Below are 57,516 nucleotides of genomic sequence, written 5' to 3'. Positions count from 1 at the left end.
TGGCAAAAGCGGGTCATCAGGTGACGGTGATAGATCGTCAGTCCGGTCCGGCCGAAGAAACCAGCGCGGGTAATGCAGGGCAGATCTCTCCGGGCTATGCCGCACCGTGGGCAGCTCCCGGCGTGCCGGTGAAAGCGGTTAAATGGATGTTCCAGAAGCACGCGCCCCTGGCAATCCGTCTCGACGGTACACAGTTCCAGCTCAAATGGATGTGGCAGATGCTGCGCAACTGCGACATGAACCATTATCAGACTAATAAAAGCCGCATGGTGCGTCTGGCGGAGTACAGCCGCGACTGTATGAAAGCGCTGCGAGACGATACCGGCATTCAGTACGAAGGTCGTCAGGGCGGGACATTGCAGCTCTTCCGTACTGCCCAGCAGTTTGAAAGCGCGGCTAAGGATATTGCTGTGCTGGAAGATGCGGGCGTGCCCTATCAGTTGCTGGAATCCAGCCAGCTGGGGCTCGCAGAACCTGCACTTGCGCAGGTCGCGCACAAGCTGACCGGTGGTCTGCGATTGCCTAATGATGAAACCGGGGACTGCCAGATGTTTACCCGTAAACTGGCGGAAATGGCGCGTCAGGCGGGCGTTGTCTTCGAATTTAACCGCACCGTAGATAAGCTGCATGTAGATAACGGCGAAATTACTGGCGTGCAATGCGGCGATGAACGGGTAAAAGCCGACGCTTATGTGGTGGCGTTCGGTTCGTATTCAACGGCATTGCTTCGCGATCTGGTGTCCATTCCCGTCTATCCGCTGAAAGGGTATTCCCTGACCATCCCGATTACCGACCCGGCTTCTGCTCCGGTTTCTACCGTGCTGGATGAAACCTACAAAATTGCCATTACCCGCTTTGATGATCGTATACGTGTCGGTGGGATGGCGGAGATTGTTGGCTTCAATCTGAAACTGGCAAAGGCTCGGCGTGAAACGCTGGAAATGGTCGTAAGAGATCTCTATCCGAACGGCGGCAATGTCGAACAGGCGACGTTCTGGACCGGCCTGCGCCCGATGACGCCGGACGGCACGCCGATTGTCGGTCGCACACGTATCAAAAATCTGTATCTGAATACCGGCCACGGTACGCTCGGCTGGACGATGGCCTGCGGCTCAGGGCAATTACTGTCAGATATTATGTCTGGCGTGACGCCTGCGATCCCGTCTGATGATTTATCGGTTGAGCGTTACAGCCCGGATTTTATCGCGCGTCCTGCGGGCCCGCATAAAATGCATCCGGTAGGCTGAGTCTGCTGCCATTCTTTCCCATGCAGTGTCTGACGCTGCATGGGCATTACTTTGCTTATTGCCGGAGCCGGTATGCCTCGCCCGATTTCTGCCACATTATCTCTTTCTGCCTTAACCCAAAATCTGAACATCATTCGTGGCTTTGCTCCTGACAGCAAGGTCTGGACCGTCGTGAAAGCCAATGGCTACGGACACGGTATTTCCCGCATCTGGCGCAGTTTATCTTCCACTGATGGTTTTGCATTACTCGATTTCAACGAAGCCATTTTGCTGCGAGAAGCGGGCTGGCAGGGGCCGATTTTACTGCTGGAAGGATTTTTCACCGCCGAAGATTTAGACATTGTTGGCAAATATCATCTGACGACTGCTGTTCACAGCGACTGGCAAATTAAAACGCTGGCCGAAGCACAGATCAGCCAGCCGGTTGATGTCTACCTGAAAGTGAACAGCGGCATGAACCGACTGGGATTTCCCCCTGCACGAACTGGCGCGGTGTGGCAACAACTTCGCGAGCTGAAACAGGTAGGGGAACTCACGCTGATGAGCCATTTCGCTACCGCTGACAGTGTCGAAGGTGTTGATGCCCAGATGGCGGCGATTAATCTGGCTGGGCAACATATCAGCGGGCCACGGTGTCTGGCGAATTCGGCGGCGACTTTGTGGCATCCGCAAACGCATCACGACTGGATCCGTCCGGGTATTATTATTTATGGCGCGTCGCCAAGCGGTGAGTGGAAAGATATTGCGCATACCGGTCTGCAACCGGTGATGACGTTAAAAAGCGAGCTGATTGCCGTACAGGAATTGAAGGCGGGTGATCGCGTGGGTTACGGCGGGCGCTATCACGCGAGCGGCCCTCAGCGGGTGGGGGTGGTCGCCTGCGGCTATGCGGACGGTTATCCGCGACATGCCCCGACCGGAACGCCGGTCTGGGTGGATGGCGTGCGTACAACGACGGTGGGGACGGTATCCATGGATATGCTGGCCGTCGATCTCACGTTATGCCCGCAGGCAAAAATTGGTTCACCGGTCGAATTATGGGGAAATTATTTGCCGGTAGATGATGTGGCGACGGCCTGCGGTACGCTGGGTTACGAGCTGCTGAGTGCGCTTTCACCCCGCGTACCGGTTTCAGTGACAGACGAGTGACCGTATAGAAAAAAGACGATTAGTTTTCCAGACGGGTCAGCCGGCCCGTCGATTTCTTACTGGCGCGACGTGCCAGCATCGCCAGACATCCTCCTGCAAGCATCACCAGCGCAAGACTCAGCTTTGGCTGCAACGGTAACGCCATCGCAATAAAGCCCAGCAGCGCGCCACCGGCCATCTGCACCGAACCGACCAGCGCTGAAGCTACCCCAGCTTCTGCGGAGAAGGGTTCCAGCGCGTAGCTGGTCGCCGGGCCCATCAGGAACGCCAGACCGGCGCAGGCGCTGGCTACTGGCAACATATATAACCAGGTCGCAGTCTGTTCAGCAGCCGGAACCAGCGTTATCCCGGCAATCAGTCCGAGGCAGCCGATAAACATCAGAATGCCACCTGTTTTCAGACACACCGGACGTCCCACTTTGCGGATGATCCGGTTGGCGATAAAACTCATCCCCATGATCCAGAATCCGTTAGCACCGAATACCAGCGAGAATTCCAGCGGTGTCAGTCCGGCAATATTCATCAGTACCGTCGGGGCAAGCGAAACATAGGTCAGCGCCATGCCCATTGCGCCAGCATTGACCAGTGCGAAAGTGATAAATCGTGCATTAAAAAGAATACGTGCGTACTGACGGAAAGGCAGTCCGGTATTGGTTTGCGTTCCTTGCGGACGGGTTTCAGGTAATTTGAAAATAACCAGCAGCAGAACCGCCAGCGTATAACCCGCCAGTGCCCAGAACGGTGCGCGCCAGCCATAATATTGCGCAATCAGGCCGCCAATCAGTGGTGCCAGAGCCGGGATGATATTGAGCGTGCCGTTGAGGAAACCATACGCGCGGGCAGCATCGTTACCGCTCATCCGGTCACGCACGCCGCTGAAAATCACCACCGACGTGCAACAGACCGCCAGGCCCTGAATGACGCGCGAAAGCAGGAACATCCAGGGCGCGACGGCCATAGCAGCCACAATCGCGCCTGCCAGATAAATCACAACACCGATGATGGCTACAGGGCGCCGTCCGAATTTATCGACCAGCGGTCCGGCAACCAGTTGGCCGAGTCCCATCACCAGAATAAACAATGATATTGAGGACTGAATGACCGCCTCTGTGCTGTTCAGACCCAGCGCAATCGCCGGGATCGCAGGCAGGTAGAGGTCGATACCCAGTGGGCCAAGCAGTACCATGCTCAGCAGCAGGAAAAGGAATTTTTGCATTGAAAACATCACTGTCAGTCATCCGAAAGGAGGCTAAGGGTAATGATTTAGTTAAAGAATGGAAAGCAGCTTGTGAAAATCGTGCGGGAAGAACTTGTGAATAAAAACGGACACCCTTAAGTGTCCGTTAACGCAAAGATAGCGGAAGGATTATTTTTTCTTCCAGAAATCATCAAACACCGTGATGGGTGGCTGACGTTTATGTTCAGTGCGCAGATACCAGCCTTCAATAATCGCGGCATATTTATCGTCGACTTTTTTGCCTTCGAGATAATCATCAATCAGTTCGTAGGTGACGCCAAGTGCGACTTCATCGGGCAAAGCAGGGCGGTTTTCTTCCAGATCAGCCGTCGGAGCTTTGGTATACAAATGTTCCGGGCAGCCGAGTTCTTTGAGCAACGCTTTACCCTGACGTTTGTTCAGACGAAAAATCGGGTTGATGTCCGTACCGCCATCGCCGTATTTGGTGAAGAATCCGGTGACGGCTTCTGCCGCATGGTCGGTCCCGACTACGACGCCTTTTTTCATCCCGGCAATGCTGTACTGTGCTTTCATGCGCTCGCGGGCTTTTTCGTTCCCTTTAATGAAATCGCTTAGCTCAATACCAATTTCACGTAAGGTGGCTTCGCTCGCCAGTACGGCATTTTTGATATTAACGGTCAGAACCAGATCAGGCTTGATGAACGAGATGGCATCCTGACAGTCGGATTCATCGGCCTGCACGCCATACGGCAAACGGACTGCGATGAACTGATAATCGGCTTCGTGAGTTTCTGCGCGTAATTCGCTAATTGCCATTTGGCAAAGTTTGCCGGTGAGAGTAGAATCCTGCCCGCCGCTGATACCCAACACAAGTGTCCTGATGAACGGATGGGCCAGCAGATAACTTTTGAGAAAATCGACGCTGACACGGACTTCCTGTGCGGCATCGATGTGCGGTTTAACGTGCAGAGCCTGAATAATCTCTTTTTGTAAAGCCATGACCACTCCTCCTGAAGGCTGCCTTCGAGGAACCCGAGGCAAAAATAAGACGTTATCAGGATAAAACTACCCCGCATCGCTCAAAAGGACAAGATTCAGCGAAGAGTTCGGCGGAAATCTGTACTCCTCCGGCTCGCAACATTTCGAAGCAAAGCGGCAGGAAAGAAGTAAAGTGTGGCACGTGATGAGTTATTACCGACCGGCATTGAAATAAGAAATCAATGAAGGGAAATGTAATGATTTCGTATGTTTCTATTGCTGGAAATATATGTCATTCGGAACTATCTAAAAAAGCCGCTTTATTAAGATATCCTGGGCTGAGTGCGTTATATTTGTTGCGGTAGAAATATTTGTATGCATGTGCCATCGAAATGGAGTTGCCAGGCTTGATTAACGGATCCTAATTAATGGCATACATCGTGTGGTTTTAATGTCGTTATTTGCCTTAAGTCTTATTGGGGAAACAAAATGTTTTTTCGGGTTGTACGTCGTTTACCAGCTTGTGCCATCGTCTGTGGTGCAGCGCTGTTCAGTATCTCAAGCCTTGCAGACACCACCATCTTCACTGCGTTAGATGACCCTGCTCAGGCGAAAAAGCCTTTCGAGGGCAATGTTCAGGCGGGTTACAGCGCGCAAACTGGTAACACCAGCAACTCCACGCTGAATGCTGATACCACCATGACCTGGTTTGATACCAACACGGCTTACAGCCTGTGGGGTTCTGCGCGTAACACATCTTCTTCCGGTGTGCGTTCATCTGAGAAGTATCAGGCCGGTGGCCGTACCCGTTATAACCTTGATAACGCGAACTATGTTTTCGGTCAGGGCAGCTGGCTGAGCGACCGTTATAACGGTTACCGTTCACGTACTGTCGGTACACTGGGTTATGGTCGTCAGATCTGGTCCGGTCCGGTTCATACGCTGAACCTGGAAGCCGGTCCTGGTGTTCGTCATGATGAATTCGAACAAGGTGGTAACACCACCCGTGCTCTGGCATACGCTTCAGGCACTTACGGTTATCAGATCAGCGACACTGCACGCTTCACGCAGGGCGTTTCTGTTTTAGCGAACGATGAAACTACGCTGAACTCAGAAACTGCGCTGACCGTTGCGATCAACTCCCACTTCTCACTGAAAGTGGCGTATGACGTAACTTATAACACCAAACCACCTGCCAGCGCGCCGGATAAAACCGATACCGTGACGTCTGTAAATCTGGTGTATGGCATGTAATTTCCCGCACGGGAAATAATGCAAAAAGCCGGAGGGAATATGCCTCTGGCTTTTTTTTTGGAATATATCCAGTCTGTTTTCAGGTTGTTTACTAACAAAAAAAACCACGCACTCGGCGTGGTTTCGTTATTTCTGAGCAGCTATTTTTTCTCTGCGTCTTTATATACCGTGGCGATCGCTTCAAAATTCGGGCCTTTCTGGCCAGCGGCGATGATATGGTAATACTTACCGCCTTTCTCATCCGCCAGCTTTGATAACTCTTCGTGCAACTCACTTGGGGAACCGACTTTCCCGCCTGATTCAGCCACTTTGATATTGTCGATTTTTACCAGTTTATAGTGTTCGACTTCTTCTTTAGAGACTTGTTCAGCAGCCAAAGCGCTGAAAGAGAAGGCAGAAATAAGCAGGGTAGTAGCTAAAGTAATTTTTTTCATATACAGCATCCTTTTGTAGAGGTAAGTAATTGCTTTGCTCTCCTGAAGTTTAGACGGTATTTAAAAAAACACCCTAAATTGTGATGAGTTATCAGAGATATCACCCTCTAAAAAAGCTGAGGGCAGAAAAGAGCTGAAAGAAGATGAAGTTTTGAAATACATAAAAAAACAGCGGATCATTAAAAATAATCCGCTGTTTTTAAAGGTTAAATATTAGTTGTCCTGAACCTGCTTGTGGAAAAGTTCCCGGAACACCGGATAAATATCTTCCTGCTCGCGGATATGTTGCATGGCGAAATTATCGAATTTCTCCTGCAACACTTCGTATTCACGCCACAGCGTCTGGTGGGCGCGGCGGGTGATCTCGATATAGCTGTAATAACGCACCATCGGCAGGATCTTCTGTGCCAAAAGCTGGTGGCAAAGAGGGGAGTCGTCAGCCCAGTTATCGCCATCGGAAGCCTGCGCGGCATAAATGTTCCACTGCGCCGGATCGTAGCGTTCCTTAATGACGTCATCCATCAGTTTCAGTGCGCTCGAAACGATGGTCCCGCCGGTTTCCTGCGAGTAGAAGAACTCCTGTTCATCCACTTCTTTAGCCTGTGTATGGTGACGGATATAGACCACATCCACGTTTTTATAGGTTCTGCTCAGGAACAAATAGAGCAAGATATAGAAACGCTTGGCCATGTCTTTGGTCGCCTGATCCATCGAGCCGGAGACATCCATCAGACAGAACATCACCGCCTGGCTCGACGGCTCGGGGCGACGTTCGTAGTTGCGATAGCGTAAATCGAAGGTATCAATGAACGGCGTTTTAGCGATTTTCGCCCGCAACTCGGCGATTTCTTTACGCAGACGTTCTTCTTCAAGTAACTGTGCTGGTTCGCTGTGCTCGACCTCGGTCAGCGTCGATTCAAGCTCACGCAGCTCCCGTTTTTTACCCGCGGTCATCGCCGTGCGGCGGGCCAGCGAGTTTTGCAAGGAACGCACCACACTGATATTGGCCGGTACGCCATTCGACGTGTAGCCGGAGCGGTGGGTTTTGAATTCGTTCAGCTGTTTATGCTGGTTTTTACGCAGGTTAGGCAGCGCCAGATCTTCAAACAAAAGATCGAGATATTCGTCTTTAGAGATCTGAAATGAAAATTCATCTTCGCCTTCACCGTCCTGACTGGCTTCGCCCTGACCACTGCCGCCACCACCGCCCCCCTGCGGTCGTTCGATGCGGTCATTTTGCACAAAATGATCATTGCCGGGGTGAACACGGTGGCGTAAGCCACCGCGACCCTGATGGAACATGGGCTCGTTGATATCAGCATTGGGGATCGAGACTGACTCCCCGCTGTCCACGTCGGTAACCGAACGCTTATTGATGGCCTCGGCAATCGACTGTTTGATTTGCGACTTATAGCGGCGCAAAAAGCGCTGGCGGTTCACCGCGCTTTTGTTTTTGCCATTCAGCCGTCGGTCAATGAAATACGTCATATTTCCCCCAAACGACTTTGCCAACGATCCTCTGTTACGAGGATTTTCTCACGCGCAGATACCATTCACACAGCAGGCGAACCTGTTTGCGTGTATATCCTTTCTCCATCATTCTGTCGACAAAATCATCATGTTTCTTCTGTTCATCGGTCGACGTCTTGGCGTTAAACGAGATAACTGGCAGTAATTCCTCGGTATTTGAGAACATTTTTTTCTCAATGACCGTTCGCAGTTTTTCGTAACTTGTCCAGTTTGGATTGCGGCCACTGTTGTTGGCGCGGGCACGCAGCACGAAGTTGACGATTTCGTTGCGGAAATCTTTTGGATTGCTGATCCCGGCTGGTTTTTCAATTTTCTCCAGCTCAGCATTCAGCGATTCACGGTCGAACAGTTGTCCGGTATCCGGGTCACGATATTCCTGATCCTGGATCCAGAAATCAGCGTACGTAACATAACGGTCGAAAATGTTTTGTCCGTATTCTGAATAGGATTCCAGATAAGCCGTCTGGATCTCTTTGCCGATAAACTCAGCGTATTTCGGGATCAGATAGCCTTTCAGGTGCTCCAGATATTTTTCAGCGATGTCCTGCGGGAACTGTTCGCGCTCGATTTGCTGTTCCAGCACATAGAACAGATGAACCGGGTTGGCGGCCACTTCGACGTGATCAAAGTTAAAAACGCGGGACAGAATTTTAAACGCGAAACGCGTCGACAGCCCGTTCATGCCTTCGTCCACACCCGCATAATCACGGTATTCCTGATAGGACTTGGCTTTCGGATCGGTATCTTTCAGGCTTTCACCGTCGTAAACCCGCATTTTGGAATAGCTGCTGGAGTTTTCAGGTGTTTTCAGCCGCGACAAAATTGAGAAGCGCGCGAGCGTTTCCAGAGTTCCGGGTGCGCAAGGTGCATGGGCCAGTTCACTGTTGCTGAGCAGTTTGTCGTAGATTTTCATCTCTTCAGAAACGCGCAGGCAGTAAGGCACTTTCACGATGTACACACGGTCAAGGAACGCTTCATTATTCTTGTTGTTACGGAACGTCACCCATTCAGATTCGTTGGAGTGCGCCAGAATAATGCCGTTGAACGGCAAAGCAGAGATCCCTTCGGTACCGTTATAGTTACCTTCCTGCGTCGCAGTCAGTAACGGATGCAACACTTTAATCGGGGCTTTGAACATCTCCACGAATTCCATCACACCCTGGTTTGCTCGGCACAGAGCACCGGAATAACCGTAAGCGTCAGGATCGTTCTGGGCGTGGTTTTCCAGTTTACGGATGTCCACTTTCCCGACCAGGGCAGAAATGTCCTGATTGTTTTCATCGCCCGGTTCGGTTTTGGCGATGGCAATTTGTTCCAGAATCGACGGCCAGACTTTCACGACTTTAAAATTCGTGATGTCACCACCAAATTCATGAAGACGTTTTGCCGCCCAAGGCGACATGATGGTGCCGAGATAGCGCGGGGGAATGTTGTATTCTTTTTCGAGAATATGCGCATCTTCCTGCGGATTAAACAGACACAGAGGATGATCGTTTACCGGACTGCGTTCGCCGTTGGCGCTCAGTACATAAATCGGTACACGTTGCATCAGGGATTTCAGCCGTTCGGCCAGTGACGATTTACCGCCACCCACCGGGCCCAGTAAATAGAGGATTTGTTTCTTTTCTTCCAGTCCCTGCGCGGCGTGTTTCAGGTAGGAGACAATCTGTTCGATAGCCTCTTCCATGCCGTAAAACTCTTCAAATGCAGGGTAACGTGCAACAACACGGTTCGAGAATAAACGCGACAGGCGTGGTTCAAGCGCGGTATCTACCATCACTGGTTCACCGATTGCCATCAACAGACGTTCCGCCGCATTGACATAAGCACTGCGATCTTGCCGTGCAATGGTAAGAAATTCCTGCAGTGTGAACTCTTCGTCCTTGGCAGCCTCATAGCGCTGGCGATAGTGGTCAAATATGTTCATACGATGCCCGTCCTTCGTTATTTTACCCTTCGTCTCTGGAACCACCACCTTGCTGTAATTCCAAATAATCGGGTAACGCACAGGTTAATGAGAGCTTTTTTCAGCGCTCCCGGAAGAAAGATCTCCCACCTGAATACAGCAACCCTTATGCCAACTTGCAGAACCCCTTTGACGCTGACAGTAACGATGGTTTGTAAACTGCCGTGACTCGGTGGGACGGGCGACTGTTCAGGCTAAGTCTTTCATCTATTTATAAGCGTAGTTTGGCATTAAGAAAATTTCCTCTATGGCTTTGCCGTTTTTTAAGTCATATCAATGACTCAGTTCTCGGGAGTGCTCTGAAAAGCCTTGCAGGGCGTGCTCTGCAGAGCGGAAGTCCTTTCTTTAGTCATTTTTATTTCATATTTTGCATATAAATTATGCGATCCACCCGATTTTCTCGGGTAAGTCTTTTTCAAGAACGAGAAAAGCTAAGCGCTTCGTTTACGCTTCATTTAAACTAACGGCGTTTTTTTACTTAATGGAAATAAGCAATGAAAATTTCGTTTATAAAAACACTGTCCATCGCTGGCGCGGCAGTGATTTGCAGCCATGCTGCCGTTGCAGGGACATGGCAGTTAGGTGCATCTGCTCTGGTCGCTCCGGATCCATACCGTGGAAACAATGACCACGTATATCCGGTGCCGATCATCAATTACGACAATGATGACTTCTACTTCCACACGCTGATGGCGGGCTACTATCTGTGGAATGACGACGTAAACAAATTCAGCGTGACCGCGAGCTACTTCCCGTTGAGCTTTGACCCAAGCGACAGCGACGATAAACGCATGAAGCGCCTCGATAAACGTCATTCAACGCTGATGGCGGGGCTGGCTTATTCGCATAACGCCGAGTGGGGTACGATCCGCGCCAGTTTCAACGCCGATACGCTCGATACCAGCAACGGTATGACTGCGGATCTGGGTTATCTGTATGCGATCAAAGGCTCTAACTGGGCCGTGGTTCCTGGCTTTGGTGTGACCTGGTTCAGCTCGAACCTCAACCAGTACTATTATGGCGTGACCAAAGACGAATCCCGTCGCAGTGGTTTCCACAGCTATTCGGCTGATGACAGCTTCAGCCCGTACGTTGAAGTCTCCGCGAAATACAACTTCACCGCCGACTGGCAGGGCTTCGTGACCGGCCGCTATCTGCGCCTGTCAAGTGAAGTGACCGACAGCCCGATCATTGAGAAAGACTGGACTGGCGTGCTGTGGACAGGTGTCACTTACACCTTCTGATGTAATGCACCTTTCGGGTGCTTGCTTTGCACATTAATGGGGCGTTTCGCCCCATTTGCACATTTATAGTTCATCGACTTTAACGTCATTAAGAATCACGACCCGACCGGAGGAAACAGATGAAAGCGAAGACCGTACAGTTGCCTGATGGCACGACCGTACCCGCAATCGGACAAGGCACCTGGTATATGGGGGAGCGGAACAGTGATGTTCGCTCTGAAGTGAATGCATTAAAACAAGGGCTGGATGCCGGTATGACTCTGATCGATACCGCAGAAATGTACGCGGATGGCGGAGCGGAAAGAGTGGTCGGCGAAGCGATGGCAGGGCGCCGCGATGACGTGTTTCTGGTTTCAAAAGTCTATCCGCACAATGCTGGTGGCGCGAAAGCCATCGCGGCCTGCGAGCAAAGTCTCAAAAGATTGAAAACCGATTGTATAGACCTGTATCTGCTGCACTGGCGTGGTTCGATTCCGTTACATGACACTGTCGCAGCAATGGTGAAACTACAGCAATCAGGAAAAATCCGTCGCTGGGGAGTTTCCAATCTCGACACTGACGACATGCAGGCGCTGTGGAAAATCCCCGGTGGCGAACAATGTATGACAAATCAGGTGCTGTATCACGCCGCTGCCCGTGGCATTGAATTCGATTTATTGCCGTGGAGTGATGAACACGGCGTGCCTGTGATGGCCTATTGCCCGCTGGCCCAGGCCGGAAAATTACGCCACGATGTCCTGACAGCGCCGGTCATGCAGAGCATCGCGAAGGAGCGGGGAGTCACCAGTTCGCAGATTGCGCTGGCATGGGTGATCCGTTCGGGGAACGTGATTGCGATCCCGAAGGCTGTACAGCCGCAGCATGTAAGAGATAATGCCGCTGCGATGATGCTCAGTCTCACCGGTGATGAAATCGCGCAAATTGACGCGGCGTTTCCGGCACCGAATCATAAAACGCCACTGGATATGGTCTGAATGGCCGGATACTTCGATTAAAAAGGGGCCATTTGGCCCCTTGATCACTTCTGTCAGGTGACTTATTTGCGGACAGAGAACGTCACTGCCAGGCGCGATGGTGCGGCGTGCGTAGAGACATGCTTCTCTGAAACCTGCGCGGTTTCAACGCAGACCATGGTTTTGTAGCCGTTATCTGGCATATCCGCCATGCTGACAGACAATTCAGAACCTGGATTCCAGGCAACAACATCAGAGTTGTTTTCATGTTCAACAACCAGCGTGCGTTTAAGCACCGGATCCACAATTTCACTGGTGGATTGCGGCTGGGTGTAAATGCGGTCAGTCTGGCCAGTGAAGGTCAAATCACCTTCGGTCTGTTTGGCTTTTGCGCCATCGACTTTATCGATAAAGCTGTTACCCAGGCCTTTAACGCTCACACTGGCAATATCACCGATATTGAAATAAGTGTGAAGGGCGCTGTTGGCTTCGAAATCACCGGTAGATTCCAGTTCGATATGGCAGGTAGCGCCGAGCGTGAAGCGTGCAGTCAGCGTAAATTCGTGCGGCCACAAAGCAAGTGTTTCAGGAGAGCTTTTCAGCGTTAACGTCAGGACGACGCCTTCGTCATTTTCCTGATGATCAGTCAGTTCCCACGCCATGTTTCGTGCAAAACCGTGTGAAGGTTTGCCTGCAGGACCGAACCACGGCCAGCAAATCGGAATACCGCCACGAATAGCGACGCCTTCTTTAAATGCACTGGCGCTGCTCATCCACAACACAGGCTCTTCGCCTTCAGGCTGCCATGACAGCAGATGCGCGCCTTGCAAGGCAATCGCAGCGCGTACTTTCGGGTGGGCAACAACGAGCACCGGCAGTTCGTCGATAAGACGCTGGCTGACGTAGGTAGTGATCTGGTTTACGACCGGGAGAGAAAAGAGTTGTTCTGTCATTATCTAAAGTCCTGTCAGGGTTAAAACTTCTAAGATTTAGAACCAAGACTACACATGAACCAAACGCATCTGTTTGACCGCACTCATGTGCTGATAAAAAAGTGCAACCGACAGAAAGCAAAAGGGCGACTTTCGTCGCCCTTCAATCAGTTCATTGACAAATCCAATTATTTGGAAACGTGAGCGATCAGATCCAATACTTTGTTTGAGTAGCCAGTTTCGTTGTCGTACCAGGAAACCAGTTTCACAAAGTTGTCGTTCAGAGCGATACCTGCTTTCGCATCAAATACGGAAGTCAGTTTTTCGCCGTTGAAGTCGGTAGATACTACGTCGTCTTCGGTGTAACCCAGAACGCCTTTCAGGTCGCCTGCTTCAGAAGCTGCTTTGATTACTGCGCAGATTTCTTTGTAAGAAGCTGGTTTTTCCAGACGTGCAGTCAGGTCAACAACAGAAACGTTAGGGGTAGGAACGCGGAACGCCATACCAGTCAGTTTACCGTTCAGAGCTGGGATTACTTTACCTACTGCTTTAGCAGCACCGGTAGAAGAAGGGATGATGTTCTGGGATGCGCCGCGGCCGCCGCGCCAGTCTTTATGAGACGGGCCATCAACAGTTTTCTGAGTTGCGGTAGTTGCATGCACAGTGGTCATCAGAGCTTCAACGATACCGAAGTTGTCGTTGATAACTTTAGCCAGTGGTGCCAGGCAGTTAGTGGTGCAAGATGCGTTAGAAACGATTTCCTGACCTGCGTATTCTTTATGGTTAACACCCATAACGAACATTGGGGTGTTGTCTTTAGAAGGACCAGTCAGAACAACTTTCTTAGCGCCTGCAGTGATGTGCTTACGCGCAGTAGCATCATCCAGGAACAGACCAGTAGCTTCCGCTACAACGTCAACGTTAACTTCGTTCCATTTCAGGTTAGCTGGGTCACGCTCAGCGGTAACACGGATGGTTTTGCCGTTAACAACCAGGTGACCGTCTTTAACTTCAACAGTACCGTTGAAACGGCCATGAGTTGAGTCGTACTTCAGCATGTATGCCATGTAGTCCGCGTCTAACAGATCGTTGATTGCTACGATCTCGATGTCAGAACGTTCTTGAGCAGCACGGAAAACAATGCGACCGATACGGCCAAAACCGTTGATACCTACTTTGATAGTCATATATTCCACCAGCTATTTTTTTAGTGAATAAAAGGTTGGTTGTAAAATTACAAAAACCTTGCTGAGCGTCAAGCGGAATCGTGTCAATTATTGCTGTAAGTCAAAGCGACGACCTACTATTGCTCGCTTATTGCACGTTCCGTTTTCTTAATCGGCTCATAACCACATGGGGGCGAAAAACTGAATATAAAGTAGCGGAGGATCAGGAGTGTGATCGCCATCACAAGTTATGAGTCAGGTAACGCTGATGCCATACAGTTTAGGCCAAAAGGGGCAGACCTGTTGTTAATTTTTTGTTATTATAAACTGTTATTTTAGTTGATTTTTATATTCGTCAGAGAACGATAAACATGAGTATCGAATTTAAATCTTCCTCTTCCCACGAGCAACTCACTGAAATTCAACGTTATGTCACGCAGGAACACGGAACAGAACCTCCGTTCTCCGGAAAGCTACTGCATAACCGTCGTGAAGGCATTTATCATTGCATCGTCTGTGGATCCGCGCTGTTCTTTTCCGGGACCAAATACGATTCCGGCTGCGGTTGGCCAAGTTTTTATCAGCCGGTACAAGCAGATGCGATTAAATATCTCACTGATAAAGCGCATAATATGCAACGCGTTGAGATACGCTGTTCAGGCTGCGAAGCGCATTTGGGACATGTTTTCCCGGATGGCCCGAAGCCGACGGGCGAACGCTATTGTGTGAATTCGGCCTCAATGTGTTTTAACGATGGTCAGAGTGGTGATAAAACCGCCGGATAGTGTGTCGTGAAATTGCGATATAATCTACCCGACAAAATCGATTCAGCAATTATTCAAAACCGTTTGAATAATAGCGCGGAGCTGAGGGCTCAGTCAGATGGAAATTAATCAACTCATTCATGTAATGACGCCGGAAATCTATGCACGTCTGGTGCAGGCGGTTGAACTAGGCAAATGGCCTGATGGCGTGGCGCTGACGCCGGAACAAAAAGAGCACAGCCTGCAGGCCGTGATGTTGTATCAGTCACGTCACAACGTGGATGCCCAGCACATGAGCATCGGAACGGACGGACAGATCGTTACCAAAAGTAAGCAGGAACTGAAACAGCAATTTGCTCAGGACATGCTGATTAAGCTGAAACCTGAGTAAGAATTGCATCAGCAAAGAAAAAGGCGCAGTACACGCGCCTTTGAAGTTGATGCTAACATTATAAAAATACACGAATATCCTCTAAGTTTTTTGCATGAATATGGACATCAATTTAGCCGGTTTTATCCCTGCATTACTTCCCGTTGCACTCTCCCCCGGCGCAAGCTTTACGCTTGCCATGAACAGCGCACTGTCTGGTGGCCGCAAAGGGCTATTCAGAACGCTCCTTGGAACTGCTCTCGGCATTTATACGCATGCAATCCTTATCGGGTTGGGCATTACGTCTTTACTGGTGGCATCCCCGACGCTTTTCTCTATTCTAAAAATTGCCGGCACAGCCTATCTGCTGTGGCTGGGTATCCAGCTTATTCGAAGCGGTCTGACTGCGCGTGAGATGGTTTTTGACAGCAGTGGCGCAGTGGTGACATTGAAAGATGCCTGGCTCGCGAATGTGCTTAACCCGAAAGCCATTATGTTTTATCTGACCGTGGTTTCACAGTTTGCGGGCCGCCAGGGTGAGATCGGACAGTATATGGTTCTGGCGACCGTGCACATTGTGGTGATGTCGGTCTGGCTCATTGCCATCAGCAAGGTGCTTATCTTTTCTGCCAGTAAGGTAAATACGCTGACCCTGAAAAAGGTCGTTAATATAGCGGGCGGGGGATTGCTGATTGTTTTTGCGTTGAGCAGTTTTTTTCACTGAGTGAGATTTCTGACTATAAATGCCGATGCTATGCAGACCCTGCTATTCCATTAGCAGGGTAACAAAACTCAGGCCAACACAGCCCCAGACGTACTGATCACCGCCCCCGCAACCCGCATGGCTTCAACCGCTTCTGCACTGTCTTCTGGCTGCAAATTTACGCCACGGCAGCCGTCGGTCAGCAGGGTGACTTCATAACCCTGCGCGAGTGCATCAAGTACGGTGAATTTCACACAATAATCCGTCGCCAGTCCCATCACATACAGATGCGTTACCTTTGCCGCTTTCAGCCAGTCGTTCAGTACGGTGGCTGCGCGATGGCCGTTGTCGAAAAAGGCGCTATAACTGTCGATATCCGGATTTGTGCCTTTCTGCACCACAAAGTCCACCAGCGGCAGGTTCAGGGAAGGGTGAAACTCAGCGCCCGGTTCCTGCTGAACGCAGTGAACAGGCCACCAGACTTGCGGCAGCCCGTTCAGTTCGCCCAGTGTCCAGGGCTCTGCTTGCGAGTTGATGGCAAAGCTGCGATGTCCGGCAGGGTGCCAGTCCTGTGACACCAGCACGGCAATGTCCTGGCTTTTGCACCACGCCATCATCTGATTAGCGACCGCAATAGTCGCATCGCCATCAGTCACCGCCAGCGCGCCGCCGCGACAAAAATCGTTTTGCAGATCGACCAGCAACAAAGCAGATTTCATATTGCCCCTTAAACGCCAATTATTCGGTAAGTTCGCCGCGCAGATTTTGCTGCATCAGCTCGCGGATTTCTTCCGGAGTATGCGTCTGGCTGAGCAGATAGTGCAGTTTGGTCAGCGCGGCTTCAACGGTCATATCAAACCCGCTGATCACACCGGAATGCGCCAGCGCGTTACCGGTCGCATAGCCGCCCATATTGACACGCCCTGAAATGCATTGCGTCAGATTCACCACCACGATGCCTCGCTCGGAGGCGTCTTTCAGCACTTTCAGCAGGTCACCCTTTTGCGGCGCGTTGCCGACGCCGTAAGAGCGCAGGATCAGCGCTTTCACTGGCTGCATCAGGAAGTTCTGTACGACTTCTGCCGAAATCCCCGGATAAATCGTCACTACGCCAATCGGCTGTGGGGTGATGTGATGCACTTTCAGCTTCGCAGCAGGCACGACGGGCAGCGAAGGCGTGGAAAGGCGACGGATGTGGATCCCGGCTTCCAGCAGCGGCGAAAGATTAGGTGATGCAAAGGCATCGAAACCATCGGCATGCGCTTTGGTGCTGCGGTTTCCGCGATACAGACGGTTGTTGAAGAACAGCGTGACTTCGTTGACCGGATGATTCGCAGCGATGTAAAGCGAGTTCAGCAGGTTAATCTGGCCATCAGAACGCAGGGCTTCAAGCGGAATTTGTGACCCTGTCACAATGACCGGTTTACTCAGATTTTCCAGCATGAAAGACAGCGCAGAAGCGGTGAAAGCCATGGTATCCGTGCCGTGCAGGATAACGAAACCGTCGTACTCGTCGTAATGCGCCTGAATATCATCGGCAATGTGCTGCCAGTCTTCCGGCGTCATGTCGGAAGAATCCATCAGTGGCGCATATTCCTGAATGGTGAATTCAGGCATCTCAGGGCGGTGGAATTCGGGCATCAGCGCCAGCTGACGTTGTAAATGGCCGGAAACCGGAATGTAACCCTGTTCAGAACGCTGCATACCGATTGTGCCGCCGGTATAGGCAACGTAAATAGATTTTTTAGTCATCGAAGATGTTCTTTTTTGAAAGGTGAAAGCAACTGCGCTAAGTATAAAGGCTTCGCGGCGGGTGTCCCACCATAAAAAAGCCCGGAGTTCTCAGCGAGCGCTCCGGGCTGTGCATTATGGTGATTCTTTATCCCACTTTATCTCAAAATGTGAGCCTTACTTCACGTCACCACAGGTCAGGCAAAGTGCGTAACGATTTTGCGGGTCATTCATGTTGCTGAAAAGGTCGGCCTGTGATTTTAGTTCCAACGCCATTTTACTCACCGGCGCAGGCAGATAAGCCTGGATCGCCGCTGGCAGCATGGCATGAACGGATGCGCTGACCTGCGAGAACACCAGATCGCTCAGGCTTGGCTCGCTGACATACCAGTTCAGCTGCCATTTCGGCAGTTTCGCCAGATCAGCGGCTTTCTTCACGGCGTCATCGAAATCACCCAGTTCATCCACCAGACCATTGGCCTTGGCATCGGAACCTATCCACACGTGGCCTTGCGCAATCTGATCGATTTCTTCAGGCGTTTTGTGGCGTGAATCGGCTACCAGACCGAGGAAGGTTTTATAACCATTCTCGATGTTCAGCTGCATCATTTGTGAGAACTCTGGTGGCAGCGCTTTGGTGGAAGCAATATCCGCCAGCGGCGATGTCGCCACGCCGTCAGTGTGAACGCCTGCGTAATCCAGCGTGTTTTGATAGGTGTTGATCACGCCAAAGATGCCGATGGAGCCGGTGAGGGTGCTCGGGCTGGCGATGATGTAGTTCGCTGGCGTTGAAATCCAGTAACCGCCGGATGCCGCCATGCCGCCCATTGAAACCACGACCGGTTTGCCTGCGGCTTTCGCAGCAGCCAGTTCGGAGCGGATCACTTCAGAGGCACTGACGCTACCACCTGGGCTGTTGACGCGGAACACAATCGCTTTCACTTTCGGATCCAGACGGGCATCACGAATTTGCTGGGCCGTGGTGTCGCCACCGACTGCACCCGGTTGCTCTTCACCGTCGTTGATGGCCCCGGTTGCGAAGATCACGGCGATTTGCGGGTCGTTATTGTCCGGTTTTGGTTTAGGTGAATAGTCGTAGATGCTGGTGTAGTTAAAGTCTTTGGCGTCTTTATTCCAGCCAAACGCTTTCACCATATCGTTGTCCGCTTCGGTACGGGAAGCCAGCGTGTCCACCAGTTTGGCTTTCAGTGCGTACTGTGCCATATCGCCGCCGGTGGCCTGCATTCCCGCTAATACACCCGCAGCACCTGGGAACAATTGTTCTGGCGTTATCTGGCGGTTTGCTGCAACGGTATTGAGATAGTTAGTCCACAGTCCACCAATCCAGCGGCTGTCTGCTTCACGTGCCGCAGGGGACATATCGTCACGGATCAACGGTTCAACGGCAGATTTATACGTCCCGACGCGGAAGATATTGGTCGTGACTTTCAGCTTATCCAGCAGGGACTTGTAATACAGATTATTGGTAGCAAAACCGTGCAAGTCCACCGCACCTTGCGGCGAAAGATAGATTTTGTTGGCATAGCTCGCCAGATAATATTGCGACTGATTATAGCTGTCGCCGATGGCATATACCGGTTTGCCCGCGTCACGGAATTCACGCAGCGCCTTGCCGATATATTGCATAGATGACTGGTCAGTACCGGTGAAATCAGTCAGCTGCAACACGATACCCGTGACGTTTTTGTCATCTTTTGCCGCGCGAATAGTATCGACCAGATCAAACAGGGAATTCTCCTGCAAACGGCTGCTCGACGTGCCCAGCAATTCGCGACCCCACTGACGGACTTTATTATTCACTGAAGGCTTATCCACCACGGAACCGCTCAGGTCAACCAGCAGCGCACCTTTGGTAGTCTCTACTGGCTTGTCCTGCACGGCATACCAGATGCCCACGCCAGCCAGAATGATCAGAATAAGGAAAACGTTGAGAATAAATTCTCTGACGAAATTAAGAAGACGCCAGGTCCACTTAAAAAAACCGGCGATAATTCGCCACAATGTGCGCATGGTCTCTCCAATAAGACAGATAAGTCCCGCTATCCTAATGACACGCCGGAAAAAAGTCAGCTTTAAATCATGTCAGAATTTGGCAACGACGCATTATCTGAAAGCATCTGATGCGTTGGAAAAAGCTGTAGCTGCTATGTTAACGTAAGGTAAATAGCAATTATTCTCAGGAGATTAAAATGGACGCTTTGGAATTATTACTTAACCGCCGTTCCGCTTCCCGTCTGGCTGCTCCTGCTCCGGCAGGCGAGGCGCTGCAAAACATCATTAACGCCGGTATGCGCGCACCCGATCACGGTGCTTTGCAGCCGTGGCGTTTTGTTATTGCTGAAAACGACGGTCTGACCCGTTTCAGCGAATTACTGCGGGCTGCTTCCATCAAAGACGGTGCGGATGAAAAGGCCATCGAGAAAGCTACGCAGGCGCCACTTCGCGCCCCGCAAATCATTACTGTGATTGCGGCCTGCAAGGAAAGCCCGAAAGTCCCGCAGTGGGAACAGTTGCTTTCCGCCGGTTGTGCTGTTCAGGCGATGCAGATGGCTGCGCTGGCGCAAGGTTTCAACGGTATCTGGCGTACCGGCGCATGGACTGACCATGCGGATGTTCGCAAGGCCTTCAAATGCGGTGAGAACGATAAAATTGTCGGCTTCCTGTATCTCGGCACACCGCAGCTGAAAGCGAGCCTTCAGGTGATCCCGACCGACAGCACGCCTTTTGTGACCCATTTCTAAAATTCAGCTGCTCGTTAATTAACCGGTTTTCATCGGGCTTTTCCGATAAAACCGGTTTTTGCTGCCTATTTGAGCGACCACCGTCGCGGATCCTTCGAACCGTCTTACTAATTGCTTCGCCAGCGGCTAACATAGCCATCTCTGCATCATGAGGACGTAGTGAAATGAAGGATGGGATAATGGAAATCTTTGTAGCGATCACCCCGCAGGCAGGTATAGCCTGATGCGTTTGTTCATTGCGGAAAAACCCAGCCTTGCCCGCGCCATTGCGGATGTCCTGCCTAAACCTCATCGCCGGGGCGACGGTTATATTGCCTGTGGCAACGATCAGGTCGTGACCTGGTGCGTCGGCCACTTACTTGAACAGGCGCAGCCCGATGCCTACGACAGCCGCTTTGCGCGCTGGTCTCTGTCCGATTTACCGATCATTCCCGAAAAGTGGCAACTTCAGCCGCGTTCTTCCGTCGCCAAACAACTCAATGTGATTAAACGCCTGTTGCTTGAGGCAACTCAGGTCGTCCACGCCGGTGACCCGGATCGCGAAGGGCAATTGCTGGTGGATGAAGTGCTGGATTATCTTGAGCTGACGCCGGAAAAACGCCACGCGACCCAGCGCTGTCTGATTAACGATCTCAATCCGCAGGCCGTCGAGCGTGCCATTGACCGGCTGCGCGACAACCGCGATTTTATTCCGCTGTGTGTTTCCGCACTGGCCCGCGCCCGCGCCGACTGGCTTTACGGCATCAACATGACAAGGGCTTACACCATTCTTGGCCGCAATGCCGGTTACAACGGCGTCCTGTCCGTTGGCCGCGTACAGACTCCGGTGCTCGGGCTGGTGGTGCGCCGTGACGAAGACATCGAAAACTTCGTGCCGAAAGATTTCTTTGAAGTGAAAGCGCATATCATTACGCCAGCCGATGAGCGTTTTGTGGCGCTGTGGCAGCCGAGCGATTCCTGCGAGCCGTATCAGGATGAAGAAGGGCGTTTGTTGCATCGTCCGCTGGCTGATCACGTGGTGGCGCGTATTGCCGGGCAACCGGCGATGGTTACCGGCTATAATGATAAACGTGAGAATGACATCGCGCCGCTGCCGTTTTCGCTTTCCACATTGCAGATTGAAGGCTCGAAAGCCTTTGGTCTGAGTGCTCAGCAAATTCTTGATATCTGTCAGAAATTGTATGAAACGCACAAATTGATTACGTATCCTCGTTCAGACAGCCGATATCTACCGGAGGAGCACTTTGCCGGTCGTCATTCCGTCCTCAATGCCATTAGCGTTCACCGCCCGGATCTGATGCCGCAACCGGTCGTGGATACCGATATCCGTAACCGTTGCTGGGACGATAAAAAGGTCGATGCGCACCACGCGATTATCCCGACGGCACGCAGCAGCAACGTGAATCTGACCGACGATGAACGCAAGATTTACGGCCTGGTGGCGCGTCAGTATCTGATGCAGTTTTGCCCGGATGCGGTGTACCGCAAATGCGTTATCGATCTGGATATCGCGGGCGGTAAGTTTATCGCCAAGGCGCGTTTCCTGGCGGAAGCTGGCTGGAGAACGTTGTTGGGCAGCAAAGAGCGCGACGAAGAAAACGAAGGGACGCCGCTGCCGGTGGTTGCCAAAGGTGATGAACTGCTGTGCGAGCGCGGGGAAGTGGTGGAACGCCAGACCCAGCCGCCGCGGCCGTTTACCGACGCCACATTGCTTTCTGCCATGACCGGGATTGCGCGTTTTGTTCAGGATAAAGAACTGAAGAAAATCCTGCGTGCGACCGACGGTTTGGGTACAGAAGCCACGCGTGCAGGGATTATCGAACTGTTGTTCCGGCGTGAATTTTTGTACAAGAAAGGGCGTTATATTCATTCCAGCGATACCGGGCGCGCACTGATCCACTCGCTGCCGGACATTGCCGGGCGGCCAGATATGACCGCTGACTGGGAATCTACGCTGACGCGTATCAGTGAAAAGAGCTGCCGTTATCAGGATTTCATGCAACCGCTGGTCGTGACGTTGCAGAATCTCATCATGCAGGCCAAAACGAACCGGGTGTCTTCGGCATTCCGCAGTCTGCCTTCCAAACCGGCGGGGGCTGCGGCGAAAGGCAAAAGCGCCCCCAAACGCCGCAAAGCGAGCACCAAAGGGAAGGAAGCAAACAGTGATGAATAACGTATTGTTGAAAAATGTGCTGATGGCGTTACTGGCTGGTTCCGTGCTGCTGTCTGCACCGGCGATGGCGAACCGCAGCAATATCGGCAACGGCGCGGACGTCGTGGTGCCGCTGCCGCCGCAAATCTGGGAAAACAGCGGCAGCAACAACAATAACAGTGCGCCGACCTGCCACAACTGCTGTATCTATAATAACCAGAGTTACAGCGAAGGCGCTGTGGTAACGGCGGACAGCGTAGTGTTGCAATGTTCACGCGACCCGAACGTGGTCGGCACCAATGAACTCAAATGGGAAGTGTTGAAGAAATAACGCTTTCTTACGGTTTCTGATAAAGAAAAGGCGCGAACTGTTTCCAGTTCCGCGCCTTTTTTTGTTTGCATACACCCGTCAGAAAGCAAATTTCGCCAGATACGCTTCGATCAATGGAATATCTGCCGGTGCCAGATCAAACGACAGCACGTCGGCAGGCGATACCCAGCAGATTTCAGAGTGACAGTGTAACGTAATCGTCCCTGTGAATCCGCTGACCCGCCAGCCGTGAAGACAAATAAGCCGGGCAGACTGTTGTAATTCGCTGGTGGTCACAAAATCATCCACTGTCGGCATGATGCCCATTTCTTCATGCAATTCACGTGCTAATGCGGCGGGCTGACTTTCTCCGGCTTCCACTTTTCCGCCAGGGAATTCCCATAAACCGGCCTGATCGCTGGATGCGTCCCGACGGGCGAGCAGCAATTTGCCTTCACGCTCTATCAGGGCGGCGACCACGTCAATCGTCTTCATGGTCATTACTTCAAATCGAACGTCGCCCAGATTGGCGCATGGTCAGACGGCTTTTCCATCCCGCGGATATCGTAATCGATACCGGTTGCCTTACAGCGTGCCGCCAGCGGCGTACTCGCCATGATCAGGTCAATACGCAGGCCACGGTTCTCATCAAAACCGCGTGAACGGTAATCAAACCACGAGAATTTATCGGCTGCTTCCGGGTTCGCCGCGCGGAAGGTATCAATTAAGCCCCAGCTTTTGAGGCGATCCATCCATTCACGTTCTTCCGGCAGGAACGAACATTTACCGGTACGCAGCCAGCGTTTACGGCTGTCTTCGCCGATACCAATGTCCAGATCGGTCGGGCTGATATTCACATCACCCATCACCACTACCGGATTATTCACGGACAAGCTGGTAGTCAGGTAATCCTGCAAATCACGATAGAACTTCTCTTTAGCCGGGAATTTGGTCGGATGGTCACGGCTTTCGCCCTGCGGGAAATAACCGTTAATCACAGTCAGAATGCCCTGTGGTGTTTCGATGTCAGTCATGATGATACGGCGCTGAGACTCTTCATCGTCACCCGGGAAACCACGGCGTACAGCCACCGGTTCCTGCTTAGTCAGCATGGCAACGCCGTAATGGCCTTTCTGGCCGTGATAAAACACGTGATAACCATACTGGCTGACATCTTCCAGCGGGAACATATCGTCGTGAACTTTAGTTTCCTGCAAACCGATAACGTCAGGCTGGTGCTGTTCGATAATTGCCGCAAGCTGATGTGGGCGGGCGCGCAATCCATTGATATTAAAGGAGACGAACTTCATAGTCGGGAACCATTTGGCGATGAAATCAGAAGCGCGATAGTAGCAGAAAAAGGGCGTAATGGCGAAATCACGATGAAGGATGATGTGATGGTGGTGGCCAGAATAAACGTCTGTAAAAGCAAAACGTCTGCCTGAAAATCATGGCAAATGGATTTCATTCGGCGAATTATTTTGTCAACTTTTCGTGACAGTCTCTTCTTCCCGTGTACATGAAAGAGTATTATGGCTACAGCGATTTCCGCACCGGCAGAAAAAGGTCAACACTGATGCGTCTGGAAGTTTTTTGCGAAGACCGCCTGGGTCTCACCCGTGAACTCCTCGATTTACTGGTTTTACGCAGTATTGATTTACGCGGTATCGAGATTGCCTCGATTGGCCGCATTTACCTGAATTTTTCCCAACTGGATTTTGACACTTTTCGCGCCCTGATGGCTGAAATCCGCCGTATCGACGGTGTGACAGATGTCCGTACCGTATCGTTCATGCCTTCTGAGCGGGAGCATCGGGCGTTACGCGCTTTACTGGTTTCCATGCCGGAACCGGTTTTTTCCATTGATATGAAAGGCAAAGTCGAGCAGGCCAACCCGGCGGCGATGGCGTTGTTTGAACTCGATGAAGATAAAATTCGCAATGCGACGGCGGCGAGCCTGATCACCAGTTACAACGTCACGCGCTGGCTTGAAAGCGACAACGCCCAGCCGCACACCGAACGTATTGTGATCCGCAGCCAGGATTTTCTGATGGATCTCACGCCAATCCATGTGGATGACGAGAACGAAAAAGGCGGGATTGCCGGTGCTGTCGTCATGCTCAAATCGGCTGCGCGCATGGGGCGCCAGTTGCAGGACTTAACGGTCAACGATGACAGCGAATTCGACCACATTGTCGCGGTCAGTACCAAAATGCGTCACGTATTGGATCAGGCGCGCAAACTCGCGATGCTGGATGCGCCGCTGCTGATTGTCGGTGATACCGGCACCGGCAAAGATTTGCTGGCTCACGCCTGTCATGTGCGCAGCGCTCGTGGCAAAAAGCCCTTCCTCGGCCTGAACTGTGCGTCGCTGCCGGACGATGTGGTAGAAAGCGAACTGTTTGGTTATGCCGCCGGTGCGTATCCGAATGCGCTGGAAGGCAAAAAAGGCTTTTTCGAGCAGGCAAACGGCGGCTCGGTGCTGCTCGATGAAATCGGTGAAATGTCGCCGAGAATGCAGATCAAACTGCTGCGATTCCTCAATGACGGGACATTCCGTCGCGTGGGTGAAGAGCATGAGGTGAAAGTGGATGTGCGCGTGATGTGCGCGACGCAGAAAAACCTGGTGGAGCTGGTGCAGCGCGGCGAATTCCGTGAGGATTTGTATTATCGCCTCAACGTGCTGAGCCTGACGTTACCGCCGCTGCGCGAGCGTCCTGCCGATGTAATGCCACTGACTGAGCTGTTTGTGGCGCGCTTCTCCGATGAACAGGGCATGCCGCGACCAAAACTGTCGTCGCAGCTGGCAAACTATCTGACGCATTACGGCTGGCCGGGAAACGTCCGTCAGCTCAAAAATGCGATTTATCGCGCACTGACACAGCTGGAAGGCGGCGAACTGCGCCCGCAGGATATCGTTCTGCCGGACTTTGACGCTGAAGTGACGATTGGCGAAGAAGCCCTGAACGGTTCACTTGACGATATCAGCAAACGTTTCGAACGCTCCGTGCTGACCCGTCTTTATCGTACTTATCCAAGCACGCGTAAACTGGCGAAGCGTCTGGGCGTCTCACATACGGCCATCGCCAATAAACTGCGTGAATACGGCCTCAGCAGCCGTCGCGGAGAAACCGGCGAAAGCGAAGAGTAATTCGCATTTGCGGGTCAGCCCTAATAAAAAAGCAACGGATTGCTCCGTTGCTTTTTTTTCATCTGTTGTCTGCAGACGCTGAAATTACTTCAGAACAGCCAGTGCAGATTCGTAGTCAGGTTCGGTGGTGATTTCATTCACCAGCTCGCTGTACAGCACGTTGTCCTGACCATCCAGAACCACGACAGCACGTGCAGTCAGGCCAGACAGTGCGCCATCGGTGATGCCCACGCCGTAGTCGGATTTGAAATCACCGCCACGCAGGGTCGACAGAGTGACCACGTTAGACAGGCCTTCCGCGCCACAAAAACGTGACTGTGCGAATGGCAGGTCAGCAGAAATACACAGAACAACGGTGTTCTCAATTTCGCCAGCCAGTTGGTTGAATTTACGCACTGATGTCGCGCAAACGCCGGTATCAATGCTTGGGAAAATGTTCAGGACTTTACGCTTGCCTGCGAAGCTGCTCAGGCTGACATCAGAAAGGTCTTTTGCGACCAGGCTGAAAGGCTTGGCAACGTCGCCTTTTTGCGGGATTTTGCCTGCAACGCTTACCGGGTTGCTCTGAAAGTGTACTGTCTGGGTCATGATTATTTCCTATGTCCATTGGAGTCAAACGGCTTTCAGTTTAGGGTAACAATTGTAAGTTGGATATATAATAATTGCTAAATAGTTGTATCCATTATGCATAACCAAAGGAACTGCTATGAGAAGTGTTCGCTTTTATCCGCAAGCCTGGCCGTTACATACGCCGTTCGTGATTTCCCGCGGAACCCGTACCGAAGCCCGCGTTGTGGCAGTTGAAATCGAAGAAAATGGTATTCGCGGTATTGGTGAATGCACGCCTTATCCGCGTTATGACGAAAGCGAAAGCTCCGTAATGGCACAAATCGCCAGCGTGGTGACGGCCATTGAGCGAGGTGCCAGTCGCGAACAATTGCAACATTTGCTGCCACCCGGTGCTGCGCGGAACGCACTCGACTGCGCGTTGTGGAACCTGGAATCTCAGACCCGCGGCCTGAGTTTGTGGCAGATGACCGATACCCAACCTCTGGCGTCGGTCAGCATGGCGCAGACTGTCAGCATCGGTACTCCTGAGGAGATGGCTCAGGCGGCACTGGCGCTGCAAAAGCAGGGCGCGACATTGCTGAAAATTAAACTCGACGACCGCCTGATCGCCGAAAGGCTGGTGGCTGTTCGCGCCGCTGTTCCGAATGCCTCGCTGATTGTCGATGCCAACGAAGCCTGGCAAAGCGACGGACTGGCTGCGCGCTGTCAGTTGCTGGCCGATTTAGGCATTCTGATGCTCGAACAACCGCTTCCGGCAGGTGAAGATTCCGCACTGGAAAACTTCATTCATCCTCTGCCGATCTGCGCTGATGAAAGCTGTCACACAGTCGAAGGTTTGCCTGCACTGAAAAATCGCTATGAAATGATCAACATTAAGCTGGATAAAACCGGCGGTCTGACCGGCGCACTTCTGCTGGCGCAGGCGGCGCGTGAAACGGGGTTTGATATCATGCTCGGCTGTATGTTGTGTACATCGCGCGCCATTCGCGCCGCACTGGTGCTTACTGCAGGCGCAAAATTTGTCGATCTCGATGGCCCAACCTGGTTGGCGCAGGATGTCGAACCTGCACTGAAGTTTCATTGCGGCGGTATTGATATCGCCGGTTCCGCCTGAATTTTATCTCCTGCTGCTGCGGTTTTGTGCGCGAAGGCAAATCTGTAACGATTTCTTATAGGGGATTGCGGCAGGTAATGATAAAACTCCTGAATGTTTCAGGGCGTAGCCCTTTGTCCGTTCAGGAGAATTTATGCCGCAGGGAAAATCATTTCCGCTTTTATCCTATTCCGTATGCGCTGCGCTGGTAGCTCTGACTCTCGGTCAGGCTATCGCCGCTCAGGTTCCCGCCGGTACGCAGCTCGCGGCAAAACAGGAAATTGTCCGCCACATTAAAGATGAACCCGCTTCGCTGGATCCGTCCAGGGTCGTGGGTTTGCCTGAGGCACAGGTTGCCCGCGATTTATTCGAAGGCCTGGTGAATCAGGACGCGACCGGTAAGAGTGTGCCGGGTGTTGCCGAAAGCTGGCAAAACCAAAACAACCAGGTATTCCTTTTCACCCTGCGCAAAGATGCCAGATGGTCGAATGGGGATCCGGTCACGGCGCAGGATTTTGTCTACAGCTGGCAGCGTCTGGTTGATCCAAAAGGTTCCTCGACCGGTGCCTGGTTTGCCGCACTGGCCGGAATTGCTAACGCAGATGCCATCATCGCCGGGAAAATGCCCGTCGATAAATTGGGTGTGACCGCCGTCAGCCCGACACTTTTGCGCGTCACGCTGGATAAACCGGTGCCTTATTTTGTCAGTCTGCTGGCGAATTTCAGCCTGTTTCCGGTGCACAAAGCCACGGTAGAAAAGTTTGGCAATGACTGGACCAAGCCGGGCAATTTGGTCGGTAACGGCGCGTTTGTGCTCAAAGACCGCGTGGTGAATGAAAAACTGGTGCTGGTACCCAATCCGCATTACTGGGACCACGCGCATACCGTGCTGACCAAAGTCACTTTCGTGCCGATCAATAAAGAGTCCAACGCCACTAAACGCTATCTGGCCAACGATATTGATATCACCGAATCATTCCCGAAAGATCAGTACAGAATGCTGACGCATGATTTACCGGGACAGGTTTATACGCCATATCAGCTCGGCACTTATTATTACGCTTTCAACACTCGTCGCGCACCAACCGACGACGCCCGCGTGCGCCAGGCGCTTTCCCTGAGCATTGACCGTAAAATTATCGCCGAAAAAGTGCTGGGCACTGGCGAAAAACCGGCGTGGCGCTTTACCCCTGACGTTACCAACGGTTTCAAACCGGTGGAAAGTGAGCTGCAACAATATTCGCAGGAAGAGCTGAACGCACAGGCGAAAAGCCTGCTTGCGGCGGCGGGTTACGGGCCGTCTAAACCGTTGCATCTGACGCTGCTGTACAACACGTCCGAAAGCCATCAGAAAATTGCCATCGCGGTGGCCTCGATGTGGAAAAAGACACTGGGTGCGGATGTTAAGCTGGTTAATCAGGAATGGAAGACGTACATCGACAGCCGCAACACCGGCAATTTTGATGTGATCCGCGCTTCCTGGGTCGGCGATTACAACGAAGCTTCGACGTTCCTGTCGCTGCTGACTTCCACGCATAACGGTAACATCAGCAAATTCAGCAGTGCGGAATACGACAAAGTGATTGCTGACGCCAGCCGTGAAACCAGCGAGGCGCGCCGCAACGACGATTACAACAAAGCCGAGCAAATCATCGCTACGCAGGCTCCGATTGCGCCGATTTATCAGTACACCAACGGGCGTTTAATTAAGCCGTGGGTGAAAGGATACCCGATCACCAATCCGGAAGACGTGGCTTATAGTCAGGAAATGTTCATCCTGAAGCATTGATATTCAGCGCAATATTCAGGGGAAAAAACAGGCATAAAAAAGCGCCCGCTGCACCTATCAGCGGGCGCTTGTATTTTTAGCTCACTGCTCAGCTTTTACGGCTGAACAGACGAACCAGTAACGCAGCACCGGCGGCGACAGTTGCCAGCAATACCACGCCTGACCAGCCACCGGCTTCCAGCGCTTTACTGCCCAGAGCCGCGCCCGCCGACATACCGATAAATACCACGGTGAACAGCAGGGCGTTCAGCCTGCCGCGTGCCGCTGGTTCAAGTCCGTAAACCAATGTCTGATGCGCAACCAGCGTGGCCTGAATGCCTAAGTCAAAACCTATAGCGCTCAGCACTATAAGTGCCAGCTGGGCGTGTGGCGACAACAGCGGCAGCAGGAGCATCGCTGCGAAAGACACCATCACCAGCGCGGCGCCAATCTGAGTAACCCGCGCCGGACCTTTTTTATCGGCCAATGCACCCGCCAGCGGCGCGGCTAGTGCTCCGGCAGCGCCCGCCAGCCCAAATGCACCGGCCACTGCGCTGCCCAGATGAAACTGTTCGTTAAGCATGATCGCCAGCGTTGACCAGAACGCACTGAACGCCACCGAGAGCAATCCCTGTGCCAGAGCCGCATGACGCAACGTTTTGTAGTTCTTCCACAGACCAAACATCGAATGCAGCAGTGCGGCATAACTGATGCGCGTATCCGGCGTGAAACGCGGCAGAACCCGCCAAAGCGCCACACCAATCAGCGCAACGCTCAGCGCCGCCAGCTGATACATCACCCGCCAGCCGAAATACTCTGCCACAAAACCGCTGAGTACACGGGAAAGCAAAATCCCGACCAGCAGGCCGGTCATCACCGTGCCGACCGTTTTTCCGCGCTGAGACGGTGGGGCAAGATGCGCTGACGCCGGTACGATATCCTGCGCCATCGTGGCACCAATACCGGTTATCAGGCTTGCCACCAGCAGCCCGTGAATGCCCGGCACAAAGCCGCAAAGCAGCAATGCGGCGGCCAGCAGAATGCTTTTCAGCAAGATAATGGTACGGCGGTCATGACGGTCGCCCAGCGGAATAAGAAACAAAATGCCCAGTGCATAACCGGCCTGCGTCAGCGTAGGGATCAGCCCGACCGACGTGGTGCTGGCGTTCAGGTTTCCGCCCATTATGCCGAGCATCGGCTGGCTGTAGTAAATCGAAGCGACGCTGAGTCCGGCGCCAGCGGCCAGAGTAAAAATGATTTTGCCGGAAAGGGCTGAGTCGTTAACGGCGGTTGTACCGGAGAGTTCTGACATAACGTAATTTCCTGATGAATGAGTTCACGGGGTTGTGCGCGCTGAATGCATTCTTCACGGAATTGGTTATAAGTGGTAGCCTGCACAAAGGTAAAACAGTTATACGTGAGGCGTATGAGCACACCCATCCCGACCCCCATCACCAGCGGCATTGACCGGATCGACCTGATGCAAACTTTTGTACGCATCGTGGAAAGTGGCAGTCTTTCCGCCGCTGCCGTGCAACTGAGCACCAGCCAGCCGACCGTCAGCCGCCGTTTGCAGTCGCTCGAACGCCTGCTGGGCGCGAAGCTTATTCTGCGTACCACGCACGCCATGAAACTCACTGACGACGGTGAGCGGTGCTATGAACAGGCAAAACTCGTGCTGGAACGCTGGGCTGCGCTGGAAGATCAACTGAGCGGCGCCGGAGATGAACCGGTAGGTATTTTGCGTGTTCGTGCGCCGCACGCGTTTGGGCAGGATCAGCTCATCGCACCGTTGACCCGTTATTTGCAGCGTTACCCGAATCTTTCGGTGGACTGGATGCTTAATGACCGTACGCCGGATTTTATCGCCGAAGATATCGACTGTGCGATACAGGTCGGGAATGTACCGGATCCTTCAATGGTGGCCATTTTACTGGCGGAAGTGCCGCGCATTGTGGTGGCAACCCCGGAATTATTACAGCAATATCCGGTCAGAGAGGTCAGCGAACTGAAAGATTTACCCTGGATTTCTCTGAGTACTTTTTATCGTAACGATGTCAGGCTGCGCCATGATAACGACGGGCATATAGAAAGTTGTCCCATTGTGCCGCGTCTGGCAACGGACAGTTTATACGCCGTGCGTAAGGCCGCGCTTTCCGGACTGGGTGCGGGTATTGTGTCCGCATGGGTGGTGAAGGAAGACCTGGAGGCAGGGCGCTTGCAGCGCGTATTACCCGGCTGGAATGCCTTACCTTTGCCTGTTTATCTGGTGTATCCGTATTCCAGTTATTATCCGGCGCGTCTGCGTAAATTTCTCGAAATGATGCGCAGCGTCATGCCGGAACTGGCAGAAATGCAGGCACCTGGCGGATAGTAATATTCTGCTATATCGCGAAACATTAAACATGCTGGCCTTAACACCTTTTTTCAATTCCGGTGGCATGATCGGGCAATGCATTCAGGAGAATGAATTTGCCCTGAGCTGACTTTTTGAATTTCAGTCACTTAACGCTAGACTTAAAATAATAACGCAGAAAAAGCGAGGAATATCGTGGAAGTTATTAAGGGAAAAGAATTACAGGTTTCAGATGCCGTTTACGCCCTGCAGATGGACGGTCAGGGCGGGGTGAATAATATCAGCCCGCAGTGCGTCGCCAGCGAAGAAAAGCCCTGCTGGCTGCATCTGGATTACACGCTGCCCGCCAGTGAGCAGTGGATTAACAGCACGCCCGTGCTGCCCGATACCGTGCGTCAGGCGCTGGCCGGTGACAGTGTTCGTCCTAAAGTGGTGCGCGTGGGAGAAGGCACGTTAATCACGTTGCGCAGCATCAACCTTAATGCGGATTCGCGTCCTGATCAGCTGGTTACTATTCGTGTTTATCTTACCGACAAAATGATCGTCTCTACGCGACACCGTAAGGTGTTTTCAATGGAAGAGATGCTCAGTGATATGAAGTCCGGCAGCGGGCCGAAGAATACCGGTCGCTGGCTGGTGGAAATTTGCGATGCGCTGACCGATCAGACCAGTAATTTCATCGAAGATTTGCACGATAAAATTATCGATATTGAAGATGATCTGATGGAACAGCAGGTACCCGAGCGCGGCCAGATGGCGCTTTTGCGCAAACAACTCATCGTCCTGCGTCGTTATATGGCGCCGCAGCGCGACGTCTTTTCCCGTCTGGCCAGCGAACGCCTGCCGTGGATGAATGACGACGACCGCCGTCTGATGCAGGAAATCTCGGACCGTCTGGGGCGCGGACTGGACGATCTCGATGCCAGCATTGCGCGTACAGCGGTGTTGTCGGATGAAATCAGCTCACTGATGGCCGATTCCCTGAACCGCCGCACCTACACCATGTCTCTTCTGGCAATGGTTTTCCTGCCAGCGACATTCCTGACGGGGTTATTCGGCGTTAACCTGGGCGGCATTCCGGGGAACACATCGCCGTTTGGGTTCGGGATTTTCTGTGCCTGTCTGGTGGCATTAGGTGGTGGCGTGGCGTTATGGATGAAGAAAAGCCGGTGGTTATAAGTCGCTAAGCTGCTGAAAAAAAGCAAAAAAAAGCCGGTCATAAGACCGGCGTCGTTCGAATTAAATTGTGCTATGCATTAATTCTAAAAATTTGGAAATAAGACAATATGGAGCACAACGCCCATCGCTTGACGTTGCATTCACCTGCGAAATAGATACTGCACCGATTCCGCGATTCTAATGTTGATTTCGCTCAATCTTTTTGAGGTTTATCCTCTGTGAAGGGCACTGTCGGGCACTTTTGCCGTGTTGCGCTCACTTTTGGACAGAACAGGAGTTTGCTTTGCATACCCGGGAAATGATTCATCAGGCATATGAAAACACGAACCTTAAGACGCTGAGTGTATGGGACACGCATCCGGAAACCGGCGCGGTGAGAACTGAACCTTTTTATCATCCCGAGCGTCTGGCAATCACCAGCGGCAACCGTGCAGGGCCTTCGATGAGCGGATTACTGGAAGATATCGTAACAGCGGCGCAGGGCGATGCACTGGCTGATGTTGCGCCACGGGATGGCATGCACTTTACCTTTTTTGCCATAACGCAGGCGCTTTACGATCGGCCTGAAGATGCGCAAAATCTTGACGGGCTGATTGAAATCTTCAACCAGTATTGCCGTGGTCATATTATGCATATCAGCGATTTGCGACTGATTGCATTACCTGATCAGTTGCTGCTGGCCGGATTTCCGGATGAGGAAAGTTTGCGCGTCCGTCAGGCGCTGGTGGAACATCTTCTCACCACGCAATGGGCGGGGAAAATACGTGAGCGGTTTCCAAATACCGAAATTCCCCAAATCTTCTGGCACAGCACGCTCATGCGTTACAGTGCGCAATATTTGCCGTCGTCCCTGCGGGAATTCTTTCTGCACAACAAGCAGCAAAACTTCGGTTCACTCAGCCTGCCGGTAAAACTGGTTATGACCAACTACAACTGGACCGACACTTACACGCTGGCCTGAAAATAAAAAAGCCCGCTTTTAAGCGGGCTTCTGAGATGCAGGCATGGAAATTACTTAATTTCTAACACGTTCAGACGTTCAACCGGCGCTGCGGATTCATCATCTTCCGGCTGCCAGCCTACAGGCTGCATTGGAATATCTTCACGGTCAAAGGCAAGATCTCCGCCGTCAATCACTTCGCTGCCGTGTTTAATCCCTTTAAAATCAAAAAGATTCATATCGTTGAGATGTGAAGGCACCACGTTTTGCATCGCGCTGAACATGGTTTCGATGCGGCCAGGATATTTTTTGTCCCAGTCGTTGAGCATGTCACCGATAACCTGACGTTGCAGGTTTGGCTGTGATCCGCACAGGTTACAAGGGATTATCGGGTATTCACGCGCAATCGAGAAACGCTCGATATCTTTCTCGCGGCAATACGCCAGCGGGCGGATCACGATGTGTTTTCCGTCATCACTCATCAGTTTTGGTGGCATCCCTTTCAGCTTGCCGCCATAAAACATATTGAGGAACAGAGTTTGCAGAATATCGTCGCGATGATGACCCAGCGCAATTTTAGTACAGCCCAGTTCTGAGGCGGTGCGGTATAAAATCCCGCGACGCAGACGTGAGCACAGAGAGCAGGTCGTTTTGCCTTCCGGAATTTTATCTTTGACGATGGAATAGGTGTCTTCGGTGACAATCTTGTATTCCACGCCCAGCGTTTCCAGATACTCCGGCAGGATATGCGCCGGGAAACCCGGTTGTTTCTGATCCAGGTTAACTGCGATAAGAGAGAAATTCACCGGAGCGCTTTGTTGCAGATTGCGCAAAATCTCCAGCATGGTGTAACTGTCCTTCCCGCCGGAAAGACAGACCATAATGCGATCACCTTCTTCAATCATGCCGAAATCGGCGATCGCTTTCCCGACGTCACGGCGCAGGCGTTTTTGCAATTTATTCAGATTGTACTGAGCTTTTTTATCAACTGATTGATTTTCTGACATTAATAGTAACTCTGACTCAAAAAGGGGCACCAGATAGGCACGGACGTCATAGCGCGAGTTTAGCATTGTACATTTCTGTCTGCCCGCTGCGCATGTCTGCCGTCCGGACGGCGTTGTGGCGCGTATGATACGGATTACGCCACCGAATGTCAGCGCGTTTTATAGCGGATTGAGAAAGGGGAGGGTTTGGGGGTAAAAGGGGGCTACGAATGAAAACCTGCTGACCCACCTTACAGTCAGCGCAGCAGGTATTGATACACTCACTTTCGCAATAATTATTTCGCGCAATACACTCTGGCTTCGCGAGGCGTGTATATGCCAAGCGTGACAACGCGAAGCAACACATCCATACCGGATTCCTGCACTTCTGTACGAACAACCTTATTTGCGCCGCCGCAGATTTGGGCTGCATCTATAGTGTGCTCCTGTCCGATGCCGTTAACGAAGAAAGCTTGTTTCGTCACATGAGCGGGCTGTACTGCAACATCATCGTGGATCTTAAATGTCTGCTGAGCACAACCTGACAATACTGTTACTGCAAGAACCGCAATCATTAACTTTTTCATAATAACTCATATTGATAATAAATAAGTGAAACCATAGTTTCTTGCCTGAAGCGTGGTTTACATATCCGACCACGGGTTATTTTTAGTGATTAAAATTTATGGTTTACCCTGCGTTGAAGTATGTAATAAATGATATCCTTCTATGTTGTTTTAAAAAACGCTCAACGTTATTGGTTAGTTAAAATTGATGGGCGGAATGATAATCAATAAAATAAAAACGGCTTCAGATTATTATTATGAAGCCGTTGGAAGTGATTGTTAAAGCGTATGGATAATTATTCGCAATACCCGCCCTTATGATGGGAACCTGTGCCGCCATGCGGATGCTCACCCTTAGGGCAGGCGTTTGCGGAAAGGCTCATCAGGCCGAAAGCAGCCACAAAGATAATTACCAGTAATTTTTTCATTTCCATCCCTTAATTAAAGAATTATATGTTCTCTTATAGAGATTATTTTCAGTAGGACTAATAATCTCATAATCCAATTTATCGATCATCAACATGGGATACCTTGCGAAAACGCAATGATTTATACCTATATCGTAAATATTGATGAGGTTAACATTGCGAAATAGTCCGACTTTTAATAGGTGCTGTTACTTCAGTTGCCGAATTAATTTGTAATGATGAGTCTCCGCTGACAGCTCGCACTTCCTCATCCAATACATAAACTAAAATGTACGATTAGGATATTTCCCTAAACGAAATTTCTGCTACCCTGAGGGTCTAAACCAGATCATTTTGGAAACACCCGATGCTTTTAACCCTCGTTTATCGCAGCCACATCAGTGAGCACGTACAGTCTGACTCAGTGGCAGAAATGGTGTCACAGGCCAATGTTAACAACGAACTTTTAAGCATTACCGGGATCCTGCTTTTTGACGGGATGCACTTCTTCCAGTTGCTGGAAGGGCCTGAAGAGGCCGTAGATGCGCTTTACGGTTCGATTTGCCAGGACCCGCGGCATCATAACGTGGTGGTTCTCATGCGCGACTATGCGCAGTCACGCCGCTTCGGCAATGTCGGAATGGAGCTCTTCGACCTCAGACATCATCACGAAGATGAGGTGCTTCAGGCGGTGCTTGATAAAGGAACGTCTAAATATCAGCTCACTTATGAAGACCGGGCGCTTCAATTCTTATGCACTTTTGTGCAGGCGCGTGAGAAGGAAAATTACCTCGAAATTCTGCCGGCAGATTCCTGGTCTTTCGTCGCCAGTGAGCCTCTGAAACCACAAGTAGAATTTATATTTCCTGAAATGCAGGACTACAATTTTGCCTTTCAGCCGATTGTTGACCCGCTAAGCCGCAAGATAATTTCTTACGAGGCGACAATCCGCGGCCCGGAAGGCGGTTCAGCGATGGAGTATTACGCCCGTTTATCCGGAACCACTATCTACGAGGCAGATCTCAAATCTAAAAAGCTGGCGTTTGGCATGGCGAAGCAAATGGGGATCAGCGACAAAACGCTTTCCATCAAGCTTCTGCCTATGACACTGGTCATGGTGCCCAATGCTGTGGAGTCGCTGGTGAATGACATAACCTCCAGCGGACTGGTGCCGGAACAAATTGTGGTGGCCATCACCGAAAACGGCGTCATCACGCGTGAAGACAAGTTTTCTACCGCGATGAAACAGCTCAAAGCCTCGGGAATGCGTCTGGCGATTGATGATTTCGGTGCGGGTTCTGCGGGATTATTACTGCTGACTCAGTGTCAGCCAGACAAGATTATGATTGATCGCAATATGATTTGTGACATTCATACCAGCGGACCGAAACAGGCCGTCGTTCAGGCCATCATCAGATTCTGCTCTGCGTTAGAAATTTCTGTCATCGCGACGGGTGTTGAAAAACCGGAAGAGTGGATGTGGCTGGATGCGGCAGGGGTGTGTAATTTCCAGGGCGAATTATTTGCTGAGCCAAGGCTGAAAGGTGTTCCGGCAGTGACATGGCCAGAAATCGCTTATGAATATCAGTCAGGTCAACAGGCTCTCTGAGGACTTGCAGGCTGCGCAAAATGTTTAAACGAATGAGCCCGGCAAGAATTACTTGCCGGGCTCATTGCATAATGCGTAGCTGCTATTTATAAAATATCATCATCAGGTGTGCGGTAAACAACGTATTCAAGTGCTTCCAGATAGACATCCTGCTTATCTGCATCACTTTCCTGCTCAATCTTCTGAATCAGACAAAGAATAATATCTTTATGAGTAACAACTTCTTTTTGTTTTTTTAGGTTTTTATATAAACGGAGAACTGTTTCGTTTTCAACCAGAAGTTCAGGATCTTCTGCCAGAATATAATCAGCCAATGTAACATGAGTATAAGACACGTCTTGCATTTTAATACCCTCCGAGTTTGTTGTTCAGAACCTGTTATTTAAAATTTCCCGCGCCCGTCTGTAACTACTAAGGGTGAGCGCGATGCGAATAATAAAGTGGCCTCTTGTCAGAGGATCAGAAGCCGGAATCATCGGGCGTCATGCCCACTACCATTTCCAGTGCACCGCGCAGAATATCCAGCTGCACGACATCGGAAGTGGTTTCAAGCTGATTAATCAGATGCAGTATGATGGCCTTATTGGTCACCGTACCTTTATTCGCCAGAATAAGACGAATTGCAGCACCCAGAACTTCAGCTTCACTGGAATAGAGTTCGCTCACTTTAGAAAAATGTTTATAAATACCTGTTTGACTGACTGCGTCTGTCATCGACTGAGATGTATTTGATACAACCGAATCATTGTGGCTTGCTACACATTCGCTTGATGTATCAATGTTTTTTCTGGTCATCGGACGGCCCTTCAGCATTGAAAAAGTGTCGTACATTGTCGACGTCCCGTACTTCATAACTGACACGCGCACGCTTATCAGCCTGATCGTGGCGCATCTCATTAATGATCTGCTCCAGGGCGCTTTTTCGATTTAAGTTGTCAGCACTTACAGCCATAAACTGTAATTGCTTAATGAGTCTGTCGATTGATATCGGACTTTTTGATTTAAGTAAGGAAATTACTGCCTCACCAATCAGTTTATCCGTTAATTTTTCTTCGTTGCTTCTGTACATAATATCAGCCTCTGAATATACGCTGACCAAGGGACTTGGGCAGATTAGCTTAAGGTTCAGAGTTATTACTTTATTCCATTGGGAATGATGTCATTATTTCAATTGATCATGAATCACGCTCAAGAACCAGACGGATTAGCTTCATGTAATGCTTCTCCTCTTCTTCACTGCCAGCGGATTCAACACGATTCAACAGCTTAGAACATAACGCTTTGCGATTAAGATTCTTGCCTGCTTCCAGAATTTCAACCACAACGCGCCCCATTGTTTCCTCTTTAGAAAAACCCTGACTGTATAAAGAAGGGGAGGCTTCTGGTGACATACCATCGTGCTTATTCTGACGCATGACATATCCTCTTGTTAATGTGTGCGTTGTTAATGATTACTTGTGTGACTATAAAGTTATACAAGATGTAGAAAGTTGTACAGGTATTTTTAGGAATAAGTGACAGGAATACAGATTATTCTTAATCGCGACCCGGCTGAATCGGGACAGTAAGCAACGGATACAATGATTTTACCTGTCCGGAAAACAATGTTCAGAAAACATTATGGTAAAGGTTGGGTAAAAAGAGACAACTTTTTTCAAAAACTGCCGTTAAACAAAAGGTGACCTTTTTGGTGTTATCTGGAGTTAAGGTGGAAAATTCAAAATTGGCCTTTGAGGAAGCCTGTCGTATGGTGGGTGAGTGTTGTCTGATGTTCGCGCAAAACGGCCAGGAAATCAGCCGTGAGCGCGTGGCCTTGTGGCTGGATCGCGTACAGGAAGAGGCAGTTGATGCCCTTGGCGAGCCTAATGATGCGCTGCAACTGGCCATCGAGCGACTTAATGGCCGCTGATAAAACGACCATTAAACTTCCATTTGTCCTATTTTCCAAAGCCTCCGGAAAGACTGACTATACTTATTAAGCTAATTGTTAAGTCAGAACCCCTTTCAGGAGGAAATGTATGAAGAGGAATAACCTAATCGCCGCATCGCTGGCTGCTGTATCAATTTTGTTTGTGGCAGGCTGTGCTTCGAACCAGGCTATTAAAACGACGGACGGAAAAACCATCGTGACGGACGGGAAACCTCAGGTAGATGACGATACAGGTCTGGTCTCCTATAAAAACGCGGAAACCGGCAAGACTGAGCAGATTAATCGCGACCAGGTTAAAAACATGAGCGAACTGGATAACTGATTTATCCGGGAAACGTATCAAAGGAGAGGATCATGAATAGGACATTACTTTTACCATTAGCGGCAGTGTTATGTGTGGCGGCTTTGTCTGGCTGCACGCGCACCAGTTATGCCATCCAGACGAATGATGCGCGAACCATCATCAGTGACGGCAAACCAAAAGAAGCCGATTCCGGCTTGCTGGAATACACCGATGCCAACGGTGTGAAACAGCAGATCAGCAAAACTGAAGTGAAACAGGTAACAGAACTTCCGAAGTAAATCCGGTGCTCAATCATTTTTGTCTGACATTAAAACCCGCTGAGAAGGCGGGTTTTTTATGACCTGAATCGCAGGGCAGAACGGAGCTTTATGATACTTTTGGCTTCTGAAAAACTGTCACTAGGGAAGGTTACTGTGCGCCAGAGAACTATCGTCTGTCCGTTAATTGAACATGAAGGGACCTATCTGCTATGCAAAATGCCGTCCGGTCGGGGTGTATTTCCCGGACAATGGGCCTTATCGGGGGGAGGCGTGGAACCCGGAGAAACGATTGAACAAGCCTTATTACGCGAAGTACGGGAAGAACTCGGTGAAGCGCTGGAACTGACACATATCACGCCCTGGATATTTCGTGATGATATCCGAACCAAAACCTATCCGGATGGACGCACAGAGGAAATCTACATGATTTATCTGCTCTTCCATTGTCACGCCAAAAATACCGCCGTCACCCTGAACGATGAATTTGACGCTTATGCCTGGGTGCGCAAGGAAGATTTGAACCGATATGACCTGAACGAAGCCACGCGCATTACGTTAAAACAGCGCGGACTGCTCTAATTTAATAATTGATTATGAATGGAAAGTGGGATGAAAAAAATAGCGGCAATTTGTATGGCGGTGACATTACTCTCCGGATGTAAAGTTGATATGGAAACGACGGCTAATCTGGCAGATATTTTATCTGAACAGCACAAAGTCATTACAGGAGATCTCAATTTTGAAGTGGCAACCTGTAATGATTATGAGGATTCGCGCAAAGAATCCAAAAGCCTGGTAAAAATTAAAGCTCAGGTTCCGCAAATATTTACCAATGCTAAGTTTGTTGAGTGCTACACAAAAAAATTAAATTCCTATGCACACTTCACAATCCCTGTCGATGTGGGGGCTGTTGGAAAAGATACAAAATTTGCCGATACCCATGCCGATATCTTTCTCAGTTCTAAAAAAGAAACGGGTTTGCTTGCCGGTATATTTGTCTCACCTAATTTAAGAAAGCGTCTTGCTCAGGCGAAAAAAGAAATGCCGGTAGATTTTGATTTTAATGTGAGAATTAAAATCAAACGTACGGTTGAACCTGTAGATGTCGTGGTAATGGGCACCTACGTTATTGGTGCAGATGGGAAAAAAATCCCTGTTGTGATGCAGCGTGTTCATTGGAATACAGGCGATTACATGACTTTCCAGCTCTCAGATGTCAGTAAAGACAATTTGTTCGAGAATGGCATTTACAAAATCCTTAATTCGCCTGCTAGCCTGCAAGGCCTGGTAACACCAAGATAACAAAAGATATTCTGCGCCTTTTCCGAGAGTTTAAAGGCGCAGAATGTTGTCAGCATTATCTCTGTGACGTCGCCACATTGCTTTTCAGTGTTTTTTCGGCCTGCGCTGCTTTCATGCCTTTCTCCGCGCTGCGGTGCAAAATCCAGCCAAATAGCAGAATACACAATGCGCACAGCAGGAACAAAATGCGTCCCCAAAGAGGATTCGGCACCAGCACCATCAGCAGTAAGCCCGCGCCCATGTACATCGAAATCCGGCCGATTTTATCGCGCTGCAACCGGTCAAATTCATCCTGTTCATGGTCGGCATACACCGGCGTTTCCATGTCGGTAAAAAATTGCTCGCGCTGGGTATTTCGCGCCGAGACGTTCTCGCGATAGAACAACGTGGTCAGGCAGAAGAAGCCGCCGGTAAACACCAGATGCGCAAAGATGTTCCACATGATGGCCACATCCAGCAATTCACGTTTTGTGAGGGTGATGCCCAGCAGACGGGCGACATCCGGTGCGGTAAACAGGTTCGCCACCACGTAAGAGACGCACAAACCAAACAGTACGGTGACCCACGCCGCCCAGTCTGGTGTTTTACGGATAAACACGCCAAGGAACAGCGGCACGACAATCGGTGCCTGCATCAGCGTGCCGACTTTCATCATCAGATCGAACAGGCTGACGGTTTGCATGGTGTGCATGTATTGCGCGACTAAAATGACCAGCACGCCGTTGACCACACAGGCAATCTGACCGACGCGCAGCTGGTATTTATCGCTGCGTTCTTTGTGTCGGTTAACGATCGGCGTCCAGAAACTCCGCACGAATATCCCCGAATTGCGGTTCAGCGCGCAGTCCATTGAAGACATTGTCGCGGCGAACAGACCGGCCATCAGCAGGCCGACAGTTCCCATTGGCATGGCGCGTTCCGCGAAAATCAGATACACCGCGTCGGTGGCGTTTTTGCCGAGTTCCGGATGCGCGGTTGCCGCGTCAGGGTAGAGGATCGCCACCGCCCACGGCGGAATGAACCAGATAATCGTGCCCACCAGCATCAGTACCAGCGCAAACAGCGCCGCTTTTTTGGCATTGAAACTGTCTTTAGCATTCAGGAAACGGTAGGAGTCTTGCAGGTTATTAATGCTCTGCACGTTCTTGATAAAGAAGAACAGGAAACAGGCCACCAGCAGGGAAATATAATGCGGACCCACGTCCGGACCGGTGATGAAACCGGAAGGGAATTCCGTCACCAGTTTCACCGGCCCGCCGACTTTAAACAACGCCACAACGGCGCAGGCGATGGAAATAATCGCGACCACCAGCGTCTGCACGAAATCGCTCGCCACCACGCCCCACGCGCCGCTCAGCAGAGAAATCACCAGCACCACGATCCCCGTCACCCATAATGTCAGCGTAATGTCGTGCTGGAATACCGCACTGGCAAATACCGCCAGACTGTTCAGCCATACGCCCGCACTGAGGATGCTCAGGGGGATAATCATCCAGGTGAAAAATTGTTCGTTACCTTTACCGAAGCGATGGTTAATCGCCTCTGTGGCAGTATCAACGCGTAGCTGGCGGAAGCGGGCGGCAAACCACCACCAGGCGAGCAGATAGCCGAACACGTTACCTGCAAAAACGCTGACCACGTTAAAACCGTAGCGATATGCCTGTCCGGCTGCGCCGGTAAACGTCCAGGCGCTGAACTGGATCATAAAGGCGGTCGCGCCGACCATCCACCAGAGCATTCGCCCGCCGCCGCGGAAATAGTGACTTGATGAACCGGATGCCATCTTTTTGAATGCATAACTGATGGCAATCATCAAAACGAAGTAACCGATCATGACCAGAACGTTGATATCCATTGTCGTGACTCTCTCGTTTGTAGGGTGAGATATTTTTGGTTATGTATTGAGCAAGCGTAGAAGAGAGAAATGAAATTAAAAGTCGGACAAATAAGAAATGCTTAGTTTGTTATCAAATTGTGATTTCGGTCACTTGTTGGGCGTGTTGTGGGATTTTAAGTCAATTCTGACTGGCGAAACTCAACGTTCATTGCTTTATTAGTATGACTAAAGCGTGAGATTTCATCGGGACAACGGCGCACAGTCGGGAGAAAACATGAAGTTAATGCAGTACAAAAACGTGAACGGAATGACGGCAGGCGCAATGCTGATACTGGCGCTGATGACAGGTTCTGCGGGCGCACTTGCCGCTGAACCGGCATTTTTGAATACCGCGCAAATGGTCGTTGTCCGCCAGCAATTGCGTGATCACAATGCCGCGCCGCAAACCACCCATGCGTATCAGCATCTGCTGGCGACAGCAGATTCCGCGCTGAAAAAGCCCGATCTGAGCGTGACTGACAAAGGCATGACGCCGCCGGGAGGATCGAAGCATGATTATCTCAGCCTGAGCGCTTACTGGTGGCCGGACGACAGTAAACCCGACGGGCTGCCGTGGATCCGCAAAGACGGACACGTGAACCCCGCCAGTAAAAACGATCAAAGTGACGGCGTGCGGCTGGCTGATTTCACCGCACGTGTACAGAACCTGACGCTGGCCTGGTATTTTTCCGGTGAACAGAAATACGCGGATAAAGCCGCGAGCCTGCTGCGCACCTGGTTTATCTTGCCGCAAACGCGTATGAACCCGAATCTGAATTACGCTCAGGGCGTGCCGGGTATCTCGCCGGGGCGCAATGCCGGTGTGCTGGATGGCCGCTATTTCTCTACCCGCATTGTGGATTCGCTGGTACTGCTGCGCGGCAATCCTGCGTGGACGGACAATGACGAACAGCAAATGCGGTCGTGGATGCAGGATTATCTGACGTGGTTGCAGGGCAGCAAAATCGCCAAAAAAGAGGGACGCACACAGAATAATCACGGCAACTGGTATGTGACGCAGGTTTCGGGTATTGCGTGGTATCTGGGCGATAACGCGGTGATTGGCGACATGGCGAAGCTGATGAAAAGTAAGCTGGATGTGCAGCTGAAACCCGATGGCACGCAGCCCGCCGAACTGGCGCGCACGCGCTCGTTCCATTACAGCTATTTCAATTTGCAGGCGATCAGCATGATGGCGGTGCTGGCGCAGAAAAACGGTATCGACTTGTGGCATTACCAGACGCCGCAGGGTGGCAGCGTGCTCAAATCGCTGGATTTCATGGCGCGTTTTACCGATCCGGCGGTGACATGGCCGTACAAATCGCTTGATCAGATCCGCGTGCGACCCGTGCCGTTACTCTCCTGGGCGGATAACGCTACCGGTGAAAAACGCTATGAGCAGCAAATTCGCAGCGCCGCATTTACCCTGCCGCCAGCGGTGAAACCGGCCTCCGGCGGCTATCATGAAGACGTTACACGCGGCGCGGTAATGGAAGCCGAAAGCGAGACCTGGCTGCTTTCCCTGCCTTCTTTTGCCGCGGGATACGTCGCGCCGCAAGCGCCGGAGGATAAAAAATGAATCACTGGCAGCCTTTGATGATAAGTCTCAGCGAAGCGGAGAAACTCCGTGATCAGCGGGATGCGGATTCACCGCTGGGCGCGGCGCTGCGTGCACAAATCGCCACGCTGGAAAAGATGCTGACGCAACCGCTGAACATTCCCGGTCACGGCGAAGCGGGCGGCCCGGAACACACGCAGCACAAGCAGAACTATCTGGGGATTAATCTGGCCGGGCGAATATTTCTGATCACCGGTGAGTCACGTTATTTTGATTATGCACTGGCGCTGCTTAACGGTTATGCCGCGGTTTATCCAACGCTTGGCAGTGCGACCAGTAAAGACAGCAATTCACCCGGTCGCCTGTTTCATCAGACGCTGAACGAAAATATGTTCTGGCTTTACGCCGTCGAAGGCTATCACTGCCTGATGTCATCGCTCGACGCTGCCGCGCGGGAAAATATCGAAGCCAATTTGTTTCAGGTAATGGCGGATGATGCGCTGAACCGCCATACCAGAGATTTCGATATCGTGCATAACCACGGTATCTGGTCGGTGGCGGCGGCAGCCATCAGCGGTTATGTGCTGGGCGATAGTGCGCTGGTGGAAAAGGCGCTGTACGGCTTGAAAAGTGACAGCGAAAGCGGCGGGTTTTTTGCCCAACTCAGTCAGCTTTTTTCGCCGGACGGTTATTACATCGAAGGGCCGTACTACCATCGTTTCGCGCTCCGGCCACTTCTGTTACTGAGCGAGGCGATTGAGCGTCGTCAGCCGGAATTAGAGATTTATCAGTTCCGCGACCAGATCATCCGCAAAACCTGCGAAGCCCTGATGCAGACGGCTTTCCCCGACGGCACCTGGCCTGCGCTGAATGACTCATCCAAAACTATTAATATCTGCGATGACGGTGCGGTGATCGCCGCCAGCTTCTGTTATTCCTGTTACGGTCACAATCCGCAGTGGATTGCCGCTGCGCAACAGCAGCACACCGTTTGGGTCAGCGCAGCCGGGCTGGACTTATCCGCCGCGTTACAAAAATCGCCTGCGCAACGCCTGAACTGGGGCAGCGTTGAACTGCGCGATGGCCCGGAAGGGACACAGGGTGGGATCGGGATTTTGCGCAGTGACGCCGAAAATCAGGACATGGCACTGTTATGGTACGGCCAGCACGGCAGTATTCCGCGTCTGCATTCGGCACTCAATCACGGTCACTTTGATGGTCTGCATCTCAGTCTGTTCAGTCGCGGGCGTGAGTTCCTGCGCGATTACGGTTTTGGCCGCTGGGTAAATATCGAGCCGAAATTCGGCGGGCGCTACATCCCCGAAAATAACAGTTACTGCAAGCAAACCGTTGCCCATAACACGGTGGTCGTTGACGGGCAAAGCCAGAATCACGGTGACAGCCTGGAGGCCGAAAAACGCTGGGGCGAATCGCATTTCTTCGTGACGAAAAACCCGGCAGAACAGGGCATGAGCGCCCGGCTGAAAAACTATTTTCCGGGCACAGATCAGCAGCGGACGGTGCTGATGCTCAGCCTGCCGGAACTTTCTTCGCCGCTGATTGTGGACGTATTCCGTCTGACCAGCGACCAGCCGCATCGTTACGATTACTGCCTGCATCATCTCGGCCAGTTTGTGCGCACGGATGCCGCTTTTAAAGCCGCCAGCGAACTGAAACCCCTGGGCGCAGCTCACGGTTATCAGCACTTATGGAATTGCGCGCAGGCGGATATTGCCGCCGGTGATTCGGCGTTATTCAGCTGGCTCGATGGCGACAGTTACCGCACGCTGGTCAGCGCTTTCCCGGCTGGTGGCGAGCTGATTATGGCGCGTACCGGCGCGACTGATCCGCATTTCAACCTGCGCAGCGAACCCGCTTTGCTGCTGCGCACTGACGGCACGAACGCCATTTTTGCCAGCGTGTTTGAAACCCACGGTTTTTTTGACGAAGCCAGCGAAACGTCCATTGATGCACGTGGCAAGGTGGAACGCGTCCGCGTGGTGAGTCATGACGACGTACAAACCGAACTGAATATTTTCTTTGCTGCCCACCAGACGCTGAACGTTCGCATCAGTAACCGCGATGCACCTGCTGCGGAAGACGCATTCAGCGTGGCGTGGCAATCCATCTCACCTCTGAACATCCCTGAATCATAAAGGAGTCATTATGTTTAACGATTTGAAAGGTCAGCGCGTTTTGATTACCGGTTCTACCAAAGGCATCGGTCTGGCGGCGGCGCAGGCATTTGCCGCAGCGGGCGCGAAGGTCGGGATTAACGGCCATCGCCACGATGCAAGTCTCGAAAAACTGGCGGCTGAGATTGCCAAAAACGGCGGCGAAGTGGTGTTTTTCGGCGCAGATGTCACGAAATCGGCTGAGTGCGAAGCGCTGGTGGCAAACTTCGTCGAACGTTTTGGCGGCATCGACGTGCTTATCAATAACGCGGGCGGTCTGGGCGGACGTCAGGGGCTGGAAAACATCGACGACGAATTTTACGACCAGGTCATGGATTTAAACGCCCGTTCGGCGCTGATGGTCACGAAATTCGCCATCCCGCATTTACGTCACGCAGCGAAACAAAGCGGCAAAACCACGTCGGTGATCAGCACCGGTTCGATTGCAGGACGTGAAGGCGGCGGGCCGGGAGCCAGTCTCTATGCCGCCTCAAAAGCCTGGCTGCACAACGTGCATCGTAACTGGGTGAAAGAATTCACCAAAGACAACATTCGTTTTAACGTCATTGCGCCGGGCACTATCGACACCGTGTTCCATGCGGATAAAAGTGCAGAAGTGCGCGAAAAAATCGCCGGTTCCATCGCGATGGGGCGTTTCGGCACCGCCGAAGAACTGGCGCCGTCTTACCTGTTTTTCGCCTCGCACGCTTGTAGCGGTTACATTACCGGCCAGATATTAGACATCAATGGCGGCCAGATGGCGCCGTAGCGCACAGTTTGGACGTTTCAGCGCGGCGGACGCATGCAGCGTGCCGTCGCCTGAACTATGATGTCGGCAATCTGCACAGTAAAAAGGGAAGAATATGACGATGCAGTTTGAAACCGCCGCAGGTATGACCCGTGGCCTGAATACGCATATCGCCCGTGATATCGCGCGTAAAATTCTTTCAGGCGAACTGGCGTCAGGCGCCATTTTGCCGAGTGAAATCGAACTGGGCGAACAGTTTGGCGTCAGCCGCACAGCGCTGCGGGAGGCGCTGAAATTGCTGACCTCGAAAGGATTACTCGAGTCGCGCCCTAAAATCGGCACTCGCATTAAAGAGCGTGCGCAATGGAATATGCTGGATCCGCAGCTGCTGGAATGGATGCAGGGCATGGAAGCGACGGAAGAAATCTATCACCAGTTTCTGGAGTTTCGCAAAGCCATAGAGCCGCATGCCACTGCGCTTGCCGCCGTCAATGCCAGCAAAGAACAGCGCATCGAACTTTCACGAATTTACCGCCAGATGTGCCATGTCGCTGAAAATTTTGATGCGGAGCAGTGGGTGGAGATTGATACCAAATTTCACCGGATGATTTTTATTGCCTCTGGTAACTGTTTTTATGTGCCATTCGGCAACGTGCTGACCACCATTTTCAAATGGTTCTTTGAGTATTCTTCAAAAGAAGGCGGTATGTGCCTGAATGAGCATAAAAGGATCTATGAAGCCATTATGGCCGGAGATGAGGGCGCCGCATTTTCAGCATCGCTGAGTCTGATGAAAGGGCACAAGCACCGGCTCACTGAGCCGTAACTTTCATCGAACCCGTTTCATTTTCTCCCCCGAAGCGCAGCTCAGTCTGTGCTTTTTTTTGTCCTGTGATCCTGAAATGAGATTTCTGATACAAAAATGAAACAAATGTCACGGGCGGTTACGCCACAGTGCCAGTTCGTCGTATAGACTTGTCATAATTATTACGGTTTAATCTTTTTATCGACAGGATATATTTAATGATGCTCGGAAGTTCCCAGTCTAAAATATTAATTATAAGCCCGGTGAATGCATGAAAATACTTAAGGTTGCCGATTTCTTTCTCTCCGAAGAGCATGCTTTTAGTTTATTCGATATGAACCGTCAGTCGATGGAAGATGTACACGGGCATGAATTTGATGAGCTGGTTATTGTGCGTAATGGCAGCGGGTTTCATATCATCAACGATCAGGCGGAATTTATTCATAAAGGTGATTTTTTCATCGTCAGTGCGCATGATGTTCACTGTTATGAATCCACTAATAATTTGTCAATTACCAATATTCTGCTACACAAAGACCGCCCATTCCATTTCATCAGTAATATCGACGTATTGACAGCGGGAATTAAAGAGTATACCGCTTCGATGAAAAAACGTCGCGGCGGGTTAACGGATGAGGAACTGGTGCAAGTTATTGAACTGACCGATAAGATAACCCGTCAGTGTGATGCCCGGTATGACAATACTTACTTTGCTACGGCTGAGTCCTGTTTATTATCAATGATTGTCATGTTGTATCAGTGTGCTACACGCAGAGAATACCGTGCCACCCCGACAGATTCCGGTAAGCGACATCTGCTCAATTATTTGCGCGAGAATTATACGTGCAGTATTAACTGGAATTATTTATGTGAAGAAAGTGGCGTGGCAAAAAGAACCATGTTCAGATTTGTAAAAGAGATTACCGGTTATACGCCAGAAAAATTCCAGCAACGTTATCGTTTATTGAAAACACAAGAGTTACTGCGCACTTCAGATTTGTCAGTCGGAAAAATAGCGACATTATGCGGTTTTTCTACTACATCCAGATTGACGGAGGCGTACAGAAAACAATTTAACCGCACGCCAACACAGGAAAGAATGCGGGTGAGTAATAGTGTTATTTCCACGCCGGATAATTAGTAAAGGTTATTGATAAAAATTCATTGTTAAAAGTAATAAATAAAAAATCATAATAACAGTAAAAGAAAGGATCTCTCACGGACTTATTAATTCACCGTTACCTCTGAAGGGCATTATTATGTCAACCACTAAACAGCTTAATCCCTGGTACGTTGGGGTGGTATCCGGCATGGCGTCATATATTGATTCTGCCGCCATTGTTTCCAACGGAACTGCTCTGGTGATATATCAGAAAACGATCGGCACTACTGTTGTTCAAATAGGCATTCTTTCCGGAATATTAACGCTGAGCATTGCGCTGGGCGCACTGACGGGAGGAAGACTGGGCGACTGTTACGGCAGACGCAAAGTGTTTATTGCCACCATGATGATGATCATCGCCGGTACGTTATTGCTGGCATTCGGTGAAACGTTCCCGCTGCTGCTGGCCGGTACGTTGCTGGTCGGGTTGGCTACCGGCGCGGATTTACCGGTTTCTCTGGCAACCATTGCTGAAGCGGCAACGGACAAAAATCGCGGCAAGATAATCGGGCTGTCAAACCTGCTGTGGTTTTTAGGCATTGGCACGACGATGGCGATTTCGTCCGTGGTCGGCGGATGGGGCCGGCCCGGCGCACAGATTATGTATCTGCATGTCTGCACGGTGGCCGTCGTTTTGCTGGCTTTGCGCTGCACAATCCCGGAATCGTCGTTATGGCTGACGGCGCGTAATGAACGCCGCGCCGGAATCGTGACGGTTCGTGCACAAAAAGCAGCATTTAAAGATCTCCTGCACGGAAAATATCTGTGGCCATTTATTGCCCTGTGTCTGTTCTACGCGTTTACCAATCTTGCGGCGAATACCGGCGGTCAGTTCGGGACCTATATTGCGGTCAATGTGGTGGGGATTTCCGTTGAGCAAAACTCAATGTGGAATCTGCTGACGATGCCGGTCGGGGTATTTGCCGGGATCATGTTTATGCGGTTTGTTGATACGCCAAAACGTATTCCCGCATTTATTCTGGGCGCATTCTGTTTCGCAGGCGGATTTTTCCTGCCGGTAATATTTAATTTCTCCCCGGCTTCCTGGTTCTGCTGTTTATTCTTTACTGCAATTGGCAGCGGTCTGGCCTTTGAAGGAATAATGAAAGTCTGGTCGCAGGAATCTTTCCCGACCATGCTGCGATCTACGGCACAGGGCGTGATCGTTTCAATCTCAAGATTATTATGCGGTGTGCTGGCATTCATTACACCGCTGCTGCTCGAAGCCGGGCCTCAGGTGCTTTATACCCTGTTATCCGCCACAGTGGCTGGCGGATTATTCATTGGCTGGATCTGTTTCCACGGTAAGCAACGAAACGAATTTAACAGCGAAGCCGGTGTACTTATTAAAGAGTCATCGTCGGAATATCCGTCATCTGTCGTCAAACAACTTTAATTATTCATTCTACCGCTCAGGAAATTACACGAGGAGTCACGAAATATGCTCGCAGTCACCCGACTTACACTCAATCAGGAGTCCGCATTATCAGGTGTGCAGGAACTTCCTGTGCTGGGCTGGGAAATTGAAAGTGCTAACCGAAATGTCCGGCAAACCGCATATCGGATCCAGATCAGCCATGAAAAGGGCTTCGATCATATTTTACTTCACGGCGAATGGCAGGAATGCGAATGTTCAAATAATGTCGCCCTGACAGAACTTATGATGACGTCCTCGCAGCTGTATTTTATTCGCGTCCAGGTGCGGGATAATCACGGGCAAACCAGTAACTGGAGTTCGCCTGCAAAAATGATCTCCGGCGTACTTTATCCCCACGAATGGCAGGCTGATTTTATTTCTGCCGAAACGCCCGTTGATAAAGATAATTCAGCAGGCACATTGTTGCGAAAATCATTTTTTCTTAACCGGGCAGAAGAAATTCAGTCAGCGTTTATTCATGTCAGCGCGCTTGGGCTTTATGAATTACATCTTAATGGTCGTAAAGTCGGAGAAGATGCCCTGACGCCTGGTTGGACGAGTTATTACAATCACTTACTTTATCAGACCTATAATCTGACAGATACTTTGGAAAACGGTGAAAATGTCATTGGCGCAATAACAGGCGCTGGCTGGTATAAAGGGGATATGGGTTTCAGCCGTCATCGTAATTATTATGGTGAACAAACGGCGCTTATTTCCCGGCTGGTCATTAATTATAAAGATGGATCACAGGATATTGTGATGACTGATGAAAGCTGGAAAGCGCATGATTCGGCCATTCTGTTTTCAGAAATTTACGACGGTGAAATTTACGATGCGCGCAGGGAAATCCCCGGCTGGTGTGCGAAAGGTTTTTCAGATGCGCACTGGCGTCCGGTCAGTCGTGTGACACATGAAAAATCCACGCTGGTCGCGCAGGGAAGTAACACAGTCAGGAAAATGGACGTACTTAAACCGGTTGCACTTATCACCACGCCGCAGGGCGATACCGTGATGGACTTCGGTCAGAATCTCAGTGGATGGGTGGAATTTAAGATTCGCGGGAACGCGGGCGATAAAGTGGTATTGCACCACTTCGAAGTGCTGGATGCTGCGGGCAATGTGTATCTGGATAATCTGCGCACAGCCACGCAGCGCACGGAATATGTGCTCAAAGGTGAGGGCGAAGAAACCTGGCATCCGCACTTTACCTGGCAGGGCTTCCGTTATGTGAAAGTCGAAGAGTATCCGGCACAACTGGAGCTGAATAATTTTACGGCGATTGTTTTGCATTCCTCAATGGAACAGACCGGCTATTTCGCCTGCTCAGACCCTGAACTCAATCAGTTACATCACAATATTTTGTGGGGCCTGAAAGGTAACTTTATCGATGTGCCGACAGACTGTCCGCAGCGAGATGAACGATTGGGCTGGACAGGAGATGCGCAGATTTTTTGCCGTACGGCCAGCTATCTGATGCAAACCCGCAATTTCTTTGCCAAATGGCTGACCGATCTTCGTTATGACCAGACGCCGGAAGGCGGCGTGCCGCACGTGATCCCGGACATCCTGACCGGCTATTGTGGCAAAGACCGTTTGCTGTCGGAAGGCGGAACTCATTCTGCGTCGGCATGGGCGGATGCGGCGGTGATCAATCCGTGGACGATGTACCTGATGTATGGCGATACCAGAGTGCTGAAAAATCAGTACGCCAGCATGAAAGGCTGGATTGATTTTATGACGGCTCATGCCGAAAACCATATCTGGCACTACAAATTGCAGTTTGGTGACTGGGTGGCGCTGGACGCCAAAGAGGGCAGTTACTTCGGGGCCACGCCAAACGAGCTTACCTGTACGGCGTATTACGCTTACTCCACGCAATTGTTCGCTAAAGCAGCCAAAGTGCTTAAGCGCGATGCGGACTATCAACATTACAATGCCCTGCATCAGGCGATCGTCAGGCGTTTTCAGGAGGAGTTCTTCACGCCGTCCGGGCGTCTGGCAGCCAGAACGCAAACCGCGCATATTCTGGCGCTGTATTTCAATCTGGTGCCTGAGGCGTTTCGCCAGAGAACGACCGATACATTGGTCGAATTGCTCAACGAACATGACGGACATCTGGTCACCGGATTTGTCGGTACGCCGTATTTCTGCCATGCGCTGAGTCAGAACGGTCGCATTAAAGAAGCGTGGAATTTACTGCTGAAAGACGACTTCCCGTCCTGGCTGTATCAGGTGAAAGCCGGTGCCACTACCATCTGGGAACACTGGGATGGCATTAAGCCGGACGGCAGTATGTGGAGCGCGGACATGAATTCCTTCAATCACTATGCCTACGGCGCAGTGGGCGAATGGCTTTACCGCGTGGCGGCGGGGATTGAAGCCGACGAGGAACAGCCTGGATTCAAGCATTTCATCATCAAACCGCTGACCGGTGGCGGCCTGAACTGGCTGGAAACCCGATATCACTCGGTATATGGTTCAATTGGTGTTCGTTGGGAAGTCAGTGGTAAAGAGGTGAGCCTGTTTGTGAGGGTTCCGGCAAATACTTCCGCCACCGTAGTGCTGACCGGCGGTGTAACATTGCTTGAAGCGGATGGCGTTGATTTTATCCGCAAAGCTGAAGGATTTAGCGCAGAGGTCGGTTCAGGAGAATACCGGCTGAAATATCTCGTAGCGGAATAAACAGATAAAGAAGCAGAAAGTTGAAGAACACCTCCTTTGGAAAAAGGAGGTGTTCTTTTACCGATGTATTACCGCTGAATTACAGGTAGCGGCTTTCAAGATGCGTGCGGAAGAACGCCGGATTCAGCGTTTCGCCGGTGGCATTCTTAATCAGCTGATCCGTCGAGAAACGGCTGCCGTGCTGCCAGATATTTTGCTGCAACCACTGGAACAACGCCGTCAGGTCACCGCGCACGATATCGTCCTGCAACGTTGGAATAGCTTTGTTGGCCGTCTGGAACAACTGCGCGGCATACATGGCACCCAGCGTATACGTCGGGAAATAACCAAAGCCGCCATCGGTCCAGTGAATGTCCTGCATACAACCGTCGCGGTAGTTGCCGACCGTATTGATGCCCAGATATTCCTTCATCTTGCTGTTCCACAAGGCCGGAATATCATCGACTTCGATTTCGCCTTCCATCAGCGCTTTTTCAATTTCATAACGCAAAATCACGTGAGCCGGATAGCTCAGTTCATCAGCATCAACACGGATGAAACCAGGCTGAACACGCTGATTCAGTTTCATAAAGTTGCTTTCATCCAGTCCTTCGCGATGACCGAACTGCTCGATAACCAGCGGATAGACAGATTTCAGGAACGGCTCGCTGCAACCTAATTGCATTTCAAACAGCAGGCTCTGGGATTCATGCACACCCATAGATCGCGCGTTAGAAACCGGCTGGCCGAGCCATTCTTTTGGCAAATTTTGTTCGTAACGCGCATGACCGGTTTCGTGGATCACCCCCATCATGGCGCTGAGAAATTCTTCTTCATTGTAGCGCGTAGTGATACGCACATCCTGTGGCACGCCGCCGCAGAATGGATGCGCACTGACATCCAGACGACCCGCGCCAAAGTTAAAGCCCAGACGTTCCATTACTTTCAGGCCGAGCTGACGCTGCTTTTCGATATCAAACGGGCCTTGCGGCGCAATGCGGGTTTCGGATTTTTGCTTTTCGACCACGGTCTGCAACAAATCCGGCAACCAGGTTTTCAAATCGCCAAACAGAACATCGAGCTTTTGCGACGTCATACCCGGCTCATATAAATCGAGCAGGGCATCGTAGCGGCTGATACCTGCGGCTTCTGAACGCAACTGCGCTTCCTGACGGCTCAGTTTCACCACTTCTTTCAGGTTATCAGCGAAACCTTCCCAGTCGTTGCCTTTGCGCTGAATGCGCCATGCCTGTTCGCAGCGTGCGCCAGCCAGTGATTTTGCCTGCACCAGACTTTCCGGCAGCAGAGCTGCCTGCTGATAATGACGACGCATTTCACGCAGGTTTGCCTGTTCAACGTCATTAAGCTGTTCGCCGCTCGCCTGTTCCAGCCATTCACCCACTTGCTTCGCGGTGAGGATCTGATGCGTCAGCACGCTCAGTTCCGCCAACGCTTCCGAACGGGCTTGTCCGCCTTCCGGAGGCATCATAGCGGCTGCGTCCCACCCTGCGATTGCCGATAAATGGCCAAAGCGGGAGAGGCGGGCAAAAGTGTCGTGTAGTTTTTTATATGCGATGGTCATTATGGCTCCCTTCCTGATTTTCATTATTAGGCTGTTCTATAGCCAGATTAAATGTTGGTTTTACCGGCCAGCTGAAACGCAAGCTGGCGCCGCCCAGCGGGCTGCTGTCAACGGCGATGCGTCCCTGATATGCCACGGCGATGGAATGGACGATTGCCAGTCCCAGTCCGCAGCCACCGGTAGCACGGTCGCGGCTCGGGTCCAGACGCACGAACGGTTCGAAGATCCGCTGGCGTTCTTCCGGCGGAATGCCCGGCCCGTCGTCTTCGACCTGCATACAGGCCAGTTCACCGTCCAGCCACAGGCTGACGCGCAGGGTTTCCTGCGAATAACGTAGGCCGTTATTGACCAGATTATCCAGCACACGCTCCATCAGGCGTAAATCCACGCCGCCGAAATCGCTGTTTTGCGGCGCGTCGTAAAGGATTGTGCGCTCTGTGATCATGCGGAAATCATCGACTTTATCTTCCAGCCATTCCGCCAGATTGACTTTTTCCAGATTCAGCGTCACCTGCGGCCGGTCGAGGCGCGCATACGTCAGCAGTTCATCAATCAGCGCTTCAAGCTGTCCGATATCCCGGTTGATGGCGTTTTGTTCCGCCTCGGGTAAATTTTCACTGATAGCCAGCCGGTAACGCAGGCGTACCAGCGGTGTGCGGAGTTCATGCGCGATACCGTCGATCAGCAGTTTTTTACTGGCAACCAGCGTGCTGATGTTGTCCGCCATCTGGTTAAACGCCACGCCAAGACGGTTCAGGCTGGAGGTCGAATCAAAATCAATACGTTCGTCGAGATGCCCGTTACCCAGGCGCAGCGCGGAGTTTTCCAGACGCAGCAAATCCTGCCAGTGCGGACGCATCCACAGAAAGACGGGCAGCGCGAGCGACAGGCCGATGAGCATTAACAGAACGAAATCGAGCACGCGCATTTCGTGCATGTAAAACAGATACGGAATCGGCCCCACCACCAATACGTAATGGCTGCGCGGCACGCGCTGGATAAACGTATATTCATCATCGAGTGCGACAATTTCGCCGTCTTTCAGGCGTTGATCGAGCAGCGGACTCAGTTTGCGTTTACCGAGGGGTTCAATGTGCAGTTTGAAAGACAGATTCAGGTCCAGCGTATTGATGGTCTTGTTCCAGTCTTTGATCGGGATTTCTCTGAGCTCACTGCGCATTAAATACAGCGAGCTTTTCATCAGATCGTTCATCGACTGCCGGCCGGTTTTCTCAGCGGTGACTTTATAGACCAGCCCGACCAGCATCGCCATGACCATAAAGCAGACCAGCAGCAACAGAAAGAACTGGATGAAAAGCTTTTTCATTCCTGCAAAGACTCCCAGGCGTTAGGGGCAAACAGATAGCCTTTGTTGCGTACGGTTTTGATGCGAAATGGCTCTAGGGTGTTGTCGTATAATTTGCGGCGCAGACGGGAAATCGCCACGTCGATGCTGCGATCCAGCCCGTCATAGCTGACGCCACGCAGATTTTTCAGCAAGGCTTCGCGATCCATAATGCGGCCCGCGTGCGTCGCCAGTTCCCACAGCAAATCAAAGTCGGACGTCGAGAGCACAATCGTTTCATCGACCAGCGTCACTTCGCGGTTCACCGGATCAATACATAACTGACCAAAGTGCAGGGCATTGCCACTTTTCAGCGTCTGTACCGGCTGCTCGCTCTGAATGGTTTGCGCCGGACTCTGGCGTAAATGCAGCCGTAAACGCGCCAGAAGCACCGCCGGAGGCGTGGTTTTCAGGATGTAATCGTTAGCGCCCATTTCCAGCGATAAGATGTGGTTCATGTCGCTGTCGAGCGACGTCAGCAATACGATTGGTCCGGGGAATATAGGCCGTAAATCGCGGCACAACGTCATGCCGTCTTTGCCGGGAAGCATGATGTCCAGCAGGACAAGATCGGGTTTTTCTTTCTCAATGCGTGCCTGCGCGGTATCGCCTCGCGGTTCCACCAGAACATCGATATCGTGTTTACCCAGATAGGCGGCGATCAGGTTGCCGACTTCTACATCATCTTCTACAAAAACGATTTTATTCATTGGCTTGCTGCTTTTAGAAATCCGGTGATTAGCATAGCGTGACCCGCCTGACGGCGCCATCCTGCTAGCGTAATAGAACATGTCAGTTTTGCGGCGTTAATTCCAACTCCGCGAAATACTTTCGATAAATTCTGAAATGACAAATTTTGTCTGCTCAGGCAATAACTGCTCAAACTTAAGCACCCAAACCGACTGGCAAAGTATCCGTGAA

Annotated in this window: 55 protein-coding genes (1 of these 55 cut by a window edge); 30 read left to right on the top strand and 25 right to left on the bottom strand. The window is 51.3% G+C overall.

The window, feature by feature from the left end:
* Both J1784_RS11640 and dadX read left to right on the top strand, forming a co-directional pair.
* On the top strand, positions 1-1,247 hold the 3' portion of the coding sequence (locus tag J1784_RS11640) for a D-amino acid dehydrogenase (protein ID WP_217149346.1). Its footprint begins 55 nt before the window's first position; the window shows 1,247 of its 1,302 coding nt (coding positions 56-1,302); the start codon falls outside the window, past its left edge; it ends in the stop codon at positions 1,245-1,247.
* Positions 1,248-1,319: 72 nt separating this feature from the next.
* Positions 1,320-2,396, top strand: coding sequence for a catabolic alanine racemase DadX (gene dadX / locus J1784_RS11635; RefSeq protein ID WP_217149345.1), 1,077 nt, complete (start codon positions 1,320-1,322; stop codon positions 2,394-2,396).
* Between the two features lie 19 nt (positions 2,397-2,415).
* Here dadX and J1784_RS11630 read toward each other — a convergent pair whose 3' ends face one another.
* Both J1784_RS11630 and nadE read right to left on the bottom strand, forming a co-directional pair.
* Positions 2,416-3,612, bottom strand: a complete 1,197-nt coding sequence (locus J1784_RS11630; RefSeq protein ID WP_217149344.1) for a multidrug effflux MFS transporter — start codon at positions 3,610-3,612, stop codon at positions 2,416-2,418.
* A 150-nt stretch (positions 3,613-3,762) separates the two neighbouring features.
* Positions 3,763-4,593, bottom strand: coding sequence for an ammonia-dependent NAD(+) synthetase (nadE, locus tag J1784_RS11625; RefSeq protein WP_217149343.1), 831 nt, complete (start codon positions 4,591-4,593; stop codon positions 3,763-3,765).
* Positions 4,594-5,061: 468 nt separating this feature from the next.
* Here nadE and J1784_RS11620 point away from each other — a divergent pair, with 468 nt between their 5' ends.
* Positions 5,062-5,826, top strand: coding sequence for a DUF481 domain-containing protein (locus tag J1784_RS11620; protein WP_120133032.1), 765 nt, complete (start codon positions 5,062-5,064; stop codon positions 5,824-5,826).
* A 140-nt stretch (positions 5,827-5,966) separates the two neighbouring features.
* Here J1784_RS11620 and J1784_RS11615 read toward each other — a convergent pair whose 3' ends face one another.
* The 3 genes from J1784_RS11615 to yeaG form a co-directional block, all read right to left on the bottom strand.
* Positions 5,967-6,260 carry a YdgH/BhsA/McbA family protein gene (locus J1784_RS11615; protein ID WP_120507697.1) on the bottom strand — a complete coding sequence of 98 codons (294 nt, stop codon included), beginning with the start codon at positions 6,258-6,260 and terminating at the stop codon, positions 5,967-5,969.
* A 213-nt stretch (positions 6,261-6,473) separates the two neighbouring features.
* Positions 6,474-7,748, bottom strand: a complete 1,275-nt coding sequence (locus tag J1784_RS11610; protein ID WP_217149342.1) for a YeaH/YhbH family protein — start codon at positions 7,746-7,748, stop codon at positions 6,474-6,476.
* A 34-nt stretch (positions 7,749-7,782) separates the two neighbouring features.
* Positions 7,783-9,717, bottom strand: coding sequence for a protein kinase YeaG (gene yeaG, locus J1784_RS11605; protein WP_217149341.1), 1,935 nt, complete (start codon positions 9,715-9,717; stop codon positions 7,783-7,785).
* A 533-nt stretch (positions 9,718-10,250) separates the two neighbouring features.
* Between yeaG and J1784_RS11600 the strand changes: the two genes are divergently transcribed.
* Positions 10,251-11,000, top strand: coding sequence for a MipA/OmpV family protein (locus J1784_RS11600; protein ID WP_217149340.1), 750 nt, complete (start codon positions 10,251-10,253; stop codon positions 10,998-11,000).
* 119 nt (positions 11,001-11,119) lie between these two features.
* Positions 11,120-11,974: an aldo/keto reductase gene (locus J1784_RS11595; protein WP_217149339.1), complete on the top strand. Its 855-nt coding sequence runs from the start codon at positions 11,120-11,122 to the stop codon at positions 11,972-11,974.
* Between the two features lie 62 nt (positions 11,975-12,036).
* Here J1784_RS11595 and J1784_RS11590 read toward each other — a convergent pair whose 3' ends face one another.
* Together J1784_RS11590 and gapA are read right to left on the bottom strand one after the other, a co-directional pair.
* Positions 12,037-12,906, bottom strand: coding sequence for a D-hexose-6-phosphate mutarotase (locus J1784_RS11590; protein WP_217149338.1), 870 nt, complete (start codon positions 12,904-12,906; stop codon positions 12,037-12,039).
* Positions 12,907-13,073: 167 nt separating this feature from the next.
* Positions 13,074-14,072: a glyceraldehyde-3-phosphate dehydrogenase gene (gene gapA, locus J1784_RS11585; protein ID WP_013575362.1), complete on the bottom strand. Its 999-nt coding sequence runs from the start codon at positions 14,070-14,072 to the stop codon at positions 13,074-13,076.
* 350 nt (positions 14,073-14,422) lie between these two features.
* Between gapA and msrB the strand changes: the two genes are divergently transcribed.
* The 3 genes from msrB (at position 14,423) to J1784_RS11570 (ending at position 15,909) form a co-directional block, all read left to right on the top strand.
* Positions 14,423-14,836 (top strand): peptide-methionine (R)-S-oxide reductase MsrB, encoded by a 414-nt coding sequence (msrB, locus tag J1784_RS11580; protein ID WP_217149337.1) that lies wholly within the window; start codon positions 14,423-14,425, stop codon positions 14,834-14,836.
* 97 nt (positions 14,837-14,933) lie between these two features.
* Positions 14,934-15,206, top strand: coding sequence for a YeaC family protein (locus J1784_RS11575; RefSeq protein WP_217149336.1), 273 nt, complete (start codon positions 14,934-14,936; stop codon positions 15,204-15,206).
* Between the two features lie 100 nt (positions 15,207-15,306).
* A complete protein-coding gene (locus tag J1784_RS11570; RefSeq protein WP_217149350.1) occupies positions 15,307-15,909 on the top strand; it encodes a LysE family translocator in 603 nt (200 codons plus the stop codon).
* A 68-nt stretch (positions 15,910-15,977) separates the two neighbouring features.
* On the opposite strand, the gene pncA is transcribed toward J1784_RS11570, so the two are convergent.
* The 3 genes from pncA to sppA form a co-directional block, all read right to left on the bottom strand.
* Positions 15,978-16,607 (bottom strand): bifunctional nicotinamidase/pyrazinamidase, encoded by a 630-nt coding sequence (gene pncA, locus J1784_RS11565; RefSeq protein WP_217149335.1) that lies wholly within the window; start codon positions 16,605-16,607, stop codon positions 15,978-15,980.
* 19 nt (positions 16,608-16,626) lie between these two features.
* Entirely contained in the window at positions 16,627-17,640 is a 1,014-nt protein-coding gene (ansA, locus tag J1784_RS11560) for an asparaginase (RefSeq protein WP_120507475.1), read from the bottom strand.
* A gap of 156 nt (positions 17,641-17,796) precedes the next feature.
* Positions 17,797-19,650, bottom strand: a complete 1,854-nt coding sequence (sppA, locus tag J1784_RS11555) for a signal peptide peptidase SppA (protein ID WP_217149334.1) — start codon at positions 19,648-19,650, stop codon at positions 17,797-17,799.
* Between the two features lie 179 nt (positions 19,651-19,829).
* Here sppA and J1784_RS11550 point away from each other — a divergent pair, with 179 nt between their 5' ends.
* The 3 genes from J1784_RS11550 to J1784_RS11540 all read left to right on the top strand — a co-directional run bounded on the left by J1784_RS11550 (position 19,830) and on the right by J1784_RS11540 (position 22,864).
* On the top strand, positions 19,830-20,381 hold the full coding sequence (locus J1784_RS11550) for an NAD(P)H nitroreductase (protein ID WP_217149333.1): 552 nt from the start codon (positions 19,830-19,832) through the stop codon (positions 20,379-20,381).
* A gap of 223 nt (positions 20,382-20,604) precedes the next feature.
* Entirely contained in the window at positions 20,605-22,554 is a 1,950-nt protein-coding gene (locus J1784_RS11545; protein WP_217149332.1) for a DNA topoisomerase III, read from the top strand.
* Positions 22,547-22,864, top strand: coding sequence for a DUF1496 domain-containing protein (locus J1784_RS11540; protein WP_217149331.1), 318 nt, complete (start codon positions 22,547-22,549; stop codon positions 22,862-22,864). The genes J1784_RS11545 and J1784_RS11540 overlap by 8 nt, the downstream gene beginning before the upstream one ends.
* Positions 22,865-22,942: 78 nt before the next feature.
* Here the strand turns inward: J1784_RS11540 and J1784_RS11535 are convergent, their stop codons facing one another.
* Positions 22,943-23,338, bottom strand: coding sequence for a pyrimidine (deoxy)nucleoside triphosphate diphosphatase (locus tag J1784_RS11535; RefSeq protein WP_217149330.1), 396 nt, complete (start codon positions 23,336-23,338; stop codon positions 22,943-22,945).
* A 5-nt stretch (positions 23,339-23,343) separates the two neighbouring features.
* Complete coding sequence (xthA, locus tag J1784_RS11530) at positions 23,344-24,153, bottom strand: exodeoxyribonuclease III (RefSeq protein WP_217149329.1); 810 nt, start codon at positions 24,151-24,153, stop codon at positions 23,344-23,346.
* Positions 24,154-24,419: 266 nt separating this feature from the next.
* On the opposite strand from xthA, the gene tyrR reads away from it, so the two are divergent.
* Complete coding sequence (tyrR, locus tag J1784_RS11525; RefSeq protein ID WP_217149328.1) at positions 24,420-25,994, top strand: transcriptional regulator TyrR; 1,575 nt, start codon at positions 24,420-24,422, stop codon at positions 25,992-25,994.
* A gap of 84 nt (positions 25,995-26,078) precedes the next feature.
* Here the strand turns inward: tyrR and tpx are convergent, their stop codons facing one another.
* Positions 26,079-26,582, bottom strand: a complete 504-nt coding sequence (gene tpx / locus J1784_RS11520; protein WP_217149327.1) for a thiol peroxidase — start codon at positions 26,580-26,582, stop codon at positions 26,079-26,081.
* Between the two features lie 118 nt (positions 26,583-26,700).
* Between tpx and ycjG the strand changes: the two genes are divergently transcribed.
* Entirely contained in the window at positions 26,701-27,678 is a 978-nt protein-coding gene (gene ycjG, locus J1784_RS11515; RefSeq protein WP_217149326.1) for an L-Ala-D/L-Glu epimerase, read from the top strand.
* A 133-nt stretch (positions 27,679-27,811) separates the two neighbouring features.
* Positions 27,812-29,446, top strand: a complete 1,635-nt coding sequence (locus J1784_RS11510; protein ID WP_217149325.1) for an ABC transporter substrate-binding protein — start codon at positions 27,812-27,814, stop codon at positions 29,444-29,446.
* An 88-nt stretch (positions 29,447-29,534) separates the two neighbouring features.
* Here the strand turns inward: J1784_RS11510 and J1784_RS11505 are convergent, their stop codons facing one another.
* Positions 29,535-30,737: an MFS transporter gene (locus tag J1784_RS11505; protein WP_217149324.1), complete on the bottom strand. Its 1,203-nt coding sequence runs from the start codon at positions 30,735-30,737 to the stop codon at positions 29,535-29,537.
* A gap of 114 nt (positions 30,738-30,851) precedes the next feature.
* Between J1784_RS11505 and J1784_RS11500 the strand changes: the two genes are divergently transcribed.
* The 3 genes from J1784_RS11500 (at position 30,852) to J1784_RS11490 (ending at position 33,921) form a co-directional block, all read left to right on the top strand.
* A complete protein-coding gene (locus tag J1784_RS11500; RefSeq protein WP_217149323.1) occupies positions 30,852-31,799 on the top strand; it encodes a LysR family transcriptional regulator in 948 nt (315 codons plus the stop codon).
* A gap of 177 nt (positions 31,800-31,976) precedes the next feature.
* The gene (gene zntB / locus J1784_RS11495; protein WP_217149322.1) at positions 31,977-32,960 is read left to right on the top strand and encodes a zinc transporter ZntB; all 984 of its coding nucleotides are present in this window, start codon (positions 31,977-31,979) and stop codon (positions 32,958-32,960) included.
* A 283-nt stretch (positions 32,961-33,243) separates the two neighbouring features.
* Positions 33,244-33,921 (top strand): hypothetical protein, encoded by a 678-nt coding sequence (locus J1784_RS11490; RefSeq protein WP_217149321.1) that lies wholly within the window; start codon positions 33,244-33,246, stop codon positions 33,919-33,921.
* A 50-nt stretch (positions 33,922-33,971) separates the two neighbouring features.
* On the opposite strand, the gene ttcA is transcribed toward J1784_RS11490, so the two are convergent.
* The 3 genes from ttcA to J1784_RS26635 form a co-directional block, all read right to left on the bottom strand.
* Complete coding sequence (gene ttcA / locus J1784_RS11485; protein WP_217149320.1) at positions 33,972-34,907, bottom strand: tRNA 2-thiocytidine(32) synthetase TtcA; 936 nt, start codon at positions 34,905-34,907, stop codon at positions 33,972-33,974.
* A 275-nt stretch (positions 34,908-35,182) separates the two neighbouring features.
* Positions 35,183-35,473 (bottom strand): Bor family protein, encoded by a 291-nt coding sequence (locus tag J1784_RS11480; protein ID WP_217149319.1) that lies wholly within the window; start codon positions 35,471-35,473, stop codon positions 35,183-35,185.
* Between the two features lie 275 nt (positions 35,474-35,748).
* Positions 35,749-35,880, bottom strand: a complete 132-nt coding sequence (locus tag J1784_RS26635) for a hypothetical protein (protein WP_274387323.1) — start codon at positions 35,878-35,880, stop codon at positions 35,749-35,751.
* Positions 35,881-36,226: 346 nt separating this feature from the next.
* Between J1784_RS26635 and J1784_RS11475 the strand changes: the two genes are divergently transcribed.
* Complete coding sequence (locus J1784_RS11475) at positions 36,227-37,468, top strand: diguanylate phosphodiesterase (RefSeq protein WP_217149318.1); 1,242 nt, start codon at positions 36,227-36,229, stop codon at positions 37,466-37,468.
* Between the two features lie 86 nt (positions 37,469-37,554).
* On the opposite strand, the gene J1784_RS11470 is transcribed toward J1784_RS11475, so the two are convergent.
* From J1784_RS11470 to ycgZ, 4 genes are all read right to left on the bottom strand, one after another.
* On the bottom strand, positions 37,555-37,812 hold the full coding sequence (locus J1784_RS11470; protein ID WP_217149317.1) for a biofilm development regulator YmgB/AriR family protein: 258 nt from the start codon (positions 37,810-37,812) through the stop codon (positions 37,555-37,557).
* A gap of 115 nt (positions 37,813-37,927) precedes the next feature.
* Positions 37,928-38,263, bottom strand: coding sequence for a biofilm/acid-resistance regulator YmgB/AriR (locus J1784_RS11465; RefSeq protein WP_238485495.1), 336 nt, complete (start codon positions 38,261-38,263; stop codon positions 37,928-37,930).
* A complete protein-coding gene (locus tag J1784_RS11460) occupies positions 38,244-38,537 on the bottom strand; it encodes a hypothetical protein (protein WP_120507495.1) in 294 nt (97 codons plus the stop codon). The genes J1784_RS11465 and J1784_RS11460 overlap by 20 nt, the downstream gene beginning before the upstream one ends.
* A 106-nt stretch (positions 38,538-38,643) precedes the next feature.
* Positions 38,644-38,883, bottom strand: a complete 240-nt coding sequence (gene ycgZ / locus J1784_RS11455) for a regulatory protein YcgZ (RefSeq protein ID WP_217149315.1) — start codon at positions 38,881-38,883, stop codon at positions 38,644-38,646.
* A gap of 293 nt (positions 38,884-39,176) precedes the next feature.
* Here ycgZ and J1784_RS11450 point away from each other — a divergent pair, with 293 nt between their 5' ends.
* The 5 genes from J1784_RS11450 to J1784_RS11430 all read left to right on the top strand — a co-directional run bounded on the left by J1784_RS11450 (position 39,177) and on the right by J1784_RS11430 (position 41,264).
* Positions 39,177-39,377, top strand: coding sequence for a hypothetical protein (locus J1784_RS11450; protein WP_238485499.1), 201 nt, complete (start codon positions 39,177-39,179; stop codon positions 39,375-39,377).
* A 109-nt stretch (positions 39,378-39,486) separates the two neighbouring features.
* A complete protein-coding gene (locus tag J1784_RS11445; protein ID WP_120133004.1) occupies positions 39,487-39,720 on the top strand; it encodes a YgdI/YgdR family lipoprotein in 234 nt (77 codons plus the stop codon).
* A gap of 32 nt (positions 39,721-39,752) precedes the next feature.
* Complete coding sequence (locus J1784_RS11440; protein WP_112290154.1) at positions 39,753-39,980, top strand: YgdI/YgdR family lipoprotein; 228 nt, start codon at positions 39,753-39,755, stop codon at positions 39,978-39,980.
* A 135-nt stretch (positions 39,981-40,115) separates the two neighbouring features.
* Entirely contained in the window at positions 40,116-40,541 is a 426-nt protein-coding gene (gene nudI / locus J1784_RS11435; protein ID WP_217149314.1) for a nucleoside triphosphatase NudI, read from the top strand.
* Between the two features lie 30 nt (positions 40,542-40,571).
* The gene (locus J1784_RS11430) at positions 40,572-41,264 is read left to right on the top strand and encodes a DUF7424 family protein (protein ID WP_217149313.1); all 693 of its coding nucleotides are present in this window, start codon (positions 40,572-40,574) and stop codon (positions 41,262-41,264) included.
* Between the two features lie 55 nt (positions 41,265-41,319).
* On the opposite strand, the gene J1784_RS11425 is transcribed toward J1784_RS11430, so the two are convergent.
* Positions 41,320-43,119, bottom strand: coding sequence for a sodium:solute symporter family transporter (locus tag J1784_RS11425; protein ID WP_217149312.1), 1,800 nt, complete (start codon positions 43,117-43,119; stop codon positions 41,320-41,322).
* Positions 43,120-43,384: 265 nt separating this feature from the next.
* On the opposite strand from J1784_RS11425, the gene J1784_RS11420 reads away from it, so the two are divergent.
* The 7 genes from J1784_RS11420 to J1784_RS11390 all read left to right on the top strand — a co-directional run bounded on the left by J1784_RS11420 (position 43,385) and on the right by J1784_RS11390 (position 53,689).
* Positions 43,385-44,719 (top strand): alginate lyase family protein, encoded by a 1,335-nt coding sequence (locus J1784_RS11420; protein WP_420803967.1) that lies wholly within the window; start codon positions 43,385-43,387, stop codon positions 44,717-44,719.
* Positions 44,716-46,854, top strand: coding sequence for a heparinase II/III domain-containing protein (locus J1784_RS11415; RefSeq protein WP_217149310.1), 2,139 nt, complete (start codon positions 44,716-44,718; stop codon positions 46,852-46,854). The genes J1784_RS11420 and J1784_RS11415 overlap by 4 nt, the downstream gene beginning before the upstream one ends.
* A gap of 10 nt (positions 46,855-46,864) precedes the next feature.
* Entirely contained in the window at positions 46,865-47,641 is a 777-nt protein-coding gene (locus J1784_RS11410) for an SDR family NAD(P)-dependent oxidoreductase (RefSeq protein ID WP_217149309.1), read from the top strand.
* Between the two features lie 94 nt (positions 47,642-47,735).
* Positions 47,736-48,446, top strand: coding sequence for a FadR/GntR family transcriptional regulator (locus J1784_RS11405; protein WP_217149308.1), 711 nt, complete (start codon positions 47,736-47,738; stop codon positions 48,444-48,446).
* 250 nt (positions 48,447-48,696) lie between these two features.
* Positions 48,697-49,566 carry a helix-turn-helix domain-containing protein gene (locus J1784_RS11400; RefSeq protein WP_217149307.1) on the top strand — a complete coding sequence of 290 codons (870 nt, stop codon included), beginning with the start codon at positions 48,697-48,699 and terminating at the stop codon, positions 49,564-49,566.
* A 118-nt stretch (positions 49,567-49,684) separates the two neighbouring features.
* Positions 49,685-50,983 carry an MFS transporter gene (locus tag J1784_RS11395; protein WP_217149306.1) on the top strand — a complete coding sequence of 433 codons (1,299 nt, stop codon included), beginning with the start codon at positions 49,685-49,687 and terminating at the stop codon, positions 50,981-50,983.
* Positions 50,984-51,028: 45 nt separating this feature from the next.
* Positions 51,029-53,689 (top strand): glycoside hydrolase family 78 protein, encoded by a 2,661-nt coding sequence (locus J1784_RS11390; RefSeq protein WP_217149305.1) that lies wholly within the window; start codon positions 51,029-51,031, stop codon positions 53,687-53,689.
* A gap of 79 nt (positions 53,690-53,768) precedes the next feature.
* Here the strand turns inward: J1784_RS11390 and J1784_RS11385 are convergent, their stop codons facing one another.
* The 3 genes from J1784_RS11385 to rstA are packed head-to-tail and all read right to left on the bottom strand — an operon-like array spanning position 53,769 to position 57,305.
* Positions 53,769-55,250, bottom strand: coding sequence for a carboxypeptidase M32 (locus J1784_RS11385; RefSeq protein WP_217149304.1), 1,482 nt, complete (start codon positions 55,248-55,250; stop codon positions 53,769-53,771).
* Positions 55,234-56,577 (bottom strand): two-component system sensor histidine kinase RstB, encoded by a 1,344-nt coding sequence (rstB, locus tag J1784_RS11380; protein WP_217149303.1) that lies wholly within the window; start codon positions 56,575-56,577, stop codon positions 55,234-55,236. Before rstB ends, J1784_RS11385 begins: the two co-directional genes overlap by 17 nt.
* The gene (gene rstA / locus J1784_RS11375; RefSeq protein ID WP_217149302.1) at positions 56,574-57,305 is read right to left on the bottom strand and encodes a two-component system response regulator RstA; all 732 of its coding nucleotides are present in this window, start codon (positions 57,303-57,305) and stop codon (positions 56,574-56,576) included. Before rstA ends, rstB begins: the two co-directional genes overlap by 4 nt.
* Between the last annotated feature and the right edge of the window lie 211 nt (positions 57,306-57,516).

Source organism: Rahnella ecdela (genome assembly GCF_019049625.1).
GTDB classification, from domain to species: Bacteria; Pseudomonadota; Gammaproteobacteria; order Enterobacterales; family Enterobacteriaceae; genus Rahnella; species Rahnella ecdela.
Note: the sequence above shows the minus strand (reverse complement) of the source record. Positions and strands in the feature narration are given on the sequence as shown.

Coding starts and splice junctions, on each gene's coding strand:
- J1784_RS11610 (WP_217149342.1), bottom strand. CDS start 7,748: ATGACGTATTTCATTGACCGACGGCTGAATGGCAAAAACAAAAGCGCG.
- J1784_RS11440 (WP_112290154.1), top strand. CDS start 39,753: ATGAATAGGACATTACTTTTACCATTAGCGGCAGTGTTATGTGTGGCG.
- nadE (WP_217149343.1), bottom strand. CDS start 4,593: ATGGCTTTACAAAAAGAGATTATTCAGGCTCTGCACGTTAAACCGCAC.
- J1784_RS11470 (WP_217149317.1), bottom strand. CDS start 37,812: ATGCAAGACGTGTCTTATACTCATGTTACATTGGCTGATTATATTCTG.
- yeaG (WP_217149341.1), bottom strand. CDS start 9,717: ATGAACATATTTGACCACTATCGCCAGCGCTATGAGGCTGCCAAGGAC.
- J1784_RS11575 (WP_217149336.1), top strand. CDS start 14,934: ATGGAAATTAATCAACTCATTCATGTAATGACGCCGGAAATCTATGCA.
- J1784_RS11425 (WP_217149312.1), bottom strand. CDS start 43,119: ATGGATATCAACGTTCTGGTCATGATCGGTTACTTCGTTTTGATGATT.
- tyrR (WP_217149328.1), top strand. CDS start 24,420: ATGCGTCTGGAAGTTTTTTGCGAAGACCGCCTGGGTCTCACCCGTGAA.
- J1784_RS11390 (WP_217149305.1), top strand. CDS start 51,029: ATGCTCGCAGTCACCCGACTTACACTCAATCAGGAGTCCGCATTATCA.
- msrB (WP_217149337.1), top strand. CDS start 14,423: ATGAGTATCGAATTTAAATCTTCCTCTTCCCACGAGCAACTCACTGAA.
- J1784_RS11550 (WP_217149333.1), top strand. CDS start 19,830: ATGGACGCTTTGGAATTATTACTTAACCGCCGTTCCGCTTCCCGTCTG.
- J1784_RS11595 (WP_217149339.1), top strand. CDS start 11,120: ATGAAAGCGAAGACCGTACAGTTGCCTGATGGCACGACCGTACCCGCA.
- ttcA (WP_217149320.1), bottom strand. CDS start 34,907: ATGTCAGAAAATCAATCAGTTGATAAAAAAGCTCAGTACAATCTGAAT.
- J1784_RS11400 (WP_217149307.1), top strand. CDS start 48,697: ATGAAAATACTTAAGGTTGCCGATTTCTTTCTCTCCGAAGAGCATGCT.
- rstB (WP_217149303.1), bottom strand. CDS start 56,577: ATGAAAAAGCTTTTCATCCAGTTCTTTCTGTTGCTGCTGGTCTGCTTT.
- J1784_RS11405 (WP_217149308.1), top strand. CDS start 47,736: ATGACGATGCAGTTTGAAACCGCCGCAGGTATGACCCGTGGCCTGAAT.
- J1784_RS11385 (WP_217149304.1), bottom strand. CDS start 55,250: ATGACCATCGCATATAAAAAACTACACGACACTTTTGCCCGCCTCTCC.
- J1784_RS11475 (WP_217149318.1), top strand. CDS start 36,227: ATGCTTTTAACCCTCGTTTATCGCAGCCACATCAGTGAGCACGTACAG.
- ycgZ (WP_217149315.1), bottom strand. CDS start 38,883: ATGCGTCAGAATAAGCACGATGGTATGTCACCAGAAGCCTCCCCTTCT.
- gapA (WP_013575362.1), bottom strand. CDS start 14,072: ATGACTATCAAAGTAGGTATCAACGGTTTTGGCCGTATCGGTCGCATT.
- J1784_RS11545 (WP_217149332.1), top strand. CDS start 20,605: ATGCGTTTGTTCATTGCGGAAAAACCCAGCCTTGCCCGCGCCATTGCG.
- rstA (WP_217149302.1), bottom strand. CDS start 57,305: ATGAATAAAATCGTTTTTGTAGAAGATGATGTAGAAGTCGGCAACCTG.
- J1784_RS11510 (WP_217149325.1), top strand. CDS start 27,812: ATGCCGCAGGGAAAATCATTTCCGCTTTTATCCTATTCCGTATGCGCT.
- J1784_RS11505 (WP_217149324.1), bottom strand. CDS start 30,737: ATGTCAGAACTCTCCGGTACAACCGCCGTTAACGACTCAGCCCTTTCC.
- J1784_RS11445 (WP_120133004.1), top strand. CDS start 39,487: ATGAAGAGGAATAACCTAATCGCCGCATCGCTGGCTGCTGTATCAATT.
- J1784_RS11630 (WP_217149344.1), bottom strand. CDS start 3,612: ATGCAAAAATTCCTTTTCCTGCTGCTGAGCATGGTACTGCTTGGCCCA.
- tpx (WP_217149327.1), bottom strand. CDS start 26,582: ATGACCCAGACAGTACACTTTCAGAGCAACCCGGTAAGCGTTGCAGGC.
- J1784_RS11615 (WP_120507697.1), bottom strand. CDS start 6,260: ATGAAAAAAATTACTTTAGCTACTACCCTGCTTATTTCTGCCTTCTCT.
- sppA (WP_217149334.1), bottom strand. CDS start 19,650: ATGCGCACATTGTGGCGAATTATCGCCGGTTTTTTTAAGTGGACCTGG.
- J1784_RS11620 (WP_120133032.1), top strand. CDS start 5,062: ATGTTTTTTCGGGTTGTACGTCGTTTACCAGCTTGTGCCATCGTCTGT.
- J1784_RS11480 (WP_217149319.1), bottom strand. CDS start 35,473: ATGAAAAAGTTAATGATTGCGGTTCTTGCAGTAACAGTATTGTCAGGT.
- xthA (WP_217149329.1), bottom strand. CDS start 24,153: ATGAAGTTCGTCTCCTTTAATATCAATGGATTGCGCGCCCGCCCACAT.
- J1784_RS11395 (WP_217149306.1), top strand. CDS start 49,685: ATGTCAACCACTAAACAGCTTAATCCCTGGTACGTTGGGGTGGTATCC.
- J1784_RS11570 (WP_217149350.1), top strand. CDS start 15,307: ATGGACATCAATTTAGCCGGTTTTATCCCTGCATTACTTCCCGTTGCA.
- J1784_RS11415 (WP_217149310.1), top strand. CDS start 44,716: ATGAATCACTGGCAGCCTTTGATGATAAGTCTCAGCGAAGCGGAGAAA.
- J1784_RS11535 (WP_217149330.1), bottom strand. CDS start 23,338: ATGAAGACGATTGACGTGGTCGCCGCCCTGATAGAGCGTGAAGGCAAA.
- pncA (WP_217149335.1), bottom strand. CDS start 16,607: ATGAAATCTGCTTTGTTGCTGGTCGATCTGCAAAACGATTTTTGTCGC.
- J1784_RS11430 (WP_217149313.1), top strand. CDS start 40,572: ATGAAAAAAATAGCGGCAATTTGTATGGCGGTGACATTACTCTCCGGA.
- dadX (WP_217149345.1), top strand. CDS start 1,320: ATGCCTCGCCCGATTTCTGCCACATTATCTCTTTCTGCCTTAACCCAA.
- J1784_RS11540 (WP_217149331.1), top strand. CDS start 22,547: ATGAATAACGTATTGTTGAAAAATGTGCTGATGGCGTTACTGGCTGGT.
- J1784_RS11420 (WP_420803967.1), top strand. CDS start 43,385: ATGCAGTACAAAAACGTGAACGGAATGACGGCAGGCGCAATGCTGATA.
- J1784_RS11590 (WP_217149338.1), bottom strand. CDS start 12,906: ATGACAGAACAACTCTTTTCTCTCCCGGTCGTAAACCAGATCACTACC.
- J1784_RS11460 (WP_120507495.1), bottom strand. CDS start 38,537: ATGTACAGAAGCAACGAAGAAAAATTAACGGATAAACTGATTGGTGAG.
- ansA (WP_120507475.1), bottom strand. CDS start 17,640: ATGACTAAAAAATCTATTTACGTTGCCTATACCGGCGGCACAATCGGT.
- J1784_RS11410 (WP_217149309.1), top strand. CDS start 46,865: ATGTTTAACGATTTGAAAGGTCAGCGCGTTTTGATTACCGGTTCTACC.
- J1784_RS26635 (WP_274387323.1), bottom strand. CDS start 35,880: ATGAAAAAATTACTGGTAATTATCTTTGTGGCTGCTTTCGGCCTGATG.
- J1784_RS11465 (WP_238485495.1), bottom strand. CDS start 38,263: ATGACCAGAAAAAACATTGATACATCAAGCGAATGTGTAGCAAGCCAC.
- J1784_RS11500 (WP_217149323.1), top strand. CDS start 30,852: ATGAGCACACCCATCCCGACCCCCATCACCAGCGGCATTGACCGGATC.
- J1784_RS11600 (WP_217149340.1), top strand. CDS start 10,251: ATGAAAATTTCGTTTATAAAAACACTGTCCATCGCTGGCGCGGCAGTG.
- ycjG (WP_217149326.1), top strand. CDS start 26,701: ATGAGAAGTGTTCGCTTTTATCCGCAAGCCTGGCCGTTACATACGCCG.